We start from the raw sequence: 56,916 nt of genomic DNA, 5'->3' as shown, positions 1-56,916 counted from the left end.
GGCCATCCATTCACTTGATTTCTACAGGAGATCAGACCTTTGCTGAACTGACCGACATGGTGACATCGGTACAGCGGGAGGTCGATTATCTCCATATTAGAGAAAAGCATCGCTCAGCGGCAGAAATTTTTGACGGCCTGCAACAATTGACGAATGCCGGATTTCCGATGGAGCGCATCATCATCAACGACCGGGCCGATGTAGCTTCCGTGGCACAAAGCTTCGGGGTGCAGCTGACTCACCACAGCCTGCCGGTTTCCCAAGTGAAACACACCTTTCCCGCCCTGAATGTAGGAAAATCCGTTCATTCTTTAGAAGGGGCGATAGTGGCGGATCAGGAAGGGGCGGATTTTCTGATTTACGGAAATCTTTATCCCACTTCTTCAAAACCCGGAAAAGCGGGGAAAGGATTGGACTCTTTACGTGAAATAGTCCGTCATGTGGGATGCCCGGTCGTTGGAATCGGCGGTATAACCCCGGAGCGAGCTTGTGATGTCATTCGCACTGGAGCCCGGGGAGTCGCTGTCATGTCCGGCGTTTTAAAGAAGGGAGATCCTGTAAAAGCCGCTCAAGCTTACCGGGCGGAAATCGATGAAGGAGGATGTTATGAATAAGCATTATGAAACGATTGTTGTCGGTGCTGGTGTGATCGGCAGTTCCATCGCCTATCATTTGGCCAAGCGGGGACACAGTGTTCTTCTTCTGGAACGGGGGACGATCGCTTGTAAAGCATCTTCAGCCGCAGCTGGCATGCTTGGAGCCCAATCGGAACTGAAGGAAGGTGATGATTCTTTATTCCAGCTCGCTAAAGCAAGCCGGGCGATGTTTCCGGCTCTATCACAAGAGTTGAAACAATATAGCGGCATCGATATTGGATTGCAGCAAAAAGGCATTTATAAAATTGCTGCTAATGAAGGGGAAAGGGAAGAGCTGCTAGCATATGGAGAAGCCCAACGAAACCTGGGGGAAGAAGCCAGATGGATTGAGCCAGAAGAGTTGCAACGGAAAGAGCCTGCGGTGTCTTCCCAGCTCAGTGGCGCCTTATTTCTCCCTAACGACGGCCAAGTTTCCGCCCCTGATTTGTCGAAAGCTTTTGCCTTGTCAGCAGTAGAGCTTGGAGCGGAGATTTTCGAGTATACAGACGTTCGAGGCTTGATCAAAGAGGGGCAGCAAGTGACAGGAGTGAAAACAAATAGAGGAGACTTTGATGCGGATCATGTAGTGGTCGCTTGCGGAGCCTGGAGCGAGGATCTGCTGGGAAAACAGGATTCGGTGCTGGATATGTATCCAGTAAAAGGGGAATGTTTTTCTGTTAAAACGAGACGCAGATTAATCCAGGGGACTCTCTTTTCCAAAGGGTGTTACATCGTTCCGAAAGCAGGAGGGCGCCTGGTGATCGGAGCGACAGAGAAGCCTGGGACGTTTGAGGAAACCGTAACCGTTGGCGGATTATTTCCGTTGATCAAAGAAGCGACTCAGATAGTGCCTGAACTTGCGTTGGCGGAGTGGGAGACAGCATGGACAGGACTTCGCCCACAAACAGAAGCCGCCATCCCATGTCTGGGACCACACCCGGAGTACTCTGGACTTTTCATTGCGTCCGGACACTATCGCAATGGTATTTTATTGTCGCCGATCACCGGAAAAGTAATTGCAGACTTAATCGAAGGAAAACAAGTCCCTCATGAGTGGATAACGACTGGAAACTTTTCACACAGAGGAGTGAACCTATGAAACTGCGAATCAATGGGGAATGGCTGACCGTCCCGGAAACGATCCATACGGTCGGTGATCTTCTAAGTCATTTTCAACTGGATCAGCGAGTGGTGATTGTGGAACAGAATGAAACAATTCTCGAGAAGGAATCGCGCTCAGAAATCAAGGTGCAAGACGGAGATATCATTGAAATTGTACAATTTGTAGGAGGCGGATGAAGATGTTGAAAATCGGTAGCCAGGAATTTCAGTCCCGTTTACTGTTAGGAACGGGAAAGTACCCGGATTTTGATATACAGAAAAAGGCTGTGGAGGTATCAGGGACGGATATCCTTACCTTTACGGTGAGAAGGATGAATATTTTTGAACCGAGCCAGCCGAATTTCCTTGAACAGCTCGATGTAGACAAGTATACTCTCCTTCCGAACACAGCGGGGGCGAAAAATGCGGAAGAAGCAGTGCGACATGCAAAGTTAGCCAAAGCTTCGGGTCTTTGCGATATGATCAAGGTAGAAGTGATCGGCTGTGACAAAACGTTACTGCCGGATCCTGTTGAAACGCTTAAGGCAACAGAGGAACTGATAAAAGAAGGATTTACGGTTCTCCCGTATACGTCCGATGATGTCGTTCTTGCCCGCCGGCTTGAAGAACTTGGTGCCCATGCGATTATGCCGGGAGCTTCCCCGATCGGTTCTGGACAAGGGATCATTAACCGTGAAAATCTCCGTTTCATCATCGAGCAATCAAGGGTGCCTGTCATTGTCGATGCCGGCATCGGATCCCCGTCTGATGCTGCTCAGGCGATGGAGCTTGGCGCAGATGGCGTATTATTGAATACAGCAGTTTCCGCAGCAGAAGACCCAGTGAAGATGGCGGAAGCGATGAAATTAGCCATCGAGGCCGGGCGTCTCGGTTATGAAGCAGGAAGGATTCCCAAGAAACGCTATGCAACAGCAAGTAGTCCGATGGAGGGAATGAGCCGGACATGAATGATCGCTATTCCAGGCAGACGCTTTTCTCTCCCATTGGAGAAGCCGGACAGAAAAAGATCAGAGACAAACACGTTCTGCTTCTTGGGGCAGGAGCACTTGGAACAGGGAATGCAGAAGCTCTCGTCCGTGCAGGGGTAGGGCGATTAACAGTGATCGACCGCGACTATGTCGAATGGAGCAATCTCCAGAGGCAACAGCTGTATACCGAACGGGATGCCAAGGACCGTCTCCCAAAAGCAATAGCTGCCAAACAACGGTTGATGGAAGTGAATAGTGAAGTACGAGTCGATGCCTACGTCATGGACGCAAACCCTGTTGAAATGGAACGCTTGTTAAATGGAGTCGATCTCATGATGGATGCCACCGATAACTTTGATGGCAGGATGATGATGAACGATCTCTCGCAAAAATATCAGATTCCATGGATCTATGGGGCTTGTGTGAGCAGTTATGGCATCAGCTATACGATCCTTCCGGGTGAGACCCCTTGTTTGAACTGCTTGCTTGATAGAGTACCCATTGGTGGTATGACCTGTGACACTGCAGGGATTATCAGTCCTGCGGTGCAAATGGTAATGGCTCATCAAACCGTAGAAGCGATGAAGATTTTAGTAGAAGATTGGTCGGCCGTCAGACAGAAGCTCGTCTCCTTCGATCTTTGGCAGAATCAGCATACATCCATCAACGTATCTAAAATGAAAAACGACAGCTGCCCTTCCTGTGGGGAAAATCCTGTCTATCCATTTTTAGAATACAAACAACAGATGAAAACCGCCGTATTATGTGGGCGTGATTCTGTCCAAATCCGCCCTCCGGCAAATAGGGAATGGAGTTTAGAAGAGGTAGCCAAAACGCTTGCCAAACAAGAGGGACACGTAGAACAAAACCCATACCTCGTTTCCTTTACAACGGAAAATAGACGGATGGTGCTGTTCAAAGACGGTCGTGCATTGATACACGGAACGCAGGATATAACAGAAGCAAAGACGCTTTACCACCGATACTTGGGCTAATAACGAAATCAGTTCTTCCTCCTCATCGGTACGGAACAACAAACCTTTCGAGTATTGGATTCATTGGAAGCAGGGGATAGGCTCATCACGAAATGGGGTCAGAAGAAGCACTGGAGATAACTGTCAGCTGCCTCTAACGCCATTTCCCGCGATGGAGCCAGCGCATCCATTCCCTTTTTACAAGAAACTGATGAGGGTCAACCAATAAAAGCAGGAACCTCTTTTGAAATCCAGAAGATTTTAAAAAACTAGGGAGCCTGATAAAAAGATGATTCCCGTAAATGGCAGGAATCATCTTTTTATGTTCTACTGCCCTCTTTAGTGGTTGCAATAGATCAGAAGACCATTTTCTATTAGACCGGCTACTGGGCTGTTTCTTTTGTTTTTTAATGGATAATATCTCCCGTTTTAAAATCAGTTAGCTGAAGATACTTCCTATATCCAGCTAACTTCCTAATAGAGGTACTACTTAAATATGGCCAAGTATTTTTTTCTATACTTTTTGTCATCGACCGTATCAATCAAATCTAAAGCGGTTTGTTTGATTGCTTCATCATTGAAATGGTCATATAGATTTCTCATGTTTTGAAGTATGTCATTGCGAATTAAAGTGTAATTTTTTTCATCTGTACCATTTTTAAAACGTTCCACCATATAATCCATAACCATTTCATTTTGCGATGGACCAGCAATTCCGACCTTCCATATCGATTGGAGACTATGCCTGGCTGTCACGAACTTTTCATCTTTGGTGACTTCCCACAACTTAGGGAAATCCTTCATCATCCGCTTCTCTGGATCGCTTTTAGCCAGGTTAGCTAAATATTGTGCTGCACGAGAGCGTTGGTGGTTATCTTTATGAGTTAAGTCCTCGAGCAGTCGATCCCATACTTCATACGCCCAATCAACTTTTTCATCCGTTATCTTTAATATATTTTGATAAGCTTCATACCGCTCATCTTTATCGCCTGATTTCGATTTTTCAAAATCCGATTTTAGTTGACTATCCATATTACACCGTCCCAGTTAAGATTCAATCTATTCCCTTTTTGGTAAATGTAATTTTCATAGGCTCCCCATTTACCATCAACCCGACAAAACCTTTCCTCTTACAACTATTCTTTTGGCATGAAATTACTGCTGTATGATCTGAATAAGGTTTCCACAAGTATCGTCGAAGACAGCTATCGTAATATCTCCCATATTCGTCGGCTCCATAGTAAACGTAACGCCTTTTTCCATTAACCGGTTGTACTCTTTGTGAATATCTTTAACGCCGAACATGGTTACTGGAATCCCATCGGCAAATAGCTTCTGTTGATACTCTTTTGCGGCTGGATGTTCATTCGGTTCGAGTAAAAGCTCCGTTCCGTCTTGTTCATCTGGAGAAACAAGTGTAATCCATCTATATTCTCCTGTAGGAACGTCATGTTTTTTAACAAATCCCAGCGTTTCTGAATAAAATTCTAATGCCTTGTCCTGGTCTTCTACGAATATACTTGTAACAATAATCTTCAAAATGTTTTCCTCCTGTGATCGTTGATTGGTGTTCGACTGTTAAATCTTGCTTGAAGCAGGGCCCTTGAAAAACCTCAGAAGTTTCAGGGGTTTTAATCCAACCATCCTTTCAGCAAATTTTTAAGTGGTTCCTTATGGAATATAAGTACTCGATACTTCCCTGATTTTTTCGATTTAACGAGCTTCGCCTCTTCCAATACAGTAAGATGTTTTGCTATCGCTTGTCTTGAAATGGAAAGATCGTGCTTCATAATGAGACGTGCCGTAAGTTCGTACAACGTTAACTCGTTGCGTTCGGATAGCTCGTCTAATATAAGCCGTCGAGTGGAGTCACTAAGTGCTTTGAATATAGCGTCTTTGTCCCAATTCATATATCAAGTATACGCAACTAACAGGTTGCATGTAAAGTATAAGCAACTAAAAAGTTGCATGATAAAGAGAGAAGGGTAGCCCGGATGGACAATGAATAAAAGCCAGAACCTCGTTGGTGAGGATCTGGCTTTTCCTATTACAGTTCTTCTAAAACATCATTCAGTTGCTCGCGTTGTTCTTCCATTTCTTCTAATGCATGTTCTATATTCCGTTCATGGATTTGTAAGATCAATTGTCCGTAATTGTCGCCAGGTACGGCCCATCTGCCGTTCAGCCCCGACCAGCTTGAAGCGATTCCGCGTGTGACAAGATCGAAGCGTGGATCGACTTTTTCGAAACGCGATGGAATCGGCTCTGTCGAAGTGTACGCATATAAATGTTGGATATGGGCGTGCACGCCTTCTTCTGGTGTGGAAAATTCCGCGCCGGGGTTTCCTGGTCCAGTTGCACCGATGCCTGCATAGTTGTTCTGTTCGGCATCCACGAGTCCGGTGAAGCGGAAATAGTCGGTCTCGTGGATCGCCTGAGCAAATGCGACATCACCGCGGATGCCGTAAGCCTCTCCGTACTGGACGTAAAACCTCCCGAGCTCAGGAGCATCAGGGTTGACGGTTTTTACATAATCATCCATTTGGCAGGCTGTCAAGTACGTGTCCCCTTGGATCGTGTAGCCATCGTCTGCCGGCGGCTCAGGGTCAGGATCTGGGTCACCTGGCGGGGGAGCGTCTTCCCCTTGCAAGATGAAGGCGTCTGGAATACCGATCGCTTTCAAACGTTCGACCTGTTCCTCGGCATTCTCTTTTTCAGAAAAAGCTCCTGTTTGCACACGATAATAGGTGACACCTGAAATCTCCGCTTGCACGATAAAACCGGCAATCCCTTCTCTTTCAAGAAGTTCGATCCGCTTTTCGGCATTCTCCCTGTTGCGGAACGAACCCGCAATCACGCGATATAACCCGTCTGAAGGTGTCCCTGGATCTGGATCAGGCTGTGTTTCTCCTTCTCTTGTGATGAAGGCATCGGTAATGCCCAACGATTTCAAACGATCCACGAGCTCCTGCGCATTTTCCTGTTCAGAGAAAGCGCCCGTTTGGACCCGGTAGTAGGTCACACCGGAAATATCTGTCTGGACGATGAAGCTGGTAATACCTTCGCGGGAAAGGCTCTGGACCCGCTGTTCGGCGTTTTCCCGATTGCGGAAGGAACCCGCAATGACCCGGTATAAACCGTCCGTCGGTTTTTCCGGTTCAGGATCGGGGGCTGGTGAAGACTCTTCTCCCCGGATAATGAAGGCACTGGTAATGCCGATACGTTTCAGACGCTCGACTTGTTCTTTGGCATTTGCCTCGTTAGAAAAAGCGCCTGTTTGTACGCGGAAGTATTGGGTGCCAGAGATGGTCGTCGGTACAACAAAACCTGGAATGCCTTCCTGCGATAAAGCTTCGATTCGTTGTTCAGCATTTTCCCGGTTACGGAAAGAACCTGCAATCACCCGGTACAAGGAATCATCGCCAGGGGAGGGTTGCGGATCCGGTTGTGATTTCCTCGGCAGGTTGAGGGCATCCGCGACTCCTTCCGCAATTCCACGGCTGACATCATTGATGAAGTTGGAATTCCTCAGAAGGGCAAGATCTCCATCGTTATCGACAAACAAAACTTCTATCAGCAATGAGCTCATATCCGTTTCACGCGTCACATGTAAATTGGCTCGTTTTTTTCCTCGATCTCTCACATTGTATTTGTTACCGATGGCGTTGTAGGTGGATTCATGGATGATATTTTGATAGGTTTGTGTGTTCGGGCTCAAAGGGCCATTGTATATATAAGTCTCGAATCCGCTCCCACCAGCCGCATTGTTATGAATCGAGAGGAAAAAGTCTGCATTGTTACGGTTAGCTATATTCGTCCGGGCAGTGAGTGACAAACTGGTGTCTGTCGTACGTGTCATGATGATGGAAACTTGATAATTTTGGGAAAGGATGCGCTGGACATTCAAAGCGATGGACAGGTTGAACGTCTTTTCCTGGAATCCACGGTAGGTGGCACCAGGATCGGATCCACCATGTCCAGCGTCTATAACTACAGTTTTCATAAGACAGTCTCCTTTCTAGACTTCTTTCTATTATATGGAAGTATAAGACAACTCGTATAGTTGAATGCTCATTATTTCTTAGTAGGAATGGATCATTTATTTCTTCTTCTGGATAGGAATGGAAAAGAGCGGAGACAATCGCTTTCCACGTAGGAGAGACTCTTTTGTTTAGCGGTGGGAAAGAGTTATTGTATAATAGAATAAGATAAGCAAGAGCATTGTAGGAGGGGAACACATGGATCCTTTAGATATCTTAGGAAACGTACATAAAATCAAGCCGGTCTTCCAGCCGATCATCAGTGCCATCAATCATGGCGTCATCGGACATGAGGTTTTGGCGCGCTATGAAGAGGAGGGCGAGTGGCATAGCCTTGGCCCCTTTTTCCATGACCCCGATGTTCCGGAAGAGTTCAAAGTGGAAGTCGATCAGCATGTGTTGAAGCTTGCCATGGATGAAATGATAGAAACGGAGACAGAAGGTTTCCTGTTCATCAATCGTAATGCGAAGCAATTGATGATCAACAATGGGGAAGATCTGCTGCAGACGCTGCTCAGTTTCGATCAAAAAGGCTTCGATATGAAGCGTGTCGTCATCGAAGTGACCGAACACGATTTTGATGAGGACTTTGAATCTCTTAATCATTTGCTTCTTTACTATAAAACGTTCGGCATTCAAATCGCCGTCGATCACGTAGGGGCGAAGAGTTCGAACATAGACAGAATCCGTCAGTTGGAACCGCATATATTGAAAATTGATACAGGAATCATCCGCAAGCAGAATGGGGACGTTTTTCAGGACATCATGTTTTCCTTATCTATGCTCGCACACCGGATTGGGGCAGCGCTTCTTTTTGAAAACATTGAAGACGACTACCAGCTTTATTTCGCATGGAAACACGGCAGTCGTTATTATCAGGGATTTTATCTCGCCTATCCGTCTTTCCATCCCGTCGACGAACATTCTCTCGCCATCGACATCCGGGAAAAAATGGCCGGCTATGTACAGCGGGAAAAGAGCCTGTTGGAACAACGCCTGGGTCTTGTGAGTAAATGGGAAGGAAAGGTGAAGGCGCTGCTGTCTAAATGGGAAGGTCCGAAGAAAGCGGATACATTCATTGAAGAAGTCACCGAACAATTTCACGAAGAGAGCTTCCGGATGTTCATCTGCCATATGGATGGCCAGCAAGTGTCCTCCAACTTCAGGAAGAAGAAGGACACATGGGAGATCGAACCCCAAAAGCGCGGGTCCAACTGGGCTTTCAGGCCTTATTTCTTAGAAAACGTCATGCAGATGAAGGTGCTCAATAGAGGTTTATTGTCAGGCCTCTATTCTGACATTGAAACAAAAGAGATGGTTCGCACGTTCAGCTTCCCGCTTACGGATCAACACTTTCTATTCATAGATCTCCGTTATGCTTATTTGTATGACCACGAATGTTTACTCGCTTAGTTCGAATTGGAGAGAGGAGGGAGCGAATGAAGCTTTCTGTAGAGGAAATGACGAATGAAAGAGCGAAAGATTCATTGCAATGGAAGTATGAGCCTCCTTATGATTTTTATAATGTGGACTGCAAGGAAGAAACGTTAGGAGAGCGTTTGGACGGCAGTTTCCAGACTGTGATGGATGGGGACATATTGATTGGGTTCTTTTGCACAGGGCATAGCGCTCTTGTTCCTGCCGGGGAAGACGCAGGAGTTTATAGAGACCATGCGATTGATTTGGGACTCGGAATGAATCCTGAATGGACAGGGAAGGGTAACGGTTATGCTTTTGGCTCCTTGATCATAGACCATACCCTGGCTGATTCAAGCCTTCCTCTCCGTTTGTCTGTGGCTACTTTCAATAAGCGGGCGATCCGCCTTTATGAAAAGTTAGGGTTCATAGAGAAGGGCTCCTTCCGTAATGGTGCTGTCGGTTTTATTACAATGGTAAGAAAACCTTCCATGTCATCCTTCTCACTACAGGGTTAAGACAATTAGGGAAAAGGTTATGGAATCAAAAGAGAAAGAGCTTCTGTTAACCGGAATGGGTGGCCAATAACTATCAAGCCGTCAGGATATGATCCTGGCGGCTTGATTCATTCCAAAAATAGAAAAGGAAAACTTCTTATTAAGGGAAGTTTTCCTTTTTTTTCGATTAGTGACACACCTGGTGTTTACATAACCTTATTATAGTTAATTTACCCGTTTGTTAATTTCTGATCCAATTGTTTGGAGTATGGATATGATTCTAGAATAGTTTGATTATCGATGGATTGTCCGCTGGAATGATTAAACGATATGGCAACTGTCCATAAAGGTTGAATTTTCTGTTACAATGGATGGGGATTTTATCCAGCAGGGAGGTGCCTATGAAGAAAGCAGCCAAATACATAACTAATAGTGTAATCATAGCTTTATTGATTATACTGAATTTATTTACAGACTATCACTTTCCATGGCTGTATCTATGGCTGTTTTTAGCTCCAGCTATCATCATAGATCAGGCAATAGTAATGCCCGCAAAGCGAAAAAAGAAGATCGGTTCTATTTTTCGCTTCAGTTTTGCTTTTCTCATGTTGGGGTTTGCAATTTACGAATTAATAATCGGTTGAGGGGATGAAGATGGAAGAAGAGTTGGAAAAAGAAAGTACCAATCAACAATACATAAGAAATAAAGCCCGAAAGTCGGTATGGCATCTATTTTTATTGATGGCTTTATGTATCGGTTTCGGGCAAATCTTTTTCGGCCATGTACCTGGACTGTTTTATTTGGGTGCTCTCGTCTTTTATGGCTTCTTTTTATACGAAACATACATGAGTCGGAAAACGAATGAAGAATTGTGGAGCATATGGGAGGAGCGATGGGAAGGGAGACAGACACTCTTTCAATTGCGTTCCTCCCTTACAGAAAGTTTTCAAGTTTTTATCCCGGTAATCCTCAGTGCTGATGCCTTTGCCTTCATGTCTCTCATCTTTCTTATCATCGCACTCGTGACAGGGTTTCGCAGCGGCACGAAAAAATGGAAAGCTAAGAAACATTATTTTGAAGAATTCAAGAAGGAAAGGGACAAAGTTGCATGAGGATATTCCGTGTTTTTATTAGCATCTATGGGGTTGTAACTTTGATTGTGATTCTTGCAGATTTATTTAGTACGTATGTAACAATTAACTTTACGATAATCGCTAATGCTTTGGCGGGGCTTTTTTTCCTGTTAGCTGTCCAGGATGTCAGGGAAGGTCGGAAAAAGTGGTCGATTTTTTACATAATTATAGGATGTCTCTACTTATACACTGGAATTTCACCTTAAACTACATACAATGAATAGTCTTATGGCCGCTTCCCAGACACATTGATTGCAATGGGAGAATAGAATGAACCCATACTTAATAGAGCTTTTTGATGGAAGAAGATTATCGGCGATGGTAATAGAGATCGATCATCACTGTCGTGGATAAAATGGCAAGGACCTCAGTTTTTGTCCATTCGTTAGCTCTGATATGATACAGGTCTTCTGAAAGCCAGGCTTCTTTAGTGGTTGGTGCAGCAATAGAGCGTTTATGGATAGTAGCGAATTTCCCTTGCTCTGACTCGATGGAAAAGTCAGAAGCCATATTTTTTCCCGTACAGTGGAAGAGAGTAGTTCCATTTTCATCGGTTGCAAAAATATTTTGGGATATCGACCCTTTGAAGTGCAACGTGATATTTTCATCTTTTGTCTGAACAAGAATACTATTGTACCAACCTTTTTTCTTAATCAATCGAGCAAGCACTTCTTGGTTCGGGGTTAAAAGCTTCATTTTGAAACTGCAGATGGGATGCAGATTGATCAGGTTCAAAAATTGATTCCCAAGGTCGGAAGAGGTGGAGGGCTCTTCTTCAAATGTGGCGACTCGTTCGTCTTCCTTATTTATAATCCCGAATTGTCTACTCTGATAAGGATGAATGGATTCCCTTTGAAGTTTGTAGTAATTAGATGTTAGCTGCATAGTATTCTCTCTTTCTTTAAAAATTTGAAACGTCACACATACGTTTACGTAAAAGATGGAAGATACGTTTCATCCCATTTGAAATGGAGCCAAAAAAACAAAGGTAAGGACGATTTATATGAATAAGAAGATACTGATGATTGCCCTGGTCGTCATCGTTGTGAGCTGGGGTGCTAATCTTTGGTATTATCAATCGAAACAGTTAGACGAAGCACTTTTTTTAAAACACTATTATGCAGAGGTCGATACATTTGAAATTTATTATTTGATGAATAAACAAGACCCTAAAAAAGTACAAAGCATTGAATTCAGTGATGGCACTGTCATGTATCCTGATTATAAGAATACTGGCTTCCCTCAGGATAACCCGAGAATGACCTTTAATGTCCTGAGTGAATCAACACATTACTGGATGGCAAGTGCCCAATTTGATACGAAAGAGGTAACGAGGGAGAGTATAGATCATCAAGGAGAAGCTATTATTACCATGGATGATGGGGAAATGATTGTAGCGGATATTGGAACAATTATTACAGAGGAACCTCCAGAAAGAAGTGGTGTTTTCAAACAGGATATGTCATCCGGGGGGAGTGATGGACGCTCGACACAGTCTTATACAGTGAAGGAAAGGATAAAAATAGAGGATATCTCTTCGCCTTTCCCTGAATTGACGGATGAGATGTTGATTAAAATACATCATACAGCTTCAAATGGGAATAGAACAACAAAGGGGCATTTGCCTGATTGGTATGAGAAAGAAAGGGACTTGGAGTGGGAAAAAGTCGCCGGGGTAAACCTTCCTGCAATCGATTATCCGCTGATCGTAGAGCAAGGTGATCATATAAGGCAGACGATTCAACATAACAAAGATGCTCTTAACGCCTACTGGTTTCCTTTGAAAGTAACGGGAACAATGGAAAATGGAAAAGATTTTGTTGAGCGCTTTCTTGTTTATAACCACCCTTCATTTACCTCGGACCAAATGGACGAACTTGTAGAGAGGGTGGGAGACGAATGAGACCATTTCAGCGAATATTTCAAGGATTTTTACTTGTCCTCATCGATTTCTACATCGGTCCAGTGGAGGTATTCCCGGATTTTATAGGCTACATCCTCATCGCAGGTGCACTTACTCGTTTACCTTTAGAGTGGAGGGAGGTGAGGAGCGCACGTGTTCTTGCTCTCCTATTAGCGGTGGTCTCGATCCCTGCGATGTTTCTCGGTCAGCCTTCCCCTGCGACAAACCGGTTAGTGATGGATTTAGATCTCCTCACCTTTTATCATCATGCGCTCGGCGTACTGAAACTTTTTCTTGTCTATTTTCTTTTCGAGATGCTCATCCACTGGGCGAGTGATAGGGAGGAAAAAGCACTGATAAAGCGGGCGAAGAAATTATTCAGCGTCTACTTTTACATCCATTTTGCATACTATGCGCTGCTGCCATTTTTCTTCAATACCCCCGATACCTATGCTTTGCCGGCAATGATCGTCGCAGTAGGGGCTGTGTTTGTTGTGGAAATCAGTTTTATCTTATTATTAAGGGCTTATGATAAAGAACACCAGAAATGGAACGGAATACAAAAAGACGATCCGTTGTGATCGTCTTTTTGTTCATAGAATAGAATAGTATTAGTCTGGCTGTTTTTCTAATTCCGGGTCTGCTTCGCTTGCATCAATCAGCAAAAAGATGGCCGTCAAAATGTGCATCACCATTCCGACGATGGGGATCCATGCGATACAAGAGGTGATGATTCCCAGCACACTTCCTCTTGTTTCTCTTCCTATTTGTTGTGCGAGAACTAAGGTTACGATATGCAAAACCAGCATCACAGCTAGAGGGGTCCATAATAGGGATATGACGAACGTCCCGCCGAAAAACGGAATACCTAAAAACGCTTCAAGTGCACCGGTGACCCACATCAAAATCCGAGCAGCTGACATAGCCATCCTCCTCCGGTTGTATCCTCCTAAAATGTATTCACAACCGAAAGGATTAGAACAAAGGAAATAAAGGCTGATGATTTCCGACTTCTTTTTATATAAAAGATTAGAAAGTATAGGGTTTTTTGAACATTTCTGCGAAGTGCTGGCTAGCTCCAGCGCCCAGCCACTTGCGACATAAGCAATCCGTCTTACGGAAGGGAATGTCACCTTCCTTCAGCCGTTTTGCTTATGGGTGTCGTGTCTTTCAGGGCGCATGCGCTTTTCTTATGAAGCATGGCTTTTAAGTTTATTCCCTGGTTTCCGCTTCGCTTCCTGAACAATGATGACCGACAACAGGACAAGTACTACCCCGCCATATTGAAAGATGGTCATCTGTTCTGCGTATACAAAGTATCCGATCAATGTCGCGACAACAGGTTCGATGGTGGCGATGATCGAAGCACGGCTCGATTCTACGGTTTCAAGGCCTTTTGTATATAAAATGAATGGCAGTACCGTGGATACAAGACCGAGCCCGAAGACGAGCAGCCATACTCGCACACTTGTAAGCAAGGTGATTTCCTGCCACAGGAAGCTGAAGGGCACCACTGCGATCGTCGCCAGTAAAAATGTATAAAAGGTGACTGTCAGCGAGCGGTACTTCTTTAAAATAACTTTGCCGAAAATGCTGTACAGGGCATAGAACAACCCCGATCCAAGGCCGAACAGAAGTCCAGCAACGGTCAAGGTAGCATTCAAGTTAGGCAGCAAACCGATCACGAACGTGCAGCCGATGAATGTGGTCACAAGGGCGATGATTTTCCTGAACGTCCATGGTTCGTTGAAAAAGATTCTCGAAAATAGGGTGACGAAGGCCGGCGCTGTATATAAAAGTACAAAAGCGATCGACATCGAGGTGGTCTCGATCGCGCTGAACAGGCACCAATTGAACAGTGCGATGCTGATGACACCTGTTCCGACAAAGTAGCTGGTATCGGCCGGTTTGATTTTCAATAGTTTATGATTCTTGATCCCTATGTAGAGAAGCAAGAGGAAGGCAGCAGCGCTCACACGTAAAGCGACGACTTGCAAAGGGGTGAAGCCGTATTCATATAATGCGTTCACGAACAAGCCGATGATCCCCCACAGGGATGCGCCGATAAAAATCATGATAAAAGCAGTATTCCTATTCATCGTCCTCCTCCTTCACTGGACATTTCCGTCTATTATATAAAAAGGAAAGAGGTTTGAATATAGATTTTGCAAAAAAAGGAAAAGGTTTTGTTTGATAGAATATAAGAATAGTCAGAGTGTGATGGAAATATTCTTCTTGAAAATCTTTCACAAATTACTGGGAAAAGGGAGTTGGGTTTATGAATCCTATCATGCGGGACGTCCAGTCGCCGATTGAAACCGAACGATTATTATTGAGAATGCCGGAACCTGGGGATGGCGCGACAATAAACGCTTCTATCCACGAGTCACTAAATGAACTGAAGCCTTGGCTCGGATTCGTGCAACAGCCGCCCACGGTGGAAGAAACGGAAATCAATGCACGGCAAGTCCAAACGAAGTTTTTATCACGGGAAAATTTGCGTTACTTGGTTTTTCTTAAAGAAGACAGAACTTTCGTGGGGTCCACCGGTTTTCACAATATCGACTGGGATGTCCCGAAATTCGAGCTGGGCTATTGGATGGATACTAGATATAGCGGGAATGGGTATATGCGGGAAGCTGTAGCTGCTCTGACAGATTATGCATTGCATGGACTCGGGGGAGCAAGGGTGGAAATCCGCTGCGAGTCTGAAAATTACAAGAGTCGTTCCCTTGCAGAGAGTATCGGATTTAGCCTCGAAGGGATTTTAAGGAATGAAGATCGTTCCGTTGACGGAGAACGGCTGACAGATACGTGTATCTATGCGAAAATCCGTACATAAAGGAAGGTGATCGTATGCAGGATGTCACAATTATCGGGGCAGGAGTAAGTGGCGTTTTTCTTGCCTATACATTAATGAGGGAACATCCTCATCTCTCGGTTCACGTAATCGACCGGGGGAAGCCTCTTGCCGAACGGTTTTGTGGCCAGGAAGTGGGAGAAGCCTGTACTTGCGAAGGTCCGTGTGACAAATATGTCGGTTTTGCAGGTTTAGGAAAATCAGAAGGGAAGTTCAATTATACCAATGACTTCGGTGGCATGCTCGGTCAAAAAATCGGTACCGGACAAACACTGGCAATGATGGAAGAGGTGGACCGGATCCTTTGTTCATTCGGAGGTGAACGGACAGAGAAATATAGCACGAAAAATCATCGTTTATCAGAAAAGGCGGCTCGGTATGGGTTGAGCGTCTTTTCTACAGAAGTCCGTCATCTTGGCACATCTCTTGCAAAAGAAGTGTTTCAAAACATGTACGAAGAAATGATAGATAAAATACGGTTCTCTTTCGAAGTGGAAATTACGGAAATAGAAAAAAGAGAGGATTCCTATGTCATTCGCTCCAGTGGAAATACATATGAAAGTGAAAAGGTTATCATTGCTACAGGAATGAGTGGGAGTGAATGGTTAGCAAAGATCGCACCAAAATTAGGCATAAAACCAGAACAGACACGGTTGGATCTAGGGGTGCGAGTGGAAATGCAGGGAAACCAACTGGACGCGATTTTACAAGAGACATTCGAAACGAAGCTCAACTACACGACAGAAGGCTATTCTGCGACAACCTACTGCATGAATCCGAGTGGCAGAGTGATCCGAAAACACCAGCACGGTCTCGTCATGGCGGATGGCCAAAACCAAAGAGAAGAAGATCAGCCAAGTGAGAATCTTAATTTCACCCTGTTCGTTCCCCGGCTGTTCGATAGCCATAAACAAGCGATGGAAGAGGCGACATCTGTGGTAGGAGCCATCAATAGGGGAAGGGGACGCATCGTTGCACAGCGTCTCGACGATTTATACAAAAACACACCGACCCTAACTCTCCGACACAATTCGATTACACCATCATTGGATGCAGAAGTCGGCAATCTTAAAGAAGAAGTACCTGAATTATATACCGAAGCACTTCTCGACTTTTTCAAAGCTTTAGAAGGGTTATTGGAGGAGCCGATCGACAAAGATACCATCCTCTACGGTCTCGACAGCAAATTTTACGAAGCGAAAATAGAAACCGATGAAAACTTCCAAACAAACGTCCCAGGACTCTACTTGATCGGTGACTGCTCCGGAGAAACCCACTCCCTCTCCCAGGCGGCAGCAAGCGGCATCTATTTAGGCAAAAGTATATGTAAATAAACAGAAGAAAAAGGTCATGAATCCTATGGGAACATACATTCATAAGTAGTATTCACTTGTGGAACTTACAGTTGCGATTCATCGTAGTAGGGAGAAAGGGGTGCGGGGAAGACTCGCATAGATTCACCGTTCAGAGCTCTCGTGAAGAAACTCTGCTAGAAGATTTAATGCATTAATATTATAGATGAGGGTAGGAACAATTATATTAGGCAAGGGGCGGAGGGGGATGGGGATGGGGAGACTCCAGCGGGAAAGGATAGACTGGTCCCGAGACGCCGGAGGTCGAAAAGACCGAGGAGGTTTGCCGTCTTCCCCGCGGAAAGCGACTTATCCCCCTCCGCCCCTTACTCTCAATAATAGGTAAGATCAAAATGGATTCGTCGCCCATTGCAAGGACTGCTTAATAAAAATCCGGGGATGAAGCTTCAACTGAGAAACCATATATTCAGCCAAATCCTCCGGCTGCATATACTTCTCTTTATCCTGTTCCTCCAACTTATCTCCAAACGCAAGTTCAGTAGCCACAAGGCTTGGGTTCAAGGTGAACACGCGAATGTTGTTACGCCTGACTTCCTGCATAAGCGCTTCCGTCATTCCTTGAAGGGCGAATTTACTTCCACTGTATGCTGTGGAATTCGCTGTCCCTTTCAAACCGCTGCTGGATGAGATATTGATAATATCCCCCTGATCTTTCTCAATCATATCCGGAAGCACAGCACGGGTCACATGATACGTACCGAAAACATTCACTTCAAACGTGCGCTTCCATTCCTCAGGCTCGATTTCCAGAAATTTGCCGTAAACACCAATACCAGCGTTATTAATAAGGATATCGGCTTTTCCTAAATCATCTCTTAAATGCTGCACAGCTGTTTCGACTTGTTCCATGTTCGCTATGTCGACAGTGGCAACGCTTGCTTCCACCCCATACGATCGCACTTCTTCCGCGACTTCATTCAAGCGGCTTTCCGTTCTTGCCATCAAACCGACATGGACGCCTTCTTTTGCCAGTTGCAGAGCAGTCTGACGTCCGATTCCCCGTCCTGCACCTGTGATATAAGCAGTTTTTCCTTTGATTTCTTGTGCCATCTTCTCATCTCCTTTTTTGTTTATCATGGCAAATTTTACGGCCTTTTTATAAGGAACGCAAAGCTTACGATTGAGTGGAGGGCGGGAAGAGCTTTGATTACCGTTTATTCAGACAACGCTGTCCTCATTTGATCTTTTTCCTTATAGGGTGCATACCTTTACAATCAATAAACTGGGTCCGCTACTCAACCGACTGGAAAAGAGAAGACAGAAGGGGGATGCTATACTAGTAATCACCCGCCTTCTTCCGCATTGAAATTCTGTGTCCCAAAATCAGTAATTTCCGTATTCACTTCGACGCTGATATCTAGTTCAGAAAAATGTTGATCCCAGTCTTTTTCATGTTTTTCCCAATACTTTGGTTCATGGATATAAACCCATTTCGATACATTGAGAAAGTCGGTTTGATATTCCTGTTGGGCAAGTTCGAGAATTCGTTCCACTTTTCCTTTGATGGTTTTGTTCGCGGCCTTTTCCAACTCTTTTTTCCATGATTTCTTGAACACATTCCGTCCAACTCCCCAGTCTTCTGCAAGCATACTTGATATTTTTATTTGTACTTTCATTTCAAGGTCATCACCGCTGACTTTGGTTTTGAATGTTGTGTTCGCTCCTTTTATTTCTAACACCACTGGTCCTTCTTCTAATTTTTCTTCATCAAGGTTGATGAATCCTCCCTGGACATTGTTATGCATATATCGGACACCTTCCATATCTTCCACATCGATCCAGCCAATGTATTGAGAACTCTTTGCTTCGATGATCCCTGCCCCATAGGACTTTACCATTCCTTCTATCATGGATATTCCCGGAATCAAGAAACTTTTTTTCTCTGATATATATTGGGACATATCTCCGACGGTCAAATTCCTCGGATTCGTATTATTGATTTGATAGTTATCGCTTAAGGCCTTTATTTGTATCGCTGGAAACACTTCTTTTTCCGGTTCCGTGTTAAGGACATCCATAACAGGATCGCGAGTGATAAATACGGGAGTAGTTCTCCGGAATTCGTGGTCTCTGATAAAAATATCAAGAACCTGATCGGCACGTTCTTTTTCAAGCAGCTTTGTAGAGGTCAGAATAGACTTCAGGTGTGTATAGTTGGGGCGGCGGTTGCTTTCTAATGAATTTTTCCGGATGATTTCAAAAAAATGTATTGCCAGTGATACTGATGTTTTGAAACGGAACGCTTTGCGAGGCGTTGTCCTGTTGTGTCGGAATTTTGCCCGGGACCACGTATTGATTAATCATCGTCAAATTGTCATTCTCTCCGTCAACATCGAGGCCGACTCCAACGATAATGCCAACATCTTCAATTTCTTCAATATCCCAGCAGCCAGTGAGGAGAGTGAGAATCAACATGAACGGGATAATCTTTTTAAGAGGATGCATAGGTATTCCTCCTGACTGTCGAAACAACTAATAGTAAGGCTGGAAGGACTACGATGGCTGTGAAAGAAATCACTTGAATATGGGTCGAATAATGAAAAACTTCCGTCAATCCTTTAGGCAGCATGGTAAAAGTGAATATGAATACCCCTGCAACAAGGAGAAACCACTTGGAAGGCTTGAACAAATTTTTCAAACCTAACGTAGAAGCATAAGTATAGGCTGTGAATGAGGTGAATGCAGTGGTCAACCATCCGAAAAGGAAAATGAGCTCAAAACGTTCAAAGAAAAAACCTTGAAACTCGATACTTTTAGCCATTTCAATCGTCGGAAAAGTGATTTCTTTCAATTCCTCCACTCCTAAGACACCAATCGAAATAATGTGAAAAGCAACATAGATGAGGGTTGTGAAGCCGATGCTCGCCCACATGGTGATCAGTAGATGTTTGGCTTTTTTCTTTTTGATGAGCTTAGCGAAAATGAGTAAGAACTCCATCCCTAAAAAAGAGAAAAACGTGATAGTCGTAGCACTGAGTGTGGATCCTATATTGTTTTGCAGGACGGGCCTTATATTTTGAATGTCGAGGTTTTTCATACTCAGTAAACAAAGGACGAGGAACATGAACATCATAATCGGAAAATACAACTGGAAAAAGCGGACGATATCTCCTGCTCCGTTATAGATCAAGTACATACTTACGAGCAGGAAAGCACCTACCACCGCATATAGAGGGGTAGTGTCTAATAAATAGTTTTTTATAATACCTGCCGTTATTCTTAAGATATAGGCGGCTACGATCAAACTGTATAAGACAAAGAAGAAGTTGAAGATCCATCCGATGAATTTACCCATGATGACAGCTGACATCTCAAAGAATGTCAGCCCTGGGTAGCGGACGGCTAATGTAACATATATACAAATAACGAATGAGACAGCTACAGCCCCAAAAATGATACTGATCCAGAGATCCGGAGAATCCACCGCTTTTGCAAGGTCTCTTGGCATGAGGATGATGCCGATCCCTATCATGGTGGAAATAAAAACGACGATCAGCTGAAGCATAGTCATTTGTTTTAAATCACTCAATGCGACCTCCTCCTTTTTTTAACTTAAACCGGATCAAAGAGTCTTTCCACCGCTTCACGTAAATGGGAGCAAAAGGTTCCAAATACGGGGTGGAAAAACTTTGCAAATGGATAAGATGAATACTCACTATGAAGATCATCAATATCAACCCATAGATGCCCAGGAAGGCTGCGGCAAAAAGCATGACGAAACTAATTGTTCGAAGGGCGAGGCTCAGTGCGTAATCGGGAATAGTAAAGGAACAAATGGCAGCAAAGGAAACGACAATCACCATCAATGGGCTGACAATGCCTGCTGTCACAGCAGCTTCCCCAAGCACAATCGCACCAACAATACTGACGGCAGGCCCGATAGGCTTCGGCAGGCGGATGCCCGCTTCTCTCAACACCTCAATCGTCATCTGCATAATCAGTGCTTCCATAAATGACGGTATGGGCACGCCTTCCCGTGTTTTAGCAATGGACATAGCGAGGTCCGTTGGAATCAGCCCGTGGTGATAGGAAATAAGAGAAATGTAGACCGATGGCAGCATCACAGCAAAAAACGCAGCCATATATCGCATAAGGCGGATCAGGGATGCCGGAATCCATTTGAAATTGTAGTCATCTGCCTGTTGAAATAAAGCATTTAATGTGGTCGGTGCCAGGAGTACAGAAGGCGAACCTTCTACGAATATGGCTACACGTCCTTCGATGAGTGAGCTCGAAACTTTTGTCGGCCTCTCTGTCTCCTGGATTTCAGGAAAAAGAGAATAGTTGTTCCTTTCAATTAATTGTTCCACAACCCCGCCATCTGGTATGTAATCCTCTTTAACCGCGTTCAAACTGTTTCTTACATCACGTAAAAGTTCTTCATTCGCCATCCCTTCCATATAAGCGATCGATACGTTCGTGAAAGAGCGGGTACCGAGGGTGAACTCTTCGAATTTTAAATCAGTCGAGCGCAGATGGACGCGTAATAGAGCAATATTCAACTCAAGAGATTCAATGAAACCGTCGCGGGACCCTCGTAATGTCATCTCGGAGACAGGCTCTTGAACAGAACGGTAAGCGAATTGAGCGGAATCGACAGCGTAAGCGGCATCTCGTTCAAATAACAATGTGAAGCCGTTGAGGAGATGTTGATCGATTTCCTTTTCACTTTCCAATTGAAGTAAAGGTTCTGCAGTGAAAGCGTGAGGGAGTGGTGCTTTTTCCCTGTGTTCCCATTCGGAGAGAGGGAGTATAATGGAATCCTGGATCTGTTTAATGTCGACAATACCGTGGATGTACAACACGTGGATCGGGTGATCGTCGGTATCGATTTGTTTAATGGTGATATGGTGGTTTTTCTGTTTTTCCTTAAGGATTTTGGCAATGTTAAGCTTTTGTTCCATTTTCTCACCCCTCTATCCACTATTTACGTTTTATTATGTGTAAGGAAAGACGAATTACCCAGTGGAATCTTATTTTATGGAGTTCATTACAATTCCAATCGTCTTACTGTACATAAAGGTCACTCCTTTACAATTCCGGGCGACGTCGGTATGACGTGTTTACCGTATTTCGAACAGGGATCGGGGTATATTTAAAACGTAAAGGGCATCTAATTTACTGTTTGTTTTTTACATGGATTTAATTTTACGATACAAACTATCAAGGAAGGAGGGATTGTAGATGGGTAAAAAAGCGAAGAACAAAAGTAAAAAAGATTTGAACGCATTACGCCGTGAAAAAGGGGAAACAAACGGTACAGGCAAGCAAGATCCATCTCGTTAACCCATAGAAAAACGCCTGCTCCCGTGAGGAAGCAGGCGTTCGATTTTTATACGGTTTGGTTGCGGTTTTCGATGGTCGTGTTCAGCTGCCTGAATTTGTTTTTGATCACTGAAGTATCTGCGAACAAATCATGGATTCCCTGGTGCCGCTTAGTGAAAGCTACAACCAGATAAGGGATGCCTAACACGGCCATACTTATATATCTTCCAATACATTCACGGAAAATGATTTGACTATTAGACAAGGTTTCCCCTTTGAAAGAAACAACGGATAAACCAAAAATCATTTTACCTAAAGTCGCCCGGAAAAACTTCGTCATCAAAATGAAGTAAAGGAAAAAGATGATCGATGTCATAATGTTCGCCGCACTGAACATCGGCACCCATAATTGAGCATCTTGTAAATTCAATAACCTCAACAGAGGCCTTGTAATTATCGTGTTTACGCTCCAAATGACGATCAAGTCAATAATATAGGCTACGAAACGGGAACCGAATCCTGCATAGAGCAGTTTTTGGAGGTCATCTTTTTGTTTCGTTACGATGGACGCAAGCGGTCCTTCCTCATGATGGTTCGTAAACGTATCCATAGAATCTCCTCCTTAGTCTGTGTACATATACATCAAGGTCGGCCCTTGACGTTGACTGATCAGTTGTTCAATATAGCGGACTTCACTGTTCGGCATCAAGCTTTCTGCGAGTGGCAGGTTGAAGAAGGAACTCATACTGTTCTTATACTCGAAAACTTGCGGGTTTCCGCCTATTTCTTCTTTCAGAGCAGCAAGAGCATCTTCCCGGAAGCCGATTTCATCGACGAGACCGTTCTCTACAGCCTGGCTGCCTGAGTAGATTCGGCCGTCCGCAAGTTCTTTGACCCTGCTTTCTTCCATATCACGGCCTTCTACGATGACATCGACGAATTGCTGGTAAGAATCATCTACAAGGGTCTGGAGGATTTCCCGGTCTGCTTCGGTCATTTCCTTCGTCGGACTCATGATGTCCTTGAATTCACCACTCTTGATCGTGTTGAATTTCACTCCATATTCATTGGCAAGTTCCTGATAGTTGATGCTTTCCATAATCACACCTAAGGACCCGGTGAAGGTATCATTACTAGCGTAAATTTTATCGGCAGGAGCGGAGACATAATACCCGCCAGAAGCCGCCGTATTACCCATGGAAACGTAAATCGTCTTACCTGCTTCTTTTACTTCCAAGAGTTTATCATGGATCTCAGCACTCTCATAAACACCGCCACCCGGCGAGTTCACGTAAAGGTGGACACCCTTGATGGAAGCATCCTCTTTGATGGTTTCCAATTTTTTAAGGAAACGATCATGTTGGTAGCCGCCACCTCCGAAAGGGTTCGGATTCGTGCCCGGGTTATCGATGATCGCGCCTTCTAGTTTCAACTCGACAATCCGATTGTTCCCTGAACCTCGTTCTACTACCTTTTCTTCTAATTGGTCATTGTTTGCAAAAAGACCCATCGTCTCATTTTCCGCGTCGTCATTGTTCATGAAAAAACCGACGAGTTGAAAGGCGAGGGCGATGATCAAAATACTCGCTGCGATAATGCTGGCCGTTATACGTTTGCTCATATGTAAACTCCTTTCCAAATTGTGCTCAGAGTCCTACTTTATCACAAAGATGCTTTCTGAACACTCCTATATACGGCTGGAAGCTGAACAGGTTTCAATTTTTTCAGAAGAATTTTTTATCAGCGGTAAGGAGTGGAGGAGGTTATCAGAAATGTGTGGAAGCAAATGAAGCAGCGTAGAATATCCGAATGTTCCGTGATGTAAATAAAGTGAACGGATAATCAAAAAATCCGTTTTATCATCCATCGAACAAGGAATATTACTTAGGTGTAAAAATAGAAATTCAGTAAATGAGAAATCTAAGGAAAGGTCTACACTTTTTTGATGCTCCGTTACATATTTCCAACTACTTAAACTGTTTATTAAAATTCATTTACAACTCGAAGACAATCCCACTATTTACGTGTGATTTCCTTTAAAATGGGGCATGCGATAAGAAACAGACGTCAAAGGAGCCACCGACGATGAAAGTAAAACAGCTTATGTCGATACTGAACTTGAAACAGAAGGAAGAGAACTACGATCTAAATCAAAAAATCACCGGTGTCACGGATGATTCGCGCAAGGTAGAGGAAGGCTTTGTTTTTGTTGCGGTGCGTGGCTATCGTGTCGATGGTCACCAATATATAAAGGAAGCGATTGATCGAGGGGCGAAGGTTATTGTTTCCGAAGATTATATCCATTACCCTGATGTCGTTTGTTTACAGGCGGAAGATGGAAGGCGAGCCCTCGGTAAAATAGCAAGCGCCTTCTATGGACATCCTGCAGAGGATAAAATCATCATTGGTGTGACAGGGACAAACGGAAAAACAACGACCAGTCACATGATCAAACACCTTTGTGAAGAGAATGGCTATTCTTGCAGTATGTTCGGAACCATCGATTATGTGGTCAATGGAGAAGTGATTCCTGGCATTCAGACGACACCGAGTGCACCGATGTTACAGAAACTACTTCGGGAGAGCAGAGATGATGTCGTTGTGATGGAAGTATCTTCCCATGGACTGGAACAACACCGCCTCGAAGGAGTAACCTTTGACTATTGTGTATTTACGAACCTTTATAAAGACCATTTGGATTACCACGATACGATGGAAGATTATTTTGCGGCTAAATCCAAGTTGTTTTTCATGATGAAACCAGGAGGAAAGGCTGTCATCAATACGGATGACTCATGGGGACAGAAGCTTGCGGATCGCTTGTCGCACGAACAGATTCCACATTGGACAGTCGGCCATTCATTGGAGAGTGATGTGGAGATACGCGAAATTTTCACCGAGCCTTTTGCAGCATCCATCGATGACCATGGAGAGAAAGTGAATGTTGTGTCACCAATAGAAGGTGCGCATAATGTTTACAATACGCTCCAGGCTTACGCTGTTGGTCGTCTTCTTGGCTTTTCCTCTGGTTCCCTGGCAGAATCACTTGTATCCTGTCCAGGAATCCGTGGACGCTTTGAAACATATGAGCTCGAAAACGGAGCCAAAGTTGTCATCGATTATGCTCATACGGCGGATAGTGTGGAACACATCTTAGATACAGCCCGGCAGCAGGGAGCACGAAAAATCACGCATGTATTCGGTTTCCGTGGTAATCGGGATGAGACGAAAAGGGCGGATATGATCGGGGCTTCTTCTCTAAGGAGCAATTCCTACATTCTTACTCTTGACGATTTGAATACCTCCTCCTATGAACATATGATCGAAACGTTGGAAAACCTTCAAAGAGAATTCGGAAATTCGGATGGTCAGATTATCCCTGATCGGACGCTAGCTATTGAAAAAGCGATCATGGACAGTGATAAGGATGAATGGGTGATTGTGACAGGAAAGGGTCATGAATCATACCAGCAGTCGTTTTACTATCCGGTAGATTCTGATAAACATATGGTGGAGTATATGAAAGAGAAGTTCAAACAAGAAAAAACGGATCTTATGGCCTGAACCTGCTACCAAAGCAGGTTCTTTTTTTACCTTGCTTCCTCCATGCGGGGAATGGCTCGCTTTCCGCGGGAGCGCGTTCAGGGGAGAAGGAGGTAGGCGAGATCCCGCAGGGCGATAAGCCCGAGGAAGCTCGCCAGTTCCACCGCAGGAAAGTGGTCAAATGCGGAATCGTCCTGTTAGACACGACTGGTACAAGCAGAACATCAACGGAATGTGCTTTTTCATTCCTTTGGTGTTCTGCTTATGACGCGAGTGTCTGGAAGATAGAGCTAGACGAATCGCTTCCCCACCACCCTGCCTCTTTATACGGCAACGAATCCCAGTTATGTCGGATCCTAATCTTTCTGCTGCTTCCATTTCCATCCGTTCGTAATCATGCCGACTAGACCTGAAATGGTGAGTATGTAAGCGACAAATAGAGGAACATCTTCCAGTTCTCCAGTGAATATCCTGAATACACCAACCATTAATAGAAGGAAGCTGCCGATGAGGGCAATCCCTGTTTTCATTTGTTCGTTCACAATGAAGCCTCCTTTACTTACAAGAATAGATTAACATATTTCGAGATTTCAAATCATGGACTAGCTAAAGTAATGGCTGGCGGATATACGGAGGAAGTCGCGGATATACGGAGGAAGTCGCGGATATACGGAGGAAGTCGCGGATATACGGAAGGAAGTCACGGATATACGGGAGGAAGTCGCGGATATACGGGAGGAAGCCGCGGATATATGGATAAAAGTCGCGGATAACTTTCCAGAACTAGCGGATATCTCACCAAGCCTGGCAGAAAAGAGTGGTTCGTTCCTTCAATAGAAAACCGAAAAAGAGTTCGGGATTTCCCAAACTCTTTTCCTTTGGTCTCTGAGGGCTTTATAAAAAATCATTCTTCCTTTTTATTTTTGAAATATTCAATAGTAGTGCCTAAACCAGCGTCCAGATCAAAGTGCGGTTCCCATTTCAGGTGTTGTAGAGCTTTTACATTTGATAGTTGACTGTGTAAAATGTCTCCTTCCCGTTTCTCCTCGTATCTTGGCTGGTGCGAAGAGGGGAGATGATTGGAAAGCAGGGTGTAAAGTTGGTTGATGGATGTTTGGGTATTGCTGCCGATATTGATGGTTTGATTGTCTGCATTTGTGATGGCAAGAAAATTTGCCCGTGCTACATCTCCTGCGTAAACAAAGTCACGGGTTTGATTTCCATCTCCGAATATTACAGGTGTTTCATTGCTTAATAATTGTTCAATGAAAATACTTATCACTCCGCCTTCGCCATCCGATCGCTGCCTGGGTCCATAAACATTAGCGTAACGAAGGATGGTGTATGGAAGCTCATAGAGCCTATGGAACAGTTTGATATAGTTTTCTGATACTAATTTCGATGTGCCATAAAACGAGATCGGGTTCGTAGGAATCTCTTCATGGATAGCCTCGTTTGTATATCCATACACTGCGCTGGAAGAGGAGAAGATGAATTTTTTCACATCATATTTAATGCTGTATTCCAACAACTTTACGGTCCCTAACACATTGACCGCCGCATCTTCTGCTGGATTTTCAAGTGATTTAGCTACACTCACTTGGGCAGCAAGGTGGATAACGATCTCAGGTTTCTCTTTTTTGAAAATCTTTTCCACTTTCTTGGATAACAGGTTCTTTTTATATGTTTTAACTCCAGTTGGGACGTTTTCCTCCCTGCCGTTAGAGAAGTTGTCAAGAATAATGGGGGTGTGGCCTTCAGCGAGTAATAAATCCACGAGTTGTGAGCCGATGAATCCGGCTCCCCCTGTAACTAAAATTTTCATATTTGATCCTGAATCATTTCATTTTCCCTCATACATGAGTCTCCTTTCTTCATAAATATTTTTGATAAATCTGTTCTATTTTTCTCGTCATCACTTCACTTGTAAAGTGTTGGCGAGCGTAAGATTCAGCAGCCTTAGCAAATCTGACTCGTTCTTCCTTATTCGTTAAGAATCGCTTTATCGCATGTGCCAGTTGATCGACATTCCCAGGTTCACAAAGTATGCCTGTTTCTTCGTGACGGATCATTTCCGGGATCCCGCCACATGTAGTGGAGATGACCGCTTGCCCGGAGAACATTGCTTCCAGGACGGACAGGGGAAAGTTGTCGTTCACAGTTGCTAACACGTAGATGTCTGACATGGAAAGGATGTAGGGGATATCGTGTCTTTTCCCAAAAAAGGTTACGTTGTTCAGCTCAAGTTCTTTCGCCTGTTCCATCAGTTTTTCTTTCATGACACCATCTCCGACAATCCATACTTCTACATTAGTCAAATGTTCACGAAGCTTAGCCAATGCTTCTAAAAGAAATCTATGACCTTTGCGTGGGGACAGACGGGAGACACACGTCAGCACAATATTTCCATGATTTTCATGAGGAAGGGGAGTGAAATCGATGCCCGTATGAACGGTGGTCATTTTTTCATCTGCTGCACCGAAATCGATCAGGTCAGGTCGAAAGGAATCTGAAATGATCACGATTTCCGTACTTGCCTCCATTCCTACTTTCTCAAGTTCCGTAAAGTAGGCTTCTTCCATGGAACCTTTCTTCATTTTGTTGAATTTCAAGCGACTCTTCGTAAAGAACCCGTGTGGTGTAAACAGTAAAGGCTTTTGGTACGTTTGGTTTAAATGTCCAAGGATGAAGAGGGCAAATAGGTCTTGAGCGTGCAGGATGTCATATTGCTCGAGATTTTTATCTTTCAGAAACCATTCGAATACATGCAGATAACTAAGGTTTTTAACGATTTTTTCATTGACTGCACCGTAGCGTTCCTTCATGAACTTACGAGCTTCCGAGTCCGCTTCAGGAATCCATTCCTCCAGCTGTTCCGAAGGCATGTGATTGGGCGCTAGGACATCTACAATATGACCGGCCTTTTCAAATCCTTTTTTTATGGAATGGATGTAATGGGATAATCCACCTGTATTAGGGTATTGAAAAAATGTTACGTATAAGATTTTCATCGGCTTTGATTGTTCACCTTTGTTCTTCTGACCGAATGGTTGGAGGTGGAGAGGCTCCTTATCATCTCTTTCCACATCATAATACTGATCCATGATGGCAAGAAGAGAGGGATGAATGTTGAAAGGAGGCATTCGACTCATGTTTCCTCATCCTTTCGTATCTACTTATAGATTCCCAGTTCGCTTCCCCAGGTTGATATTTTTTCTAAATGGTAAGGAAGGAGCTCCCCTCCACGGTTGTCAAGGATACGCCTCAGCTGAGTGTGTAATCCCTTTTCAAGCGTTCGTTGAAGGTATGCCATTTTGTATAAATGAATGGGTTTGGTTTTAAACTCGATCCCATATTTCTTCATTTCATTCGTGTACACATCGACCGCATGGGTGCGAATTTCTTCTGCATTGCTTTGCCAATCTTTCCTGAAACCTAGTAGAATTTCGACAAGGACGATCATGTCAAACCATGTAGGAGCAAATTTGGCAGACTCCCAATCGATGAATTGAATCGCCCAGGGTTCATTTTTGCTGACATCTTTAGAACAGATATTCTGCATGTGCAGATCTCCGTGAGTAATAGAATTTCCGCTGGCTGATAGTTCCGGAAAGAAGTCAGGACCGTCACTGTATAATTTATTTAATGACTTGTAATGTGGCTTGATGATGTCCTTCCATTGTTTATCCTTCTTGACATCGTCCAGAAATGTCATTGTTTTAGAAATGAATTTTTCCCGATCTTTTTTCATTTTTACCGAGTTGTAAATGGGAACCCAATTTTTGAAATTGCTTATTTCTTTCTTGGATTTTTCTTCATAGGTGTGGGCGTGTAGTTTAGCAAGGGTTGGGATAATATAATCAAAATGCTTTGGAGTAAAAGTCAGCTGCCCACGAATTTGACGGACATACTCCATGAACACCCAAGTTTCACTTCCTTGTTTCTCCATCAGGTAGATTTCAGGAAGGAACTCCTTTAATAAAGGGTAGGCTTTACTGTAGATATTGATCTCGACTTCATTTTTGTATTTGGAGGAATGATAGATTTTAAAAATGATAGGGAAGCTGTTTGTTTGTGTTTTTAGCTGAAGCTGATAAATGCTGCTTCTCTTCGTTGACTTTAGGTTTTGGATGGAGGAAGCCTGAATGGTCACTTTATTCCCGAGGGATGTGGAGAGTTTTTCTTCGATTCCATGTTTATGGAACATAGCATTCAGTTCTTTAGGTGTATACATTCTCAATCACTCCTTCGTTTTCTTTTCCACGCATTCCACAGATGGGACGTGGTACTTCTGATAAATGGCATAGGGTCATCCAGGGCAAAAAGAGCGAATACTTTTTTTCCTCTTAAACCATGAAAGAAGTCTTTTAAAGTCATTTCTCCCTTTTTTCTTTTTTCAAGATAGGTGAGGAAGTAACGTACAAGGTAAATCCATTGAACCCCGTCTGTCTGGTTTATTTTTGGTGACGGGCGCTGCCCTGTAAGATACAGGTAATATTGATGGGCAAAATCAACGCCGGAATGGCCGGTCAAGCTGTGGGTCAGCCAAAATCTGGGATTGATTTCAATGAGTTTATACTGTCCGTCCCTTGGATCTTTTTTATATTCGATCATACTTACACCTTTTAGTGCCAGTTCTTTCAAGAGTGGAACCCCGGCATCGACCAGGTCAGGTATTCGTTTGCTTACGATATGGGCTCCCGTTCCGAATTGTGCTGGGAATTGATGATTTTTTTGAAGAGTGAAAAGAGCAAGTAATTCCAAATCCTCATCGAAGAATGTGGCCACTTTATAGAAACATTGGTTATCTCCGGGTATGATCTCCTGGATAATAAGCTCACCGAATTTACGATAAATCGGATAGATTTCCTTTAACTGAATCGGATTTTGAATATGAATGGCTTTCTTATTTACATGTTTTCTGAATTCATGGCCGTATACAGGCTTTAGAATACATGGAAATTCTAATTGAGTAATCGCCTCATCGAGCTGTTCTTCATTTTCAACAAAAAAGGTTTTTGCGGTAGGGATATTATATTTCAATGCTAATTCATAGGTTTTCTTTTTATCTAATAAATCCATGATTAAAGAATGATCAGGGTATAAAAACAGGTAATACTGGGATAATACGCTCCTGTATTTCGAGATGAAGACAACATAATCATCTGCGCCTGCGTAGAGGACAGGCTTTTGATCATGTTCCATTGCTATCTTTTTTAAAAAGGAAAGCAGCTCTTCTTCTTCGTTCAAGGGGCTTGGACATATCCCACATGTTGCAAGTCTTGATTTACCTTTTGAATAGGGACCTTCTGTATCAAAGGCATATACATCAATTCCTTTTCGGGAAAGGGCATGAATGATGCCAACTCCATTAGCGCTTAGATCAAGGACGACAGCTGGATGGGAAGACATCATTCCCAACCTGCAGCTATCAGATTTTTATAAATCCCTTCAATCTTACCGACCATGGCTTCCTGAGTGAGATGTGTTTTGGCATATTGGGACGCATTGGCCCCTAGTTTCTTTCGCAATGCTTCATTACCGATCAAGTGTTTGAGTTGGGTTGCTAATTGACTGACATTGCCTGGTTCAACGATGATACCGTTTTCATTATGGTGGATTATTTCCTTAATACCGCCACAATTGGTAGTCAGGACGGCTGTACCGCTATGCATGGCTTCAATAATGGAAATGGGCAGGTTGTCATTGAGGGTTGGTAGAACAAATATATCTGTTTTACTCAATATGGCAGGAACGTCATCGCGTTTCCCTAAGAACCGTACGTTTGATAGATTCAACGATTTGACTTGATTTTCAAGTGCTTCACGCATTTCCCCGTCTCCGACGATTTGCACCTCGACCTGATTACTTATTCCCTTCAATTTGGAAAGGGCATGAAATAAATCTGTATGTCCTTTTCTAGGTCCAAGTCTTGCTATGCATGAAATCACTATTTTTCCACTAGTGCTGCCTCGCTCATTTGTTTTAAAGTCAATCCCGGTATTAACCGTCGTCAAATTCGCAGATTTAGCTCCAAGGGAACTCAAAGGATCACGGAAAGAATCACTTAAAATCACCATATGAGTCGCATATTCAATCGCTTTTTTCTCAACTTCTTTGTAATACACTTCTTCTGCTGATCCTTTTTCAATTCGGTTGAATTTGACTCTGCTGAAGGTGAACATGCCGTGGGGGGTGAATAGAAGAGGTTTACCTAAATCTTCATTGAATCTCCCTAATATATTGGCAGTGAATAAATCCTGGGCATGAAGTATATCGTATTTTTCCAGTTTTACAGATTTCATCATCTGTTCATAGATGTATAGCAATCGACTGTTTTGTATGATTTTGCTTGTGTAGGAGCCGTATCGCTGCTCAAAAAAAGTCTTTAATTCCGGGACGATCATCTCCCGCAGCTCTTTTACTTTCGTTGCTGAAAACTGATTCGGAGATATGACATCCACTTTGTGACCTAAAGACTTCAATCCCTCTTTTAGAGTAGTAATGTAATTGGAAAGTCCTCCCGTATGGGGATAATCCCAAAAAGTCGCTATCAGAATGGATAATTTCTTACTCTCAGACTTACCTTTTTTCTTTTTAGTTTTTGATTTCTTTTTGCGGTCTTTTTTCCGCTTAGAATCTTTATCCTTATCTTTTATTTTTGCCCTCATAGGCTTTGACTTTACCCCATAATATTTATCGAGGGCAGTAACAAGGTATGGATAAGGGAAAAATAGTTCCTTCATTTCCAGACCCTCCTTATAACTTCAAATGCTTCTGCATACGGTACCCCGACCGTCATTCCTCGGACACTTGCCAAATGTTTGACTCCATCATAGGAACGCGGATGCGGAAAATCGCGCATTTCTACTTCATAATGCTTTAAGGATTCAATTTTTTGATCCATCACCGATGAAATGTCCACATAATAATTTGGTTTAAATTGCTTATCATTCGTCTCTGTATTCCATTCACTTGAGGAAACAGTTTCAAATGTGATCAATTCTATCGGTTGTTTATTCGGTAGAGGACGAACTGCTGTTAAGACTGCTTGGAACGTCACTTGGTGGTCTATATTCAAATCCCCGTAATGATGGGTGAAAATTTTGGTAGGTTGATAGATATCTATTAGTTTTTCGATTTCCTTCGTAAAGATATGGAGAGGTATCATTTCTAATTCCAGGTTAGGATGCTCTAGAAAAATTACTTCTTTTATCCCGATCTCTTTGTTTGCTTTTCGGGAAAGCTGTTGAATATGATGGGCCTCTTCTTTTCTTCCGTTTGCTGTAATGATCGATACGACTTTATTTCCTTGATCCACTAACCTTTTTAGCGTACCAGCTGACCCTAGTAGTTCATCGTCTGGATGTGCTGCTATGACCAATACAGTTTCTTTCATTCCCCTCACTCCATTTTTATTTTAATTACATTACTGTATGTAACCCTCTATATTTTCGAAACAGACACTAGCACAGGGCTAATGTCTGTTTCCTAGTTTTTCTTTCCTCTTTTGCCAATACTGATTCCACCACTGAGGACTTGTAACCGTACATATCCATCCCCATCCACCCATAGGAAATAATCAGGTCCGGCAGTTAAAAATGTTCCTTTCTGATCGAGTAGTCTGCTCCCCCCATATACGTGGATTTTGTCACCAAGTGTGAAATATTTATTCAAAATCGTGCGAGCGGAGCCGTCTTTTTCCTCGTTATGAGTAGAAGTGGGAACTGTACAAATCTGTTTATTCGTTATCTGGTGATATGGTTGTACGTTCGATTCTTTAGTTGGGGAGTTTTTTGGTAAGATATCGAAATCATGACCTTTTGTCGTTTTAACTTCGTCTTTTATGATGTGTTTGTTTTTATTCGATTTGCAATCCGTTTTTGCTGTATTTGCCCCGGTTTCATCGTATGAATGCTTAGGGTTATGTGCATAACCATTTCCATGTCTCGTGTTTTTCTTCATCCATATACACTCCTTCTAATATTCTAGGCAAATATCCACTAGCTTCTTTTCAGAGAAGTCCCTTATGAAAATTAAATCGATTGGCCTCTCAGGCTGTACGGATATTTCCTGCTTCTTTTATGATCCCCTGGCTAAGAAAGCGGGGGAAGTACTATGCTGTGTTTCTCTTCGGTTGTCAAAATGTTTTTGAAATATGCCCGATCAGCGGATGGCTTATGGCAAGGGACCATAAAGGCAACCAAATAAAAGAAAAAAGACCCTTGCCCATATGTGTTAACGAGAAAAATAATACATTGGCATGTGCTTCATCCCAGTCTCTGTATCTATTCTTAACCTATTCAAAAGCCCGGTTAGAGTGAGCGGAAATTGGGATGATGCCATAAAAATAGGCTATACAATCTTTTTTTACATACATATATTGATTATGAATTGTAGACAAAATGTAAAGGAGTGGAATATCTATGGAAGAAGGGTTTGATGATTTCATCAGGAGATATTTTGGAAAAACTGGTGAGCAGGGAAATAAAGAAAAACCAGATTTTTTTAATGCCGTTGAGAGCTGCAAGTCCAATCGTGAAGAGCGTTGTTGTAATCAGGATTGTGACAGTCTTCCGTGTAAATCCGTTGAAGGGGTGTTGAAGACAATGTTCCAGATCGGAGATCATCTTGAAGTGTTTTTCGAGGATGAAAGGATCGGCAGCGGGGGAACATTTGTGGCAGTTTTCAACAGTATTCTCATTTGGGCGGATTATGATGGGAACACCAATATCACAGATCTATGCGGTCCGATCAGTGTAAGGAAAATGGGCACCAGGAAAAAGAAAAAACAGAAACACAATAATAAAAGCAGAAATTTTAACCATAAAAGTGATGATCATAACGATAAAAAGAAAAAAAACAAAGCGGAAAAGCGTGAAAAAGGTTCACGAAAAAAGGATGGGAAGTCCGGCGTTAATGGAGAACTGCTGAACTTCGTAAAGCTTGAGGAAGGTTCCCAGGATCCTCTGATACTTGAACAATTAGACCAGGATAATGAAACAAATGAAAAAGAGAATCTGACAACAGAAATTCTGGATTCCCCTGAAATTGATGGAGGTGACTCCGTCCAAGGTCCACTTGATGAAAAAGAAGGAAATAATCATTTATATATGGAAGATTCCTCTTCCGATTCAGAGGCGGAGCTCACAGTGCTATCAGAACCGGATGAAGTCCAAACGGTAGAGGAAGAACCAGACCAAGATATTGAGGAGAAAGTGATTGAATACGATAGTGACTTCCAAGATTTGCTGAAGGATGAACGGAACATCCAAACAACTGAGAATCACTTTGATTCTACTTTAATAGGTGATGACACTGTAGCAGGGCAAGAGTCTGACGAAACTCTATCCATTATGGAGGAAACATCATCAGAAGAAGACTTGGGTCATTCATCGATCAACTGACTTTCAAAATGGTAAGAAATAATCAATCTGTAAAATCAACGCTTGAAAATTAAATATAGTTTTTAGTTATCTGCCTTTACGCATTTAACGGTTAAGCATAAAAATAAAGTATACACGAAAGGGGGAAACATAATGTCTAATTTGTTCAATGATGGTAATATGGCAGATTTTCTTAACAGAATTTTGTCTCTAGGAGATAAAATAGAGGTCCTATCTGGTGACGAAGAAATCGAAGAGGGTTCCTATGTTTATGCGAGCGATAATTTCATTGTATGGACCGATGACGATGGCCATATGAACACGTCTAACTTAAATAATGTAACTGTTCGTAAAGTTTAGTTGCTATTATTTTCAACCGAAAAAATGACTGGAAACTATCCAGTCATTTTTTTGGAAGAATACTAGGTAATAGCCCTATCGATTTTCGTAATCTTTTAATATGAATATAGGACTGCAGTATGAAAACAAGGAGAGGAGGAGGCATTATGGGATTTTCCAATCAACTCAATTCAGTTCTTAAACTTGGTGATAAAATAGAGGTTCTTTCTGGAGCTGAAAAAATAGACTGTGACGGAACATTTATAAAAACGGAAGATCATTATTTAATATGGTCGAATGATAATGGCGATGTTTTATTCACTCACTTGGATAGGATCACGGTGAAAAAAGTCTAATCAGCTTTTTTTATACGAATGCTTTCAGGGATAGTGCTTGTTCGGAGTACTATCTTTTTTTGATTCCATATGCATGTCCAAAAGTATTTAAATAAACATTCTTTCCTTGATTCGGAGGAAAGAATGTTTTCGTTTCTATGATATATTAGAGGAGAACTTCATTCGGTATGGAACTACTTGTGTTTCTTCCAGGCATCATAGAGCTCAGGATTCAAGTTCTTTACATTTTCCAAAAACTCGCCTGTTAATCCGAATTTTTTCATTCCTTTTAACAGCTTCGTTGGAACAGGGGATTTGGATGTGAACGCTCGTTTGTGATCAATCACTTTGAATTCGCCATTTTCATCCATTAACATGTGTCGAATTTCCGTGTCCCATCGCGTAAAGCCTAAACGCTTAAATTCTTCTAAAACGAATAAGATTTTTTCCGTCATTTCTTCATCAATATAGCCGTGCCGTTTCATATGGCGGGCGAGGGATATTCCTTGAACAAACTCCATGACAATGTAATTGTCCCCGAATTCATAAAGACGAGGCATTATGTCAGAAGTTTGCCCTATCTTCATCGCTTCTAATTCCCGTTGATGCGTTTCTTCCTTGAAGAAGTACTTCAACACTTTATCATCTGCTACCTTGTAGATTTCTCCGTCTTTTCCGTCACCGATCATTTCAAAGTCTTCCAGGTCTTTTTTTGAGATTTTCCTGTTAAAAAGGTTATCCATTGATCATCACTCCTTTAGATGGTGGACACTCTCTTTTTCTTTATTGTATGGATTAAGATTCATTTTCGTAACCGAGCCAAATGCTGAAATTTTGGAGTCATGGTTTATTTAAATAAGTCAATAGTATCCAGTTGTGTACCGACATTAAGGAGGGGGTTATGTTAGTTTTTCTTGTACCTGGTCTTATAAATCTTGTAAAATAGCTACTGTTTAAAGTCTCATCAATGAAGGTGTATACAAATGAAGCATATTATTATCGGAGCAGGGATTTTAGGGGCTTCCACGGCTTACCATCTTGCCAAAAAAGGAGAAGACGTTACGGTTATTGACAGGGGAGAACGAGGTCAAGCGACAAGAAATGCTGCAGGAATTGTTTGTCCATGGCTGACGAACCGTAGTAACCAATCATGGTACGAACTTGTGATTGCAGGAGCTCGCTTTTATCCTGAACTAGTAAGCGAACTTGAACAGGAAGGGGAAACGAAGACAGGATATAGTCAAGTCGGTGCGATCAATATATTCGATACAGAAGAAAAATTGGATCGCAAAATGGAAGTCGCTCATAAACGAAAAATGGAAGCGCCGGAGATGGGCGAAATCACAAAGCTGTCTGCAGAAGAAACGAAAAAACTATTCCCTCCAGTCGCAGACCATTACGGCGCTGTCCACATCAGAGGGGCAGCCAGAGTGAACGGGGGAGCTGTCACTGAGTCTTTGTTGCGAGCAGCGCAAAAACAAGGGGCGCAATATATCAAGGGGGATGCTTCTTTTCTTTTCCATCATGGGGAAGTAGAAGGGGTGCGAGTGAACGGGGAGACCATCTACGGAGAGCAACTGATTGTTACGAACGGCGCCTGGACGAATGAATTGTTCCAGTCTCTTGGAATCGGTTCTAATGTAACGTTTGAAAAAGCGCAGATCATACATTTGCAAATGCCGGAGTATGATACCGGCAAGTGGCCTGTTATGCTGCCCCCTTTTAATCATTACATGCTCGGTTTTGAAGGTGGGAGGATTGTTGTCGGTGCAACAAAGGAAAAACCAGACAACTTTGACTCGCGGGTCACCATCGGATCTGTGCATACTCTGATGGATAAAGCACTCCGAGTCGCACCTGGGCTTGCGGAAGCGATGTATGTCGGGACGAACGTTGGTTTCCGTCCTTTCACACCTGGTTCTTTACCTGTCATCGGGAGGGTCCCGGGTTTTGATCATATACTGATCGCTAATGGTCTTGGTGCTTCTGGTCTAACAAGTGGCCCTTATTTGGGTTCACAGCTTGCTAAGTTCGCTGCTGGAGAACAACTTCAAGTTTCCTTAGATGCTTATAAACCTGATCATTTATTCCTATAAAAAAAGCTTCCCGCGGGAAGCTTTTTTTCATCAACCGATTCTTGATTTGGATGTATAGATGGTGAACAAGCAGACTTTACCATTTTAAAATGTTAATATTGTTCTGCTTCCTGGACGTTTTCACTAGTCTGGGCATTTACTTCCGGTTCTTCATCAGGTGGATATGTCCTCTTGACGAATAAAGCGAGTACAACGCCCACAAGAGAAAGAGCTGTAACAACGAAGAAGGCGATATTTGTTCCATGAATCGCAGGATGATCGACGGCCGGGTTGTTCTGTGCAGATTGGGCTGTCGTTGTCATGATCGTGACAAGTATCGCCGTACCGACGGAAGCTGCTACCATCCGCATCGTGTTACTCATCGCTGCACCGTGCGGAATCAACTTTTTAGGAAGCTGATTTAAACCTGCAGTCGTAACAGGCATCATCACCATCGATAATCCGAACATCCGAATCGAGTAAAGGACGGTGATCGTCGTGAACGTCGTCTCGATATTCAAAAAGGAAAACGCGAGAGATGCTCCTGTGATGATGGTAAGTCCGACTATGGCAAGCAGTTTGGCGCCGATTTTATCAAAAATACGGCCGGTAATGGGCGACATGAATGCGGTAATGACAGCTCCTGGTAAAAGGGCGAGTCCTGATTCGAATGCCGAGAAGTCCCGCATGTCCTGCATATAAAGCGGAATAAGAGTCTCAGCGCCGATCAGACCTAAAAAGGTGATCATCGCGATGACGGTCGTAATAGCAAACACAGGATACTTGAAAACACGGAACTCGAGCATCGGATGGTGCATGCGTAATTGGCGTAAAATGAATAGCGTCAATGTAATAGCACCGATGATAAGGACGGTTACCGTATCAATGCTTGTCCATCCCTGGTTTCCGGCAAGGGTGAATCCATATAAAAGCCCACCAAAACCGATGGAGGAAAGTATGATGGATATCGGATCTACCTTCGGATAAGAAAGCTCGGTCACATTTCTTAAGATAAAGGAAGCAAGGACTATGATCAGTAAAGCTAGAGGAAGAATCATCCAAAACAAGTATCTCCAGGTGAATGCTGAAGTGATATAACCGGAAAGTGCTGGCCCGATGGCAGGGGCGAATGAGATGACAAGACCGATGTATCCCATCGCTGTCCCTCGTTTATGGACAGGGAAAATCATCAGAAAAACCGTCTGCATTAATGGAAGCATCACACCTGCACCGGCTGATTGGACGACTCGTCCTAAAAGAAGGAGCGGGAAGTTTACCGCTAAACCTCCAAGGACTGTTCCGACCGAAAAAATGCTCATAGCGGCGATGAAAAGTTGTCTTGTTGTAAAACGTTCAATTAAAAAAGCACTTACAGGGATCATCACCCCGTTCACTAGCATGAAAACCGTCGTCAACCATTGAGCAGAGTTAGCGGTCACATTCATTTCATCCATGATTGGAGGAATCGCTGTGATCATAAGTGTTTGGTTCAATATGGTGATAAATGACCCGGCAAGTAATAGGGCAGCCATTAAAACTTTATTGGGGCTTGTGGAAGTCATGCAGTCGTCCTCCTTTGAATCAACTAATTCAACATTATACTTGTATTGTTTTAAGAGGTACAACTACTTTGCTCATGTACACGATGTCGGAAATAACCATGCCCAAGACAACATCCCCCTCTGTAAGAGAGTTCCATTCTCTGATTCTATTTGACAGGGGAGTTGTTTTAAAGGAGAGATTTGTCCTCTAACTAAAATGGTTTTGTATCATTTCTATATAGAAACATGGGAAAAAGTCGGACAAGTATAGACGAATAAATGAATATAATGTATGGTATAAATTAAATCATCACAAAAATTAATAGTGAATTCACTAGGGGAGCCTTTCTTTTAAGGCTGAGATCAAAGTATAACTTTGGAACTCTTTGAACCTGTCCTGGCTGAACAACCAGCAGAGGAAAGTGAAAGTGCGCAGATGAAATATAACCATCTATTTCATCTTGCTAGTATGTATAATGGGACATGCCACTTTTCTTTTCTGGGAAGTGGCATTTTTTATGCCTGGAAAATGCTGCTGGGAGACTGCAGTATTTATTGCCGTTCACTAAGGTCCATACCCATATTACAAATTAATAAGAATACTTCACTGGGGGAGCCATGAATTGGCTGAGAGAAGCTGGAAGCTTTGACCCTTATAACCTGATCTAGATCATACTAGCGGAGGGAAGTGAAGCGGGTGGAATCTTTCTTTCTATATCTATATTCAAAAGTGATAGCTCGCTCCTTCTCTTGAAGGGGCGGGCTATTTTATTTGGGAAAGGAGCAAGTATTATGGATGACAAGTTAGTTCGGTTATGGAATGAAGTGGAAGAGAGAGAAGAAGAAATTTTGGCCCTATTGTCCGATTTGGTATCCTATCCAACTTTGAGTCCGCCTGCCAGAAATGCGGAGAAAGCTCAAGAGTACATGGCTGATAAACTGAAAGGTCTGGGCTTTTCCACCGAGTCCTGGGATCTGTATCCAGGGGATCCTGTGGTAGTAGGCACTAAACGGGGGCAAGAGCAGGCGAAGAGTCTGATCATAAACGGTCATCTGGATGTAGCAGCAATCGAGGAAAATGAGCGATGGGATTATGATCCATTCGTATGTACGGTAACGAAGGACAAAGTATTCGGGCGCGGGGTAGCAGATATGAAAGGAGGCATGGCTGGGGTTCTTTTTGCCTTGCAGGTATTGCAGGAAGCTGGTGTAGAACCTAAAGGAAACTTCTATGTCCAATCCGTTGTTGGGGAGGAGGTTGGAGAAGCAGGGACTAAGTCTTGCTGTGAAAGAGGCTATCATGCTGATTTAGCGTTAGTAGTAGATACAAGTGACTGTCATATCCAGGGGCAGGGTGGTGTGATCACTGGCTGGGTAACAATCGAAAGCAGAGAAACACTTCATGATGCCCAAAGGCGGTCGATGATCCATGCTGGGGGTGGTGTCCATGGGGCCAGTGCGATAGAGAAAATGACAAAAATAATTACTGCGTTGCAAGAGTTGGAGCGGCATTGGGCAGTCACGAAATCGAGCCCTGGTTTTCCTTCGGGTTCCAATACAATCAATCCTGCTGTAATTGAGGGAGGCCGTCATGCGGCTTTCATTGCCGATCGCTGCTCGTTATGGATCACCGTCCATTACTATCCGGAAGAACACTATGAAGAAGTGATCAAAGAGATAGAAGCGCACATCAATTATGCAGCAAAGGCAGATCCCTGGTTAAGAGATCATCCACCTCAATTTTCATGGGGTGGTACGTCCATGATAGAACAACAAGGTGAAATATTCCCGGCATTTTCCGTGGACACCAGGCATGCCGGGGTTGAGATGTTGGCCAACGCACATCAACGTATTCACAGAACTCCAGTGGATTATTCTATGTCTCCTACTGTTACAGATGGGGGATGGTTAGCGGAGGCCGGCATCCCTACTGTCCTGTATGGCCCGGGCACACTAGATCAGGCACATGCTGTTAATGAGTCGCTGGACCGGGATCAGCTTCTACGGTTCACCAAAACAATGGTTACTTTTTTATATGACTGGTTTCAATATTCGGAGTGAAAGGATGAGATTGATGTTTACCGATCGTCTTTATAACCATGTTAAACCGATATGGGATGCCTATCTCGAACACCCCTTCGTAAAGGGCATTGGGGATGGAAGTTTAGAGCTTGAAAAATTCAAGTTCTTCATGGAGCAGGATTACTTATATTTAATCGATTATTGCCGGGTGTTTGCGTTAGGAAGCGTGAAAGCGACACGTTTAGATACCATGACCATGTTTGCTGATTTACTGCATTCTACTCTGAACGAAGAGATGGACCTGCATCGAAACTATGCTGGGAAACTTGGAATCAGCAAGCAAGAATTAGAAAACACCACACCTTCCTCTACACTTTTAGCTTATACGAGCTATATGCTGAACAAGGCCCATCAGGGGTCAGAGGCTGAGGTGGCGGTATGCGTGCTTGCATGTACGTGGAGCTACAATGTTATCGGAAAGACGCTTAACGAAAATGAGGGGGCAAGTGACCATGAATTTTATGGTGATTGGATAAAGATGTACGCTTCGGACGAATTTACGGAGCTTGCGGAATCTATGAAAAAAATTGATGAACGAACTTGCGGATGATAAACCAGAACGAGAAAAAGCCCATTTAGAAGAAATCTTCCTTCATACGAGTAAACTAGAATATTTATTCTGGGACATGGCTTACCACAAGAAAATGTGGCTGGAGGATTCGGGTCTACTGAACAGTTGAAACAATTGGTAAAAATGAACCTAATTTACTTACATTCACTAACAAGGGAGATGGAAACATGGAAAAAGGGTTGAAATTGACAGATATTTTAGTAACGATCATCATCGCTCTGATATTTGGGGTTATTTATAAATTGTGGGGACCGCTATATGGAGTAGTTGCTACATTGGGGCTTCATCTGGAGCAGCTGATTTATGGCATGTGGTTCATAGCGGCGGTAGTTGCCTATTTGGTCATACGAAAACCTGGAGTAGCTCTGTTGGCAGAGGTTGCTGCTGCCCAGGGGGAATTTATTTTTGGAGGAGAATGGGGAGTGGCTACTCTTATCTTCGGTCTTGGGCAGGGACTTGCCGCTGAATTAATTTTCGCTGCGTTCCGGTATAAGCGCTATGATATGTTGATTGCATCTTTAGCAGGCGTTGCAGCTGCGTTCGCTTCTATCGGCATTGATTATTATTACGGTTACATCGGGGACTTGGCCCTTTGGAATTTGCTGATTTTATTTGGAACAAGAATAGCGGGAGCGGTTCTGATTTCTGGTATTTTCGCTCATCTCCTTGTTCAATCATTAGAAAAGACAGGGGTAACCAGCCTTGTACGGCCAGCTACTAAAGAAGATTACCAGGCTTTAGGCTAGCAGAGGGGGCTCAGTATGACAACAATCGCTAGTTTGACAAACATGCGTTTAAAGTTTTCCGGAATGGATTCTTTGTTGTTCGAGGATTTCTCCCTTTCTATTGATAAGGGAGAGAAGGTTTTGATACTTGGACCATCCGGGTCTGGTAAATCGACACTTTTACAAGTATTGACTGGACTGATTCCCAATGCGGTGGAAGTCCCAATGAAAGCAGACGCACTAATCATTCCAGAATCGTGGGGATTTTTATTTCAAGATCCCGATTCCCAGTTTTGTATGCCCTATGTAGATGAGGAGATCGCATTTGTATTAGAGAACCTTCAAATTCCCCGGGAAAAAATGGATCATTTTATTGACTATTATCTCCAGCAAGTTGGATTGGATTTTGCTGATAACCATACGAAAATCCAGAGGTTATCCGGTGGGATGAAGCAGCGGCTGGCTATTGCCTCTGTGCTTGCTCTGGAACCCGAGATGCTGTGTTTAGATGAGCCGACAGCCATGCTGGATCCGGAAGGTACTAAGCTTGTTTGGGAGACGATCAAGAACGTAGGAGAAGAGAAGACTGTAATAATCGTCGAACATAAAATTGAGCAGGTGGTCGATTTTGTCGATCGTGTCATCCTTCTCGATGAAAATGGGAGGATCATTGCAGACGGGCCAAAACAGAAGGTGTTCGATCAACATTACCACATGCTTATCGAACAGGGGATTTGGTATCCCCGCGTTTGGGAGGACTACGTGCAGGAGAAGGACTGGCATATTCCAACACCAATAAATACAGCTAATGAAAAAACGGCTGTTCATTTATCCGATTTTTCAGCTTTCAGAGGAAAAATCCCAGCCCTCCATGTGGAGGAGGCTTGTGCTCATCCTGGGGAATGGATCACGGTGGTCGGCAAAAACGGGGCAGGGAAAAGTACTCTGCTGCTCGCCATGATGAATTTGATAAAAACCAGCGGCACTTATTACATTCTTGAACAAAATCATAAACGGATCAAACATTTGGCTGAATATGTGAGTTTTGTCTTTCAAAACCCTGAGTTTCAATTTGTTACGAATTCTGTCTATGAGGAAATTGCCTTCAGCCTTCATTTAACAAAATGGGAGCAGGAGACTATTTCACAACGCGTCAATCAGATGCTGAAGATTTATCATTTGGAGGAGCATAAACAAACACACCCTTATCAGTTATCCATGGGGCAAAAGCGAAGGTTGAGTGTCGCTGCTTCGATAGTGAAAGAACAGCCAATTATCTTTTTGGATGAACCTACCTTCGGCCAAGATGCAAAAAACACATTTGCAATTTTAGAACAGTTAGAACAGTTGAGGGCTCAAGGGACCACTATTATCATGGTGACCCATGACTTGAATATAGTGAAATACTTTGCAACGAAAGTCTGGGAGATGGACAACGGGAAACTCGTCAAAGAATCTTCTGCTTCAAACTATATAGAAACATTACAACGAGCAGTTATCTCATAGGGGAGAGAAGTGATGCCAATGGACTTTTCTTATAAGGAAACATGGCTCCATAAAATTAATCCGAGCTTGAAATTACTCCTTATGGTTCTCTTATTCATTCATCTATTGATCATTCATAATACTAATATTCTTATCAATTATATGATAGGAATGCTTATACTCTACTTGTTCTTTACCGGTCACCCATGGAAGCGTCTATTGGTGATTTCTATTCCGTTTCTCTTAATTTTCCTTACCTCGTCCACATCGATGATATTCTTTGGAAAAGGGGAGATCACATGGGCCGAGTGGGGACTGGTCCATATTACCGAAGAGAGTTTCTTCCGGGGATTACATTTAGGCTTTCGCGGAATTATCTTTGCCGTATTAGGAATTGTTTTCGCCCTGACTACCAGGCCTGTGTTCCTCTTTTATTCCTTAATGCAACAATTGAAACTGAAACCGAAATATGCCTATAGCTTTATGGCTGCCATTCGGTTGATTCCATTGATGATTGAAGAGATGCAAACATTGCACTATGCCCTGAAAGTACGCGGTGTTCACGAAGAAAAAGGAGTGAAAGGATTTTATAACAAACTAAAATCTTATTCCATTCCCCTTCTTTCCCAAAGTATCAGAAGAGCCTACCGGATTGCAGTGGCCATGGAAGCCAAGCGTTTTTCTCACCCTGTAAACCGGACGTATTTTTATCGGTTAGGTTTTTCTGGATTTGATGTAATCTTTCTGTGCTATCTTCTAGTAATGATACCCTTATCCTATATTATAGCTAACCACTTTCCTTACTTTTCCATCACGGATGTTCGTTATAATAAATAGAAGGGTTTGAATATGAACATTTCGATTTAAATGGATGTTAATGTTCGCTTATAATGCTAAAAATGTTTGATTTATCCCTGGAGGAAACGATAGAATAGCTTTAAACAGAAACATTCAGGGGGATTGTCATATGTGTGGAGCACCGAACGGGATTTTTTCGAAAAAAATGATGCTATTAGGGTCAGGAGAGTTGGGGAAGGAAGTTATAATCGAGGCTCAGCGGTTGGGGATAGAGACCATTGCCGTCGATCGATATAAAGGTGCGCCTGCCATGCAGGTAGCTCACCGCTCTCATGTAGTGGATATGTTGGATGGAGATGAGCTGCGTACAGTGATCGAACAGGAAAAGCCGGATTTTATCGTACCGGAGATAGAAGCGATCGCTACGGAAACACTCCTGAAGTTGGAGCAGGAAGGATACAATGTCATACCAACCGCCTACGCTACTAAATTGACGATGGATCGCGAAGGTATTCGACGGCTGGCAAGTGAAAAACTGAAACTTCCGACAGCGAAATACGAATTTGCCGACTCCTTAGAGGAATTAAAAGAAGCGGTCGGCAAGATTGGTACGCCGTGTGTAATCAAACCGATTATGAGTTCTTCCGGAAAGGGGCAAAGTCTATGCCGGACAGAAGCGGATATCGAGACTTCCTGGCAAGAATCCCTTGATAGTGGACGGGGGAAGAGCACCCGGGTGATTGTGGAGGAATTCATTCATTTTGATTCGGAGATTACACTGTTAACGGTTCGCTCTAGTAACGAAACATTCTTCTGTCCGCCCATCGGCCACCTTCAGCAGGATGGGGATTATATTCAATCGTGGCAGCCACATGACATGACAATGGAACACATATCGGAAGCCGAAAACCTGGCAAAAAAAGTAACCGATGAAATTGGGGGTTACGGGCTCTTTGGTGTAGAACTGTTTGTTACGGAAAATGGGGTATACTTCAGTGAAGTTTCTCCACGACCTCATGATACAGGGATGGTTACCTTAGTGACCCAGGAACTATCGGAATTTGCGCTTCATGTCCGGGCGGTTTTAGGATTTCCAATAGAGGAAATCTCACTCATTTCCCCGGGAGCCAGTCATGCAATCAAGGCAGCAGAAGAAAGCAAGGACTACCAAATTTCCGGCATGGAAGAAGCGTTGGCTGTACCTCACACGCAAATGCGTTTATTCGGAAAGCCTTCTACTAAAGTAGGCCGTCGCATGGGTGTGGTATTGAGCAAAGGAGAAAGTGTAACGGCTGCGTGCGAAAAAGCGGCAGAGGCAGCTTCCAAGCTTGATATAGGAATTATTCATACGAAAACGAAGTAGAGGCAATGAAAAGAGAAGGATCAATAAATTTTAACTAAACCTGGATGACAGTCAAAAGGGTGATGGAGAATAACTCCATCACCCTTTTGATTAACAACCTGGTTTCTCAATAATGTTTGTTTATATAAAAAGATAGTTCCCCGTTATTTACAGTTGGAACGTTGGTAAATCATGAGGAGATCATTTATCGTCTTAGCTAGCACAGAATCAATACTTACAGTGATAGCCTTATTAGAGTCATTAAAGAATAACGCGGTTTAATCTATTAAGCAAAGCATCAAGTTCTTGAGATATTTTCACAACATTATTGTAATTAGATCCATTTAGATAGGCATGATACATCATTTCTCTTTTTTCTTCAATTTGCTTTTTTAAGATATCACGGTTACTCATAACTATCCTCCTAAATCGATTTTGTATGAGTATTATAACTAATTTGGATAAGCGAGGGATATTCTAGTAAGAAAGTTCAAATAACTGTCACAAATTCAGTTCTTCAGGTCTCAAAATACGATAATAAAGGACAAATACTTTGAAAATCCAAGTGTTCTTATTAAGTGCCTTGTTGCACGAAAGCAATACTTACTTAGCGTGCTGTTTTGCCTTATTTACGGCTCTTCTAATTAATTTTGTAAACCAATAAGCAATAAATGCTATGCCCGCATCGATGAGGAAAAGGTATGTTTGATTCATGTCTTTATTGAATTCTGACAGGCCCCATTTGATTTCTATGCTTGCGAAGCCAAAAGCAAACATTGCGCTTAATAATAGAGTGTACAAATAGAAGTTCTTCTTTTTATTAGTACAATATTGATAAACAAGTAGAAAACCGACGGGGAGAGCAGAAGACGTCATACTTAGGGCCATCGGTAATACTGGTGTGAGAAAATAGGTGTGAATAAAATACCCATACCTTTCCAGTGCAAGATCAATATAAGTCCAGAGCATATGAACGGTGTATCCAAAGAAAAACAACTCAAACATTCTTTTTCTATCTACTGTAAAGTAAAGCAGGATCAGGGGAAGTACCAAAAAAGAAACGACAATCCAAAATTGCCATGTTCCCATGTTGGAATAAGTATTCCAATAAGAAGAGATGATTGAATTCAACTCTTCGCTTTTGTCGTTTATCCGGTCCCAATATTCCTCGTAATTCATAAACATCCCCCTAAAACATCGACATCAGTAGATAGTGTGTTCCAGAATTAGGAGGTTAATGCAAGGAGATTTTATTTTTACTGAAAATCAGCTCTTACGATATAAACCGAAAATTAAATTTTTATTGAATAAGATTATGAATTTAGCGGGAATTAAGCGTGTATAACACGCATTCCTTTAAATGGGATATAGTGTAAATCAGTAACCCTCCCATATTGAACCGTAATAGAGAGCTTGCTCCTGGCCTCACCTCCTCTTACTAATCATATCCGTACACTTCTCCCTTTTTCAGGTTCAATTCCTTGTTATTAATAATGACCACTTCTTCGCCTTGCCACTCTACATTTACTTCTTCCGTACGCTGCTGATAATAAAGTTTCTTTTTTGACCAGAGTGGCCCGTTTAATTCCCCGATAATTCCAAAAGTACCTGCTGCACCAGCATCAAAGCGATAAAAATCTATGACATACGCTCCGTCTGGTGACTTTACTGTTTTCAATTTTTCTTTAGCACCCAAAGAAGACAGGGAGATGGTAAGTAGGCTGCCAAGAATGAGTGCAGTCGTCAGCAATGCCGAAAGTGTAATCGAAAACCATGTCATTATTCTGGTACTGCGACCTTTTGCCGTAGAAGTATTTTTTATACTCCTTACTAATAACGCGATACTTAAAAGTAAAAATATATAAATGGGAGGTGTTACCCTCCAAAGATAATGGAAGTTGGCATAAAGAGAGAAGGCGGATAAAGCGATGAAAAATATGTTGAGTAGTAATAGACGTAAACTAGGTGATATCAAAGAAAGACTCCTTTACATGAATAGTACATTTACCATACCAAAAATATGGAAATCGTAAAGCGTAACAATGAGCACCCATTCAAAATAATGGAAAAAGAGGGTCTATTGATTGGTAGTGATTGTTTCGTTCCCAAGAACTGATTCATAGTCTAATAGAAGCTTTTTGAACACTTCCTCCCAGGAACGGCCGAGGGCCTCTTGTCTAGCGTTTTTGCTCATATTGGTTAACTTGACAGGGTTAGAAAGAAGGTGAATGACCGCTTCAGAGAAAGCTTGTGGATGGTCAGGTTCACAAAGGATCCCGGTTTTTTCGTTGTCTACGATTTCCTGTACACCGCCAGCTTTCGATACGATAGCGGGAGTTCCACTAGCGAGGGCTTCCAGGACGACATTTCCAAATGTTTCGGTTTTTGATGGGAAAATGAATAAGGTGGACCGGGCATAAATTTGAGAAAGTACGGTTCCGCTTATGTATCCGGTAAAAGTCATATTAGCTGGCGCTTGTTTTCTTAGCTGTCCGTACATAGGCCCATTCCCGACAAGGAGCCAGTGTATATGTTCATTGAGGTGAGGAGGAATCCGCCTGCTGACTTCCATAAGGATATCCAACCCTTTTTCAGGCGCAAGTCTTCCTACATAGGTTAATAGATAAGGAGCCGAAAAAGGGAATATATCGTTCTTCATAGAATTTGTTACTACTGGCTGGAACTGCTCACTATCTACCCCTCGCTTCCATAAAGCGATGTTAGGGAACCCCTGTTGTTCCAGTTCTTTTTTCGTTTGGATGGAGGGGACAAAAGTTTTCCTGAAGGATTGATGAAACCAGCGCATATACTTCCAGAAGAAGGGGGAAAGAAAGGAAAGTTTGTAATAGTCTAAGTATTGATCGAAGTGCGTATGATAAGAACCTACGATCGGTATGTTCATCTTTTTCCCGTAGTAAAGTCCTGCCAGTCCGATAGTGAAAGGGGTGACGATATGGATGAGGTCTGGCTGAAATGCTTCTAATTCATTTTTAATTTCTGATACCTTGAATAAAGCGAGTCGGCATTCAGGATATAACCAGAAAGGCAGACTGAAAAAACGGCGGATGCTTTCCGAGTAGTCTTGTTGGTCACTGGTGTCAGGGGCGAATAGCCGGTAAGTCACATCTTGTTTTTCCAGAAAATCCGTCCAGCGTTTCAACGTCTTTGCGACTCCGTTGACTTGGGGTTCATACGTATCCGTAAAAATCGCCACCTTCATACCTATACCTCTTTTCCTTTGCAAAGTAGGGCAGAACCTTCGCTATTTATCTATTCTATAGAAAAAAGGTTTATGCGGATGGTGAAGGAAAGAGGGGGAATCTTTACAGATATTTCATTTTATATGGAACGACAAAAAACCTGCGAATGCAGGTTTTGTCAGAAGAATATGGGGGGACTGCTGCGGTGGTTACGGGTAAGTATAGAGTTCGAATGAAGAAAGTCTTATAGGAGTTGTTGCATACTTATGCTGATTTTTTTGTGAGAGAATGTTGACTTACAGCTTTTAATAGAATTCTCTTGTCCTGATTTGTCAGCTTGTTCCAAATGCCCACTTTTATTTTCATCGTATTTTTTCCTCCTTATTAATAATGGGACTTACCAGCTTTTGGCGAACATTCACGGCCGCTTTGTTAATACTTAGCATATACCGTCATTTCATCAAATTTAAACAACAAAAATATCTACAAAATTCGATGGCAATGGGTTTTGGCAGCAGGGAATGGCTGATTATTGTCGAATATGTTAAAGGAGTGATGGAAAACTTGGAGGATTTCCTCTCAAAACCTGAAATATTGTAAAAAAGAAAAGGAGGAAGTTATGATGATTTCTTATCAAGTTCAATCAGAAAAAGGTTTTACAGACAAGATCGGTGAACTCGTGTGTATGCTTGAGCATTCCAGGGCGGTAACCATTACAGAAGTGGCTGAGCTCACACAGGAAGAACTTGATGAGTGTGAATCCGGTGGCAATTCCATCGGTATGCTTCTCTCCCATATCGCAGCGATTGAATATGTTCATCAAGTGATAAGCTTTGAACACAGGGATTTGACAGAGGAAGAAATGGAGGAATGGGGCCCCGCCTTAGAACTGGGGGAGAAAGCGCAACAAAAATACCATTCCTTATCGATCGATGAATATTTAGATGTAATGGAAGCCATACGGGACCAGACACTCGAGCTGCTGAAAGAAAAAGACGATGCCTGGTTATATGAAAATCGTGAATGGCCGAATGGCGTCAGTTATAATCCTTATTACCTTTGGTTTCATGTGATGGAAGACGAGATAAGCCATCGTGGACAGATACGATCCAAATTGAGAGCCTGGAATAATAAGGCTGCTTTATAAAACTGAAAAAGAGCCTGGCATCTTGCCAAGCTCTTTTCTTTTTCTATAGTAGCGGGATTTTCTTTCCGTATTCCACGAAGGGGCGGAGAGTATGTCTTCAACCTGGGGACGTTTTTATAAGGGAAAATTCCTCTGTAGCGGGAAAATCCACTGCTCCTATGTAGCTGCAGTCTTAGAGGTGTATTCGGGAGCATATGAATCATAACAAGGATTGTAATGTCCATGATGTCTTCAGGTAAGGTTGGATACCTAATCGCCCTCGAGGGAATCAAGTTTTATATAGTAATTCCGGCTTGTAGTTCTATCATTATCCAATATCCTCTGCAATCGATAGGGGTGGAAGGAGGAATTAGAGTGAAACACAAATTTATAGACGGTCATAACGATACATTGATGAAGTGTGAAAAAGGGGTCGGGTCTTTTTTCAAAGGAACGAACGAAGGTCATATTGATTGGCCGCGAGGGAAAAAGGCAGGATTTGCAGCTGGTTTCTTTGCTGTATTTTGTCCGAACCCGGATTCTGATCCACTTCCTGTCGCTTATTCAACGAAAAAAGGGTATGAAAAGCCGCTGCCCCGTCCTCTTGATTTTTCTTATGCCTATCGCTATACAAACAAAGTTATGGCCCGTTTCTTTCAATTAGAAAAAGAATCTGATGGTCGGTTCCTGGTGGCGAAGACGATAAAAGATCTTGAAAGAAGTATTCAAGACGACGATGTGATGGCCGGAATCTTACATATGGAAGGGGCAGAGGGGATCGATGAAAACCTGGACGCCCTTTCTGTTTATTATGAGGCAGGCCTCCGCTCTTTGGGACCAGTATGGAGTCGTGCGAACACATTCGGAGAAGGAGTCCCCTATCGCTTTCCCTCCTCGCCGGATACCGGACCAGGTCTTACAGAAAATGGTAAAAGACTTGTGAAGGAATGTAACAAACTGGGAATCATGATAGATCTCTCCCACTTGAATGAAAAAGGGTTTTGGGATGTGGCTGAAATTAGTGATCACCCGCTTGTTGCCACCCACTCTAATGCTCATGCCATTTGTCCCGTGACCCGCAACCTGACAGATAAACAGATAGATGCTATTGGAGCGTCCAATGGTCTCATAGGAGTGACGTACAGCATTAATCCAAATATGGTTACATCGGATGGTAAAAATAATGAAGCTGCGAAAATAACGGATATTACGGAGCACATCCATTACATTGTCGACCGAATTGGTATCGACCATGTTGCATTGGGGTCAGACTTCGACGGCACAAGAGTACCAACGATGCTTAAAGATGTCACAGGCGTTCCAAAGCTGTTCCACCAGCTGAAAAAGGAAGGATGGAGTGACGAGGACATTGAGAAACTTGCCTGCAAAAACTGGCTTCGTGTCCTTTCAGAAATATGGAAAGACTAATACCTCCTCCCAAAAACACCTTCCCCTATATAGCAAGATAATGTAAGACTCGATTTCGAGATGCGGGGGGTAGTTAAGGGTCGGTTGGGGATAAGTCGCTTTCCGCGGGGAAGACGGCAAGCCTCCTCGGGCTAAAGCAGCCCTGCGGGGTCTCGCCAGTCTATCCTTTCCCGCAGGAGGCTCCTCATCCCCCACCTTCCCTTGCCTATATGAGTTTCTCGAAATCGTATTTTAAGCTTGCTATTACAGAAAATCCATCGGCAGCAACCTTCCTGTAAATGAAAATAGTTTTAAGTACCTTTCTATCAAAGGGTGATTGGGAAGCTAATCGATATCCGTTCCCTGTTCTCTATGAGGATGATGTAACGCTCTATAGCAAGGCTTTTAACATGGGGGTAGGATAGGTTATGTGAAGCAGGATAATAAGATTAAATCTAGCTTTTTATGAGGCGATTTCGAGCCTTTTCCCGGAGCCCTAAACCCACCCTTAAGTCTCGAAACGGAGTCTTACAGAATAGGGAGGTTTAGTGCTGGGGAAAGTAAAAGGTGACGGGAAGGGATTCCCGCCACCTTTTATTGATCAAGAACGATGCTTTTGATAGGTAATAGCTTTAGTCAACGCCTGTAATTCATTGAAAGTCTGCTCACTTAACGGCTCTGCTTCAAGGTAGCGTAGATTATCCTCCAACTGTTTTACAGAACTTGCACCGAACACTGCCGTAGCGACAGTCGGGTTGTGTAAAACATATTGCAACGCAAGAGCTTCCGCGGACCGCTCATTATTCGTATAATCCTGCCATTTCTTAGAGATGGATAAAACTTCTTCCTGGCTATAATCCAGGAAACCATCTTCCGCTTTTGTTTTTGCTTTTTGTGGACCATCGGAGGACAGCATCCCTTTAGCTAGTGGACCGCGGGCGAGGACACTGATGCCATTGTCTGAGAGCAATTCCAACACTTCTTCTTCCGGCCTGCGATCCAGTGCGTTATATTGCATCATCACGCTGACAATAGTTGATTTTTTCACATACTCTTTAATAACATTCGGACGAATGGAAGAGATGCCGTATTCACGGATCAAACCTTCTCCTTTTAACTCTTCGAATGCTTCGATACTTTCATCGATCGGATCATCGATCGTACCCCCGTGCAGTTGATAAAGGTCGATATAATCGATGCCTAGACGGTGGAGGCTGTCTTTCACTCCTTCCTTAATGTGCGCTTTGGAAGGATCCCATGTCCAACCTTCCTGGCCTGGTGTGAAATTGTTGCCTACTTTCGTACCGATTAAAATATCATCACGGCGGCCTTTGACAGCTTCACCGACGATTTTTTCATTTTCACCGAAATTATAAAGGTCTGCGGTGTCTAAGTAATTGATTCCTGCATCTAAAGCTCGATCAATGATGTCCCGTGCTTTATCATGATCTGTACCGAGGGACATGCATCCGAGACTGATTTCTGATACGTATAAATTTGAAGATCCTAACTGACGTTTGTTCATGTAATCATCCTTTCTAATTAATAGTGTATCGGATTATTCAAAGTCGACGCCAGTCTTATGGTAGAATGACGATAGAAAACTTGAGAGGATGAGTATTTTGAAAAAATTCGAAGAAAAAACCTACGAATCGGAAACCATCTATAAAGGGAAAATCGTCCAACTAGATATCGACAGTGTTACTTTACCCGATGGACAGACATCTAAACGAGAGCTGATCAGACATCCAGGAGCTGTAGCTGTCATCGCTCTCACCGAAGAAGGGAAGATGGTCTGTGTCGAGCAATATCGTAAGCCGATGGAAAAAAGTATCGTAGAAATTCCAGCAGGGAAACTTGAGCCGAACGAAGCTCCTAAACCATGCGCCCTACGTGAATTAGAAGAAGAAACAGGGTATACTTCGGACGATTTGGAATTTGTCACTTCCTTTTACACTTCCCCAGGCTTTGCTGACGAAATTGTTCATTTGTACTTTACAGATAAAATCCGTCCATTAGAAAATCAGCCAGAGGGCGATGAGGATGAATTTGTGGAACTCATTGAATTGACAGTCGAGGAGGCAGAAGCTTTGGAAAAAGAAGAACGTATTCATGATGCCAAAACTGCTTATGCCATTCTATATTTGAAATTGAGAAATGCGTTATGATGTCCTCTTATTTTGTTGACCTTCACATTCATGTTGGTCGGGATTGGAATGGAAAACCTGTTAAAATCACTGGTTCAAAGAACTTGACGCTGACAAATATAGTGAAAGAAGCGAGCCGACGGAAAGGGCTGGATATGGTAGGGGTCATTGATGCCCAATCACCAGCTGTACAAGAAGAAATCAAACATTTGATTCGTATAGGAAAAGCGGAAGAATTATCCGGAGGCGGCATCCGTTTTGAAGATACCGTCTTGATTTTAGGATCGGAAATTGAAGTTTATGATGCTTCCTGCTCCGGGCCTGTACATCTGTTGTGTTATTTTCCGACATTAGAGAATATGGAGCATTTTTCTGCATGGTTGGCGGAAAAGATGAAGAATGTGAGCTTGAGTTCTCAGCGTTTTTATGGAACGGCAAGAGAATTACAACAGTATGTGAAAGAGCATGACGGACTGTTCATTCCTGCTCATATGTTTACACCTTTCAAGAGCTTGTATGGAAAAGGTGTAAGAAAGACTCTCCGGGAAGTATTGGACCCTGAACTGATTGACGCGGTGGAGCTTGGGTTGAGTTCAGATACCGATATGGCCAACTCTGTTGGGGAACTCTCTCCCTATACATATGTGACAAATTCGGATGCCCATTCCCTTGGCAACCTCGCCCGGGAATATCAGAAAATCCAAATGGAAGAACTGACCTTCGAAGAACTTCGTCAGGCCCTTCATGAACAAGAAGGAAGAAGGGTCCTTGTAAATTACGGCATGAACCCTAAGATGGGGAAATACCACCTCACCGTTTGTGGGAAATGCTTGACTAGAACAGATGAAGCATCGTGTGCCCATTGTGGTTCACGGAAAATCGTCAAAGGGGTTGCTGACCGGATTGATGAATTGAAAGAAGGAACACAAAATAGAAAACGTCCTCCTTATGTCTATCAAGTACCTTTATCCTCTCTTCCTGGGATAGGGCCGCGCACGTATGAAAAATTGATAGATAGATTTTCATCAGAAATGAATATATTACATGAAGCAACTCAGGAAGAACTAGAGAAAGTTGTCTCCCCGAGTATTGTGGAAAACATTCTCTCACTTAGAAATGGAACGATGGAAATATCGCCCGGTGGTGGAGGAAGATATGGAAGAGTGAAATAGAAATGTGGTCTACTTTTTCCTTTTCTCTCATAGAGTGGTCATAGACCGGTGAAGAGAAAGGTGGAGAAGTAGATGCAACAGGGTATGCCGATGGTACAAAGCGATGTTCGAGCACACATGAATATTTTCGTGTTCATTTTTGTTCTTTTCATTATGGGGATGGTTTTCGGAGCGGTTATCGTCAATAGTATGAATTTTGTACAGAAACAGGATCTTTTCTTTTACCTGAAGCAATTCTTTGAACAACAGACCATGATGGAAGGGACAGGTAAAGCGACACTGGTGAAAGATAGTATGCTTTACCACCTCAAGTACATGTCGTTGTTGTTTCTGTTAGGGATCTCCATTATCGGTATGCCGATCATAACCGTGCTCCTATTTATCAAAGGTCTTGTTGTCGGATTTTCGGTCGGGTTTCTAGTGAACCAAATGGGATGGTATGGATTGTTGATTTCATCCGTATCCATCGCCCCTCAAAATTTGGTCATCATCCCTGTGTATTTATTCGCTGGATCGCTCGCATTGATTTTCTCGTTGACCCTTGGTAAGCAATTGTTCATCCGCCGGGTCCACCAACCCATCCTGAAGGCGTTCGTAAGATACAGTGCACTATTCGGTGCACTCCTGGCCATTTTGATGGTTTCTTCGATTATTGAAGTGTTTATTAGTAACACTTTTCTCGAATATGTAGTGAAATGGATATATAAATAAAAGCAATTAAATAAGAATGATTATTGTTAACAGATTAAAATAATTATAATTTGACACTCGTTCTGTCTCTGATTATAATGAAGTTGGTATTACGAGGGAGGGACGAACGATATGGAACATCGTATAGAGAAAATCAAAAAACAGCTGCATTCCCAGAGTTATAAGCTTACGCCACAAAGGGAAGCCACTGTCCGGGTACTATTGGAAAATGAAGCAGATCACTTGAGTGCGGAAGATGTTTACCTCCTCGTAAAAGAGAAAGCACCAGAAATTGGTCTAGCAACCGTCTATCGAACATTAGAATTACTTTCCGAATTAAAAGTAGTAGACAAAATCAACTTTGGAGATGGCGTCTCTCGTTATGACTTGAGAAAAGAAGGTGCCGAACACTTTCACCATCACTTGGTCTGTATCGAATGTGGATCAGTGGAAGAAATTGAAGACGATCTTTTAGGAGATGTTGAAAAAATCGTTGAAAGTCAATGGGGCTTTGAAGTAAAAGATCACCGCCTGACTTTCCACGGCATTTGTCGTGTGTGCCAAAAGCAGGCAGTTGCTGCATCATCCGCAAAATCTAATGAAAATTAATGAGCGAGCCGCTATGAACATACATAGTGGCTTTTTATTTTACTGATTTTCTGGAAAATACTAGAACACGCAAACTCGCTTCTTGATATAATAAGAGTAAGGAACGGAGGGGGATGAGTCGCTTTCCGCGGGGAAGGCGGCAACTGAGACTCACCG

Annotated in this window: 58 protein-coding genes, 1 pseudogene and 2 riboswitches (1 of these 61 only partly in view); of the genes and pseudogenes, 30 read left to right on the top strand and 29 right to left on the bottom strand. The window is 43.0% G+C overall.

The window, feature by feature from the left end; translation table 11 throughout:
* The 5 genes in view from BMZ58_RS12280 to BMZ58_RS12260 are tightly spaced (at most 2 nt apart) and all read left to right on the top strand, a layout consistent with a single transcriptional unit that may run on beyond the window.
* Positions 1-614, top strand: partial view of a thiamine phosphate synthase gene (locus BMZ58_RS12280; protein ID WP_083412712.1) — the 3' portion only. 4 nt of this gene lie to the left of the window's left edge; only the last 614 of its 618 coding nucleotides appear in the window; its start codon lies off the left edge, out of view; it ends in the stop codon at positions 612-614.
* On the top strand, positions 607-1,734 hold the full coding sequence (thiO, locus tag BMZ58_RS12275) for a glycine oxidase ThiO (RefSeq protein WP_075036849.1): 1,128 nt from the start codon (positions 607-609) through the stop codon (positions 1,732-1,734). The genes BMZ58_RS12280 and thiO overlap by 8 nt, the downstream gene beginning before the upstream one ends.
* Complete coding sequence (thiS, locus tag BMZ58_RS12270; protein WP_075036848.1) at positions 1,731-1,934, top strand: sulfur carrier protein ThiS; 204 nt, start codon at positions 1,731-1,733, stop codon at positions 1,932-1,934. Before thiO ends, thiS begins: the two co-directional genes overlap by 4 nt.
* Positions 1,935-1,936: 2 nt before the next feature.
* Positions 1,937-2,704 (top strand): thiazole synthase, encoded by a 768-nt coding sequence (locus BMZ58_RS12265; RefSeq protein WP_075036847.1) that lies wholly within the window; start codon positions 1,937-1,939, stop codon positions 2,702-2,704.
* Positions 2,701-3,720: a thiazole biosynthesis adenylyltransferase ThiF gene (locus BMZ58_RS12260; RefSeq protein ID WP_075036846.1), complete on the top strand. Its 1,020-nt coding sequence runs from the start codon at positions 2,701-2,703 to the stop codon at positions 3,718-3,720. Before BMZ58_RS12265 ends, BMZ58_RS12260 begins: the two co-directional genes overlap by 4 nt.
* Positions 3,721-4,185: 465 nt before the next feature.
* Here the strand turns inward: BMZ58_RS12260 and BMZ58_RS12255 are convergent, their stop codons facing one another.
* The 4 genes from BMZ58_RS12255 to BMZ58_RS21150 form a co-directional block, all read right to left on the bottom strand.
* Positions 4,186-4,731: a hypothetical protein gene (locus tag BMZ58_RS12255; RefSeq protein ID WP_075036845.1), complete on the bottom strand. Its 546-nt coding sequence runs from the start codon at positions 4,729-4,731 to the stop codon at positions 4,186-4,188.
* Between the two features lie 123 nt (positions 4,732-4,854).
* Positions 4,855-5,238: a VOC family protein gene (locus BMZ58_RS12250; protein WP_075036844.1), complete on the bottom strand. Its 384-nt coding sequence runs from the start codon at positions 5,236-5,238 to the stop codon at positions 4,855-4,857.
* Between the two features lie 92 nt (positions 5,239-5,330).
* Positions 5,331-5,609 (bottom strand): ArsR/SmtB family transcription factor, encoded by a 279-nt coding sequence (locus tag BMZ58_RS12245; RefSeq protein ID WP_075036843.1) that lies wholly within the window; start codon positions 5,607-5,609, stop codon positions 5,331-5,333.
* 137 nt (positions 5,610-5,746) lie between these two features.
* Positions 5,747-7,702: an SPOR domain-containing protein gene (locus tag BMZ58_RS21150; protein WP_075036842.1), complete on the bottom strand. Its 1,956-nt coding sequence runs from the start codon at positions 7,700-7,702 to the stop codon at positions 5,747-5,749.
* Between the two features lie 235 nt (positions 7,703-7,937).
* Between BMZ58_RS21150 and BMZ58_RS12235 the strand changes: the two genes are divergently transcribed.
* The 4 genes from BMZ58_RS12235 to BMZ58_RS12220 all read left to right on the top strand — a co-directional run bounded on the left by BMZ58_RS12235 (position 7,938) and on the right by BMZ58_RS12220 (position 10,765).
* Positions 7,938-9,152, top strand: coding sequence for an EAL domain-containing protein (locus BMZ58_RS12235; protein WP_075036841.1), 1,215 nt, complete (start codon positions 7,938-7,940; stop codon positions 9,150-9,152).
* Between the two features lie 26 nt (positions 9,153-9,178).
* Positions 9,179-9,673: a GNAT family N-acetyltransferase gene (locus BMZ58_RS12230; protein WP_075036840.1), complete on the top strand. Its 495-nt coding sequence runs from the start codon at positions 9,179-9,181 to the stop codon at positions 9,671-9,673.
* A gap of 380 nt (positions 9,674-10,053) precedes the next feature.
* Positions 10,054-10,296 (top strand): hypothetical protein, encoded by a 243-nt coding sequence (locus tag BMZ58_RS12225; RefSeq protein ID WP_075036839.1) that lies wholly within the window; start codon positions 10,054-10,056, stop codon positions 10,294-10,296.
* Between the two features lie 10 nt (positions 10,297-10,306).
* Positions 10,307-10,765, top strand: a complete 459-nt coding sequence (locus tag BMZ58_RS12220; RefSeq protein ID WP_075036838.1) for a hypothetical protein — start codon at positions 10,307-10,309, stop codon at positions 10,763-10,765.
* A gap of 330 nt (positions 10,766-11,095) precedes the next feature.
* Here BMZ58_RS12220 and BMZ58_RS12210 read toward each other — a convergent pair whose 3' ends face one another.
* A complete protein-coding gene (locus BMZ58_RS12210; protein WP_075036836.1) occupies positions 11,096-11,671 on the bottom strand; it encodes a hypothetical protein in 576 nt (191 codons plus the stop codon).
* A 118-nt stretch (positions 11,672-11,789) separates the two neighbouring features.
* On the opposite strand from BMZ58_RS12210, the gene BMZ58_RS12205 reads away from it, so the two are divergent.
* Positions 11,790-12,689 (top strand): hypothetical protein, encoded by a 900-nt coding sequence (locus BMZ58_RS12205; RefSeq protein WP_075036835.1) that lies wholly within the window; start codon positions 11,790-11,792, stop codon positions 12,687-12,689.
* Complete coding sequence (locus BMZ58_RS12200) at positions 12,686-13,270, top strand: hypothetical protein (RefSeq protein ID WP_075036834.1); 585 nt, start codon at positions 12,686-12,688, stop codon at positions 13,268-13,270. The genes BMZ58_RS12205 and BMZ58_RS12200 overlap by 4 nt, the downstream gene beginning before the upstream one ends.
* 30 nt (positions 13,271-13,300) lie before the next feature.
* On the opposite strand, the gene BMZ58_RS12195 is transcribed toward BMZ58_RS12200, so the two are convergent.
* A complete protein-coding gene (locus BMZ58_RS12195; RefSeq protein WP_075036833.1) occupies positions 13,301-13,612 on the bottom strand; it encodes a hypothetical protein in 312 nt (103 codons plus the stop codon).
* Positions 13,613-13,879: 267 nt separating this feature from the next.
* On the bottom strand, positions 13,880-14,788 hold the full coding sequence (locus tag BMZ58_RS12190) for a DMT family transporter (RefSeq protein WP_075036832.1): 909 nt from the start codon (positions 14,786-14,788) through the stop codon (positions 13,880-13,882).
* A gap of 179 nt (positions 14,789-14,967) precedes the next feature.
* Here BMZ58_RS12190 and BMZ58_RS12185 point away from each other — a divergent pair, with 179 nt between their 5' ends.
* Both BMZ58_RS12185 and BMZ58_RS12180 read left to right on the top strand, forming a co-directional pair.
* A complete protein-coding gene (locus BMZ58_RS12185) occupies positions 14,968-15,531 on the top strand; it encodes a GNAT family N-acetyltransferase (protein ID WP_075036831.1) in 564 nt (187 codons plus the stop codon).
* A gap of 14 nt (positions 15,532-15,545) precedes the next feature.
* Positions 15,546-16,883, top strand: a complete 1,338-nt coding sequence (locus BMZ58_RS12180; protein ID WP_075036830.1) for an NAD(FAD)-utilizing dehydrogenase — start codon at positions 15,546-15,548, stop codon at positions 16,881-16,883.
* 366 nt (positions 16,884-17,249) lie between these two features.
* Here BMZ58_RS12180 and BMZ58_RS12175 read toward each other — a convergent pair whose 3' ends face one another.
* From BMZ58_RS12175 to sppA, 7 genes are all read right to left on the bottom strand, one after another.
* The gene (locus tag BMZ58_RS12175; protein WP_075036829.1) at positions 17,250-17,972 is read right to left on the bottom strand and encodes a 3-ketoacyl-ACP reductase; all 723 of its coding nucleotides are present in this window, start codon (positions 17,970-17,972) and stop codon (positions 17,250-17,252) included.
* 233 nt (positions 17,973-18,205) lie between these two features.
* Positions 18,206-19,114 carry a Ger(x)C family spore germination protein gene (locus BMZ58_RS12170; protein WP_482793307.1) on the bottom strand — a complete coding sequence of 303 codons (909 nt, stop codon included), beginning with the start codon at positions 19,112-19,114 and terminating at the stop codon, positions 18,206-18,208.
* A 4-nt stretch (positions 19,115-19,118) separates the two neighbouring features.
* Positions 19,119-19,367: a Ger(x)C family spore germination protein gene (locus BMZ58_RS12165; protein ID WP_075036827.1), complete on the bottom strand. Its 249-nt coding sequence runs from the start codon at positions 19,365-19,367 to the stop codon at positions 19,119-19,121.
* The gene (locus tag BMZ58_RS12160) at positions 19,354-20,451 is read right to left on the bottom strand and encodes a GerAB/ArcD/ProY family transporter (protein WP_075036826.1); all 1,098 of its coding nucleotides are present in this window, start codon (positions 20,449-20,451) and stop codon (positions 19,354-19,356) included. Before BMZ58_RS12160 ends, BMZ58_RS12165 begins: the two co-directional genes overlap by 14 nt.
* Positions 20,444-21,826, bottom strand: coding sequence for a spore germination protein (locus tag BMZ58_RS12155; protein ID WP_075036825.1), 1,383 nt, complete (start codon positions 21,824-21,826; stop codon positions 20,444-20,446). Before BMZ58_RS12155 ends, BMZ58_RS12160 begins: the two co-directional genes overlap by 8 nt.
* Positions 21,827-22,254: 428 nt before the next feature.
* Positions 22,255-22,797: an RDD family protein gene (locus BMZ58_RS12150; RefSeq protein WP_075036824.1), complete on the bottom strand. Its 543-nt coding sequence runs from the start codon at positions 22,795-22,797 to the stop codon at positions 22,255-22,257.
* A gap of 12 nt (positions 22,798-22,809) precedes the next feature.
* Positions 22,810-23,808, bottom strand: coding sequence for a signal peptide peptidase SppA (gene sppA / locus BMZ58_RS12145; RefSeq protein WP_075036823.1), 999 nt, complete (start codon positions 23,806-23,808; stop codon positions 22,810-22,812).
* 464 nt (positions 23,809-24,272) lie between these two features.
* On the opposite strand from sppA, the gene BMZ58_RS12140 reads away from it, so the two are divergent.
* On the top strand, positions 24,273-25,751 hold the full coding sequence (locus BMZ58_RS12140) for a UDP-N-acetylmuramoyl-L-alanyl-D-glutamate--2,6-diaminopimelate ligase (protein WP_075036822.1): 1,479 nt from the start codon (positions 24,273-24,275) through the stop codon (positions 25,749-25,751).
* A gap of 335 nt (positions 25,752-26,086) precedes the next feature.
* Here the strand turns inward: BMZ58_RS12140 and BMZ58_RS12135 are convergent, their stop codons facing one another.
* The 8 genes from BMZ58_RS12135 to BMZ58_RS12095 form a co-directional block, all read right to left on the bottom strand.
* The gene (locus tag BMZ58_RS12135; RefSeq protein ID WP_075036821.1) at positions 26,087-26,272 is read right to left on the bottom strand and encodes a hypothetical protein; all 186 of its coding nucleotides are present in this window, start codon (positions 26,270-26,272) and stop codon (positions 26,087-26,089) included.
* Between the two features lie 362 nt (positions 26,273-26,634).
* On the bottom strand, positions 26,635-27,555 hold the full coding sequence (locus BMZ58_RS12125; protein ID WP_075036819.1) for an NAD-dependent epimerase/dehydratase family protein: 921 nt from the start codon (positions 27,553-27,555) through the stop codon (positions 26,635-26,637).
* A 49-nt stretch (positions 27,556-27,604) separates the two neighbouring features.
* On the bottom strand, positions 27,605-28,882 hold the full coding sequence (locus tag BMZ58_RS12120) for a glycosyltransferase family 4 protein (protein WP_244151543.1): 1,278 nt from the start codon (positions 28,880-28,882) through the stop codon (positions 27,605-27,607).
* Between the two features lie 20 nt (positions 28,883-28,902).
* A complete protein-coding gene (locus BMZ58_RS12115) occupies positions 28,903-29,964 on the bottom strand; it encodes a protein kinase family protein (protein ID WP_075036818.1) in 1,062 nt (353 codons plus the stop codon).
* Between the two features lie 2 nt (positions 29,965-29,966).
* Positions 29,967-31,145, bottom strand: coding sequence for a carboxylate--amine ligase (locus BMZ58_RS12110; protein WP_075036817.1), 1,179 nt, complete (start codon positions 31,143-31,145; stop codon positions 29,967-29,969).
* A complete protein-coding gene (locus tag BMZ58_RS12105) occupies positions 31,142-32,476 on the bottom strand; it encodes a glycosyltransferase family 4 protein (protein WP_075036816.1) in 1,335 nt (444 codons plus the stop codon). The genes BMZ58_RS12110 and BMZ58_RS12105 overlap by 4 nt, the downstream gene beginning before the upstream one ends.
* Entirely contained in the window at positions 32,473-33,129 is a 657-nt protein-coding gene (locus BMZ58_RS12100) for a PIG-L deacetylase family protein (RefSeq protein WP_075036815.1), read from the bottom strand. The genes BMZ58_RS12105 and BMZ58_RS12100 overlap by 4 nt, the downstream gene beginning before the upstream one ends.
* A 92-nt stretch (positions 33,130-33,221) precedes the next feature.
* The gene (locus BMZ58_RS12095; RefSeq protein ID WP_075036814.1) at positions 33,222-33,695 is read right to left on the bottom strand and encodes a hypothetical protein; all 474 of its coding nucleotides are present in this window, start codon (positions 33,693-33,695) and stop codon (positions 33,222-33,224) included.
* Between the two features lie 461 nt (positions 33,696-34,156).
* On the opposite strand from BMZ58_RS12095, the gene BMZ58_RS12090 reads away from it, so the two are divergent.
* The 3 genes from BMZ58_RS12090 (at position 34,157) to BMZ58_RS12080 (ending at position 35,811) form a co-directional block, all read left to right on the top strand.
* A complete protein-coding gene (locus BMZ58_RS12090; RefSeq protein ID WP_075036813.1) occupies positions 34,157-35,137 on the top strand; it encodes a hypothetical protein in 981 nt (326 codons plus the stop codon).
* A 132-nt stretch (positions 35,138-35,269) separates the two neighbouring features.
* Entirely contained in the window at positions 35,270-35,476 is a 207-nt protein-coding gene (locus BMZ58_RS12085) for a hypothetical protein (RefSeq protein WP_075036812.1), read from the top strand.
* Positions 35,477-35,622: 146 nt separating this feature from the next.
* Complete coding sequence (locus tag BMZ58_RS12080; RefSeq protein WP_075036811.1) at positions 35,623-35,811, top strand: hypothetical protein; 189 nt, start codon at positions 35,623-35,625, stop codon at positions 35,809-35,811.
* 173 nt (positions 35,812-35,984) lie between these two features.
* Here the strand turns inward: BMZ58_RS12080 and BMZ58_RS12075 are convergent, their stop codons facing one another.
* Positions 35,985-36,533 carry a kinase gene (locus BMZ58_RS12075; RefSeq protein ID WP_075036810.1) on the bottom strand — a complete coding sequence of 183 codons (549 nt, stop codon included), beginning with the start codon at positions 36,531-36,533 and terminating at the stop codon, positions 35,985-35,987.
* A 240-nt stretch (positions 36,534-36,773) separates the two neighbouring features.
* Between BMZ58_RS12075 and BMZ58_RS12070 the strand changes: the two genes are divergently transcribed.
* Entirely contained in the window at positions 36,774-37,886 is a 1,113-nt protein-coding gene (locus tag BMZ58_RS12070; RefSeq protein ID WP_075036809.1) for an NAD(P)/FAD-dependent oxidoreductase, read from the top strand.
* Positions 37,887-37,978: 92 nt separating this feature from the next.
* On the opposite strand, the gene BMZ58_RS12065 is transcribed toward BMZ58_RS12070, so the two are convergent.
* Positions 37,979-39,427: a DHA2 family efflux MFS transporter permease subunit gene (locus BMZ58_RS12065; RefSeq protein WP_075036808.1), complete on the bottom strand. Its 1,449-nt coding sequence runs from the start codon at positions 39,425-39,427 to the stop codon at positions 37,979-37,981.
* 305 nt (positions 39,428-39,732) lie between these two features.
* A riboswitch (TPP riboswitch) is annotated at positions 39,733-39,844 on the top strand.
* A 161-nt stretch (positions 39,845-40,005) separates the two neighbouring features.
* Positions 40,006-40,110: riboswitch (TPP riboswitch) on the top strand.
* 88 nt (positions 40,111-40,198) lie between these two features.
* Here BMZ58_RS12065 and BMZ58_RS12060 point away from each other — a divergent pair.
* The 6 genes and pseudogenes from BMZ58_RS12060 (at position 40,199) to purT (ending at position 46,430) form a co-directional block, all read left to right on the top strand.
* On the top strand, positions 40,199-41,467 hold the full coding sequence (locus tag BMZ58_RS12060; RefSeq protein ID WP_075036931.1) for an acetylornithine deacetylase: 1,269 nt from the start codon (positions 40,199-40,201) through the stop codon (positions 41,465-41,467).
* A gap of 4 nt (positions 41,468-41,471) precedes the next feature.
* Positions 41,472-42,168 (top strand): annotated as a pseudogene (gene tenA, locus BMZ58_RS12055) (thiaminase II).
* Positions 42,169-42,226: 58 nt separating this feature from the next.
* Entirely contained in the window at positions 42,227-42,805 is a 579-nt protein-coding gene (locus tag BMZ58_RS12050) for an ECF transporter S component (protein ID WP_075036807.1), read from the top strand.
* Positions 42,806-42,820: 15 nt separating this feature from the next.
* Positions 42,821-44,290 carry an ABC transporter ATP-binding protein gene (locus tag BMZ58_RS12045; RefSeq protein WP_075036806.1) on the top strand — a complete coding sequence of 490 codons (1,470 nt, stop codon included), beginning with the start codon at positions 42,821-42,823 and terminating at the stop codon, positions 44,288-44,290.
* A 12-nt stretch (positions 44,291-44,302) separates the two neighbouring features.
* Positions 44,303-45,106: an energy-coupling factor transporter transmembrane component T family protein gene (locus BMZ58_RS12040; RefSeq protein WP_075036805.1), complete on the top strand. Its 804-nt coding sequence runs from the start codon at positions 44,303-44,305 to the stop codon at positions 45,104-45,106.
* Positions 45,107-45,236: 130 nt separating this feature from the next.
* On the top strand, positions 45,237-46,430 hold the full coding sequence (gene purT, locus BMZ58_RS12035) for a formate-dependent phosphoribosylglycinamide formyltransferase (RefSeq protein ID WP_075036804.1): 1,194 nt from the start codon (positions 45,237-45,239) through the stop codon (positions 46,428-46,430).
* A 240-nt stretch (positions 46,431-46,670) separates the two neighbouring features.
* Here the strand turns inward: purT and BMZ58_RS12030 are convergent, their stop codons facing one another.
* The 4 genes from BMZ58_RS12030 to BMZ58_RS12015 all read right to left on the bottom strand — a co-directional run bounded on the left by BMZ58_RS12030 (position 46,671) and on the right by BMZ58_RS12015 (position 49,629).
* Positions 46,671-46,823 (bottom strand): aspartyl-phosphate phosphatase Spo0E family protein, encoded by a 153-nt coding sequence (locus BMZ58_RS12030; RefSeq protein ID WP_075036803.1) that lies wholly within the window; start codon positions 46,821-46,823, stop codon positions 46,671-46,673.
* A gap of 189 nt (positions 46,824-47,012) precedes the next feature.
* Entirely contained in the window at positions 47,013-47,588 is a 576-nt protein-coding gene (locus BMZ58_RS12025; RefSeq protein ID WP_075036802.1) for a hypothetical protein, read from the bottom strand.
* 259 nt (positions 47,589-47,847) lie between these two features.
* Positions 47,848-48,189, bottom strand: coding sequence for a DUF5412 family protein (locus BMZ58_RS21145; protein ID WP_167360071.1), 342 nt, complete (start codon positions 48,187-48,189; stop codon positions 47,848-47,850).
* Between the two features lie 297 nt (positions 48,190-48,486).
* A complete protein-coding gene (locus BMZ58_RS12015; protein ID WP_075036800.1) occupies positions 48,487-49,629 on the bottom strand; it encodes a glycosyltransferase family 4 protein in 1,143 nt (380 codons plus the stop codon).
* Positions 49,630-50,231: 602 nt separating this feature from the next.
* Between BMZ58_RS12015 and BMZ58_RS12010 the strand changes: the two genes are divergently transcribed.
* Both BMZ58_RS12010 and BMZ58_RS12005 read left to right on the top strand, forming a co-directional pair.
* Entirely contained in the window at positions 50,232-50,756 is a 525-nt protein-coding gene (locus BMZ58_RS12010) for a DinB family protein (RefSeq protein ID WP_075036799.1), read from the top strand.
* Between the two features lie 354 nt (positions 50,757-51,110).
* Positions 51,111-52,163 carry a dipeptidase gene (locus BMZ58_RS12005; RefSeq protein WP_075036798.1) on the top strand — a complete coding sequence of 351 codons (1,053 nt, stop codon included), beginning with the start codon at positions 51,111-51,113 and terminating at the stop codon, positions 52,161-52,163.
* Between the two features lie 580 nt (positions 52,164-52,743).
* On the opposite strand, the gene BMZ58_RS12000 is transcribed toward BMZ58_RS12005, so the two are convergent.
* Positions 52,744-53,667: an aldo/keto reductase gene (locus BMZ58_RS12000; RefSeq protein WP_075036797.1), complete on the bottom strand. Its 924-nt coding sequence runs from the start codon at positions 53,665-53,667 to the stop codon at positions 52,744-52,746.
* Between the two features lie 97 nt (positions 53,668-53,764).
* On the opposite strand from BMZ58_RS12000, the gene BMZ58_RS11995 reads away from it, so the two are divergent.
* The 4 genes from BMZ58_RS11995 (at position 53,765) to fur (ending at position 56,760) form a co-directional block, all read left to right on the top strand.
* Positions 53,765-54,310: an NUDIX hydrolase gene (locus BMZ58_RS11995; RefSeq protein ID WP_075036796.1), complete on the top strand. Its 546-nt coding sequence runs from the start codon at positions 53,765-53,767 to the stop codon at positions 54,308-54,310.
* A complete protein-coding gene (locus tag BMZ58_RS11990; protein ID WP_075036795.1) occupies positions 54,307-55,461 on the top strand; it encodes an endonuclease Q family protein in 1,155 nt (384 codons plus the stop codon). The genes BMZ58_RS11995 and BMZ58_RS11990 overlap by 4 nt, the downstream gene beginning before the upstream one ends.
* Before the next feature lie 72 nt (positions 55,462-55,533).
* Positions 55,534-56,172: a stage II sporulation protein M gene (gene spoIIM, locus BMZ58_RS11985; RefSeq protein ID WP_075036794.1), complete on the top strand. Its 639-nt coding sequence runs from the start codon at positions 55,534-55,536 to the stop codon at positions 56,170-56,172.
* Between the two features lie 111 nt (positions 56,173-56,283).
* Positions 56,284-56,760, top strand: a complete 477-nt coding sequence (gene fur / locus BMZ58_RS11980; protein WP_075036793.1) for a ferric iron uptake transcriptional regulator — start codon at positions 56,284-56,286, stop codon at positions 56,758-56,760.
* Positions 56,761-56,916: the final 156 nt, after the last annotated feature.

This window comes from Halobacillus dabanensis (genome assembly GCF_900114165.1).
GTDB lineage: Bacteria > Bacillota > Bacilli > Bacillales > Halobacillaceae > Halobacillus > Halobacillus dabanensis.
This window is presented reverse-complemented; position numbering and strand designations above follow the sequence as displayed.

Excerpts from the sequence above, each read along its gene's own strand:
- BMZ58_RS12185 (WP_075036831.1), top strand. The coding sequence starts at position 14,968 with ATGAATCCTATCATGCGGGACGTCCAGTCGCCGATTGAAACCGAACGA.
- BMZ58_RS12150 (WP_075036824.1), bottom strand. The coding sequence starts at position 22,797 with ATGGATACGTTTACGAACCATCATGAGGAAGGACCGCTTGCGTCCATC.
- BMZ58_RS12120 (WP_244151543.1), bottom strand. The coding sequence starts at position 28,882 with ATGAGTCGAATGCCTCCTTTCAACATTCATCCCTCTCTTCTTGCCATC.
- BMZ58_RS11990 (WP_075036795.1), top strand. The coding sequence starts at position 54,307 with ATGATGTCCTCTTATTTTGTTGACCTTCACATTCATGTTGGTCGGGAT.
- purT (WP_075036804.1), top strand. The coding sequence starts at position 45,237 with ATGTGTGGAGCACCGAACGGGATTTTTTCGAAAAAAATGATGCTATTA.
- thiO (WP_075036849.1), top strand. The coding sequence starts at position 607 with ATGAATAAGCATTATGAAACGATTGTTGTCGGTGCTGGTGTGATCGGC.
- spoIIM (WP_075036794.1), top strand. The coding sequence starts at position 55,534 with ATGCAACAGGGTATGCCGATGGTACAAAGCGATGTTCGAGCACACATG.
- sppA (WP_075036823.1), bottom strand. The coding sequence starts at position 23,808 with ATGAGCAAACGTATAACGGCCAGCATTATCGCAGCGAGTATTTTGATC.
- BMZ58_RS12225 (WP_075036839.1), top strand. The coding sequence starts at position 10,054 with ATGAAGAAAGCAGCCAAATACATAACTAATAGTGTAATCATAGCTTTA.
- BMZ58_RS12100 (WP_075036815.1), bottom strand. The coding sequence starts at position 33,129 with ATGAAAGAAACTGTATTGGTCATAGCAGCACATCCAGACGATGAACTA.
- BMZ58_RS12060 (WP_075036931.1), top strand. The coding sequence starts at position 40,199 with ATGGATGACAAGTTAGTTCGGTTATGGAATGAAGTGGAAGAGAGAGAA.
- BMZ58_RS12095 (WP_075036814.1), bottom strand. The coding sequence starts at position 33,695 with ATGAAGAAAAACACGAGACATGGAAATGGTTATGCACATAACCCTAAG.
- BMZ58_RS12205 (WP_075036835.1), top strand. The coding sequence starts at position 11,790 with ATGAATAAGAAGATACTGATGATTGCCCTGGTCGTCATCGTTGTGAGC.
- BMZ58_RS12030 (WP_075036803.1), bottom strand. The coding sequence starts at position 46,823 with ATGAGTAACCGTGATATCTTAAAAAAGCAAATTGAAGAAAAAAGAGAA.
- BMZ58_RS12115 (WP_075036818.1), bottom strand. The coding sequence starts at position 29,964 with ATGTATACACCTAAAGAACTGAATGCTATGTTCCATAAACATGGAATC.
- BMZ58_RS12180 (WP_075036830.1), top strand. The coding sequence starts at position 15,546 with ATGCAGGATGTCACAATTATCGGGGCAGGAGTAAGTGGCGTTTTTCTT.
- BMZ58_RS12255 (WP_075036845.1), bottom strand. The coding sequence starts at position 4,731 with ATGGATAGTCAACTAAAATCGGATTTTGAAAAATCGAAATCAGGCGAT.
- BMZ58_RS12045 (WP_075036806.1), top strand. The coding sequence starts at position 42,821 with ATGACAACAATCGCTAGTTTGACAAACATGCGTTTAAAGTTTTCCGGA.
- BMZ58_RS12105 (WP_075036816.1), bottom strand. The coding sequence starts at position 32,476 with ATGAAGGAACTATTTTTCCCTTATCCATACCTTGTTACTGCCCTCGAT.
- BMZ58_RS12025 (WP_075036802.1), bottom strand. The coding sequence starts at position 47,588 with ATGAATTACGAGGAATATTGGGACCGGATAAACGACAAAAGCGAAGAG.
- BMZ58_RS12195 (WP_075036833.1), bottom strand. The coding sequence starts at position 13,612 with ATGTCAGCTGCTCGGATTTTGATGTGGGTCACCGGTGCACTTGAAGCG.
- BMZ58_RS12235 (WP_075036841.1), top strand. The coding sequence starts at position 7,938 with ATGGATCCTTTAGATATCTTAGGAAACGTACATAAAATCAAGCCGGTC.
- BMZ58_RS12210 (WP_075036836.1), bottom strand. The coding sequence starts at position 11,671 with ATGCAGCTAACATCTAATTACTACAAACTTCAAAGGGAATCCATTCAT.
- BMZ58_RS12040 (WP_075036805.1), top strand. The coding sequence starts at position 44,303 with ATGCCAATGGACTTTTCTTATAAGGAAACATGGCTCCATAAAATTAAT.
- BMZ58_RS12075 (WP_075036810.1), bottom strand. The coding sequence starts at position 36,533 with ATGGATAACCTTTTTAACAGGAAAATCTCAAAAAAAGACCTGGAAGAC.
- BMZ58_RS12085 (WP_075036812.1), top strand. The coding sequence starts at position 35,270 with ATGTCTAATTTGTTCAATGATGGTAATATGGCAGATTTTCTTAACAGA.
- BMZ58_RS21150 (WP_075036842.1), bottom strand. The coding sequence starts at position 7,702 with ATGAAAACTGTAGTTATAGACGCTGGACATGGTGGATCCGATCCTGGT.
- BMZ58_RS12080 (WP_075036811.1), top strand. The coding sequence starts at position 35,623 with ATGGGATTTTCCAATCAACTCAATTCAGTTCTTAAACTTGGTGATAAA.
- BMZ58_RS12230 (WP_075036840.1), top strand. The coding sequence starts at position 9,179 with ATGAAGCTTTCTGTAGAGGAAATGACGAATGAAAGAGCGAAAGATTCA.
- BMZ58_RS12220 (WP_075036838.1), top strand. The coding sequence starts at position 10,307 with ATGGAAGAAGAGTTGGAAAAAGAAAGTACCAATCAACAATACATAAGA.
- BMZ58_RS12090 (WP_075036813.1), top strand. The coding sequence starts at position 34,157 with ATGGAAGAAGGGTTTGATGATTTCATCAGGAGATATTTTGGAAAAACT.
- BMZ58_RS12165 (WP_075036827.1), bottom strand. The coding sequence starts at position 19,367 with ATGCATCCTCTTAAAAAGATTATCCCGTTCATGTTGATTCTCACTCTC.
- BMZ58_RS12265 (WP_075036847.1), top strand. The coding sequence starts at position 1,937 with ATGTTGAAAATCGGTAGCCAGGAATTTCAGTCCCGTTTACTGTTAGGA.
- BMZ58_RS12190 (WP_075036832.1), bottom strand. The coding sequence starts at position 14,788 with ATGAATAGGAATACTGCTTTTATCATGATTTTTATCGGCGCATCCCTG.
- BMZ58_RS12200 (WP_075036834.1), top strand. The coding sequence starts at position 12,686 with ATGAGACCATTTCAGCGAATATTTCAAGGATTTTTACTTGTCCTCATC.
- BMZ58_RS12050 (WP_075036807.1), top strand. The coding sequence starts at position 42,227 with ATGGAAAAAGGGTTGAAATTGACAGATATTTTAGTAACGATCATCATC.
- BMZ58_RS12245 (WP_075036843.1), bottom strand. The coding sequence starts at position 5,609 with ATGAATTGGGACAAAGACGCTATATTCAAAGCACTTAGTGACTCCACT.
- BMZ58_RS12010 (WP_075036799.1), top strand. The coding sequence starts at position 50,232 with ATGATTTCTTATCAAGTTCAATCAGAAAAAGGTTTTACAGACAAGATC.
- BMZ58_RS12175 (WP_075036829.1), bottom strand. The coding sequence starts at position 17,972 with ATGGCACAAGAAATCAAAGGAAAAACTGCTTATATCACAGGTGCAGGA.
- BMZ58_RS12125 (WP_075036819.1), bottom strand. The coding sequence starts at position 27,555 with ATGAAAATTTTAGTTACAGGGGGAGCCGGATTCATCGGCTCACAACTC.
- BMZ58_RS12155 (WP_075036825.1), bottom strand. The coding sequence starts at position 21,826 with ATGGAACAAAAGCTTAACATTGCCAAAATCCTTAAGGAAAAACAGAAA.
- BMZ58_RS12015 (WP_075036800.1), bottom strand. The coding sequence starts at position 49,629 with ATGAAGGTGGCGATTTTTACGGATACGTATGAACCCCAAGTCAACGGA.
- BMZ58_RS21145 (WP_167360071.1), bottom strand. The coding sequence starts at position 48,189 with ATGACATGGTTTTCGATTACACTTTCGGCATTGCTGACGACTGCACTC.
- BMZ58_RS12140 (WP_075036822.1), top strand. The coding sequence starts at position 24,273 with ATGAAAGTAAAACAGCTTATGTCGATACTGAACTTGAAACAGAAGGAA.
- thiS (WP_075036848.1), top strand. The coding sequence starts at position 1,731 with ATGAAACTGCGAATCAATGGGGAATGGCTGACCGTCCCGGAAACGATC.
- BMZ58_RS12065 (WP_075036808.1), bottom strand. The coding sequence starts at position 39,427 with ATGACTTCCACAAGCCCCAATAAAGTTTTAATGGCTGCCCTATTACTT.
- fur (WP_075036793.1), top strand. The coding sequence starts at position 56,284 with ATGGAACATCGTATAGAGAAAATCAAAAAACAGCTGCATTCCCAGAGT.
- BMZ58_RS12000 (WP_075036797.1), bottom strand. The coding sequence starts at position 53,667 with ATGAACAAACGTCAGTTAGGATCTTCAAATTTATACGTATCAGAAATC.
- BMZ58_RS12070 (WP_075036809.1), top strand. The coding sequence starts at position 36,774 with ATGAAGCATATTATTATCGGAGCAGGGATTTTAGGGGCTTCCACGGCT.
- BMZ58_RS12260 (WP_075036846.1), top strand. The coding sequence starts at position 2,701 with ATGAATGATCGCTATTCCAGGCAGACGCTTTTCTCTCCCATTGGAGAA.
- BMZ58_RS12110 (WP_075036817.1), bottom strand. The coding sequence starts at position 31,145 with ATGATGTCTTCCCATCCAGCTGTCGTCCTTGATCTAAGCGCTAATGGA.